54 protein-coding genes (1 of these 54 cut by a window edge) are annotated in these 54,237 nt (G+C 61.3%); 20 read left to right on the top strand and 34 right to left on the bottom strand.

Going from position 1 to position 54,237, the window contains the following annotated elements; genetic code table 11:
- Positions 1-444: 444 nt before the first annotated feature.
- The 12 genes from lipA to N5D61_RS22555 all read right to left on the bottom strand — a co-directional run bounded on the left by lipA (position 445) and on the right by N5D61_RS22555 (position 11,909).
- Entirely contained in the window at positions 445-1,488 is a 1,044-nt protein-coding gene (gene lipA / locus N5D61_RS22610) for a lipoyl synthase (RefSeq protein WP_108239569.1), read from the bottom strand.
- A gap of 1 nt (position 1,489) precedes the next feature.
- A complete protein-coding gene (gene lipB, locus N5D61_RS22605) occupies positions 1,490-2,137 on the bottom strand; it encodes a lipoyl(octanoyl) transferase LipB (RefSeq protein WP_108239568.1) in 648 nt (215 codons plus the stop codon).
- A complete protein-coding gene (locus N5D61_RS22600; protein WP_108239567.1) occupies positions 2,137-2,412 on the bottom strand; it encodes a DUF493 domain-containing protein in 276 nt (91 codons plus the stop codon). Before N5D61_RS22600 ends, lipB begins: the two co-directional genes overlap by 1 nt.
- Positions 2,413-2,521: 109 nt before the next feature.
- Positions 2,522-3,682 (bottom strand): D-alanyl-D-alanine carboxypeptidase family protein, encoded by a 1,161-nt coding sequence (locus tag N5D61_RS22595; protein WP_108239566.1) that lies wholly within the window; start codon positions 3,680-3,682, stop codon positions 2,522-2,524.
- Between the two features lie 203 nt (positions 3,683-3,885).
- Positions 3,886-4,920, bottom strand: coding sequence for a septal ring lytic transglycosylase RlpA family protein (locus N5D61_RS22590; protein WP_279894273.1), 1,035 nt, complete (start codon positions 4,918-4,920; stop codon positions 3,886-3,888).
- Positions 4,920-5,930 (bottom strand): lytic murein transglycosylase B, encoded by a 1,011-nt coding sequence (mltB, locus tag N5D61_RS22585; protein ID WP_108239564.1) that lies wholly within the window; start codon positions 5,928-5,930, stop codon positions 4,920-4,922. Before mltB ends, N5D61_RS22590 begins: the two co-directional genes overlap by 1 nt.
- 41 nt (positions 5,931-5,971) lie before the next feature.
- On the bottom strand, positions 5,972-7,075 hold the full coding sequence (gene rodA, locus N5D61_RS22580; RefSeq protein WP_177411110.1) for a rod shape-determining protein RodA: 1,104 nt from the start codon (positions 7,073-7,075) through the stop codon (positions 5,972-5,974).
- Positions 7,076-7,106: 31 nt separating this feature from the next.
- Positions 7,107-9,008, bottom strand: a complete 1,902-nt coding sequence (mrdA, locus tag N5D61_RS22575) for a penicillin-binding protein 2 (RefSeq protein WP_108239562.1) — start codon at positions 9,006-9,008, stop codon at positions 7,107-7,109.
- A gap of 31 nt (positions 9,009-9,039) precedes the next feature.
- Positions 9,040-9,507, bottom strand: coding sequence for a 23S rRNA (pseudouridine(1915)-N(3))-methyltransferase RlmH (rlmH, locus tag N5D61_RS22570; protein ID WP_108239561.1), 468 nt, complete (start codon positions 9,505-9,507; stop codon positions 9,040-9,042).
- Positions 9,508-9,516: 9 nt separating this feature from the next.
- On the bottom strand, positions 9,517-9,909 hold the full coding sequence (rsfS, locus tag N5D61_RS22565; RefSeq protein WP_108239560.1) for a ribosome silencing factor: 393 nt from the start codon (positions 9,907-9,909) through the stop codon (positions 9,517-9,519).
- Positions 9,910-9,925: 16 nt separating this feature from the next.
- Positions 9,926-10,669, bottom strand: coding sequence for a nicotinate-nucleotide adenylyltransferase (gene nadD / locus N5D61_RS22560; RefSeq protein WP_279894272.1), 744 nt, complete (start codon positions 10,667-10,669; stop codon positions 9,926-9,928).
- A complete protein-coding gene (locus N5D61_RS22555; RefSeq protein ID WP_279894271.1) occupies positions 10,635-11,909 on the bottom strand; it encodes a glutamate-5-semialdehyde dehydrogenase in 1,275 nt (424 codons plus the stop codon). Before N5D61_RS22555 ends, nadD begins: the two co-directional genes overlap by 35 nt.
- 216 nt (positions 11,910-12,125) lie before the next feature.
- Here N5D61_RS22555 and N5D61_RS22550 point away from each other — a divergent pair, with 216 nt between their 5' ends.
- The gene (locus tag N5D61_RS22550; protein ID WP_108239558.1) at positions 12,126-12,806 is read left to right on the top strand and encodes a DNA-3-methyladenine glycosylase; all 681 of its coding nucleotides are present in this window, start codon (positions 12,126-12,128) and stop codon (positions 12,804-12,806) included.
- Positions 12,807-12,809: 3 nt separating this feature from the next.
- Complete coding sequence (locus N5D61_RS22545; RefSeq protein WP_279894270.1) at positions 12,810-14,126, top strand: bifunctional DedA family/phosphatase PAP2 family protein; 1,317 nt, start codon at positions 12,810-12,812, stop codon at positions 14,124-14,126.
- 54 nt (positions 14,127-14,180) lie between these two features.
- On the opposite strand, the gene N5D61_RS22540 is transcribed toward N5D61_RS22545, so the two are convergent.
- Genes N5D61_RS22540 through N5D61_RS22530 form a run of 3 tightly spaced genes read right to left on the bottom strand, consistent with a single transcriptional unit; the run spans position 14,181 to position 15,871 of the window.
- Positions 14,181-14,771, bottom strand: coding sequence for an LON peptidase substrate-binding domain-containing protein (locus N5D61_RS22540; RefSeq protein ID WP_108239556.1), 591 nt, complete (start codon positions 14,769-14,771; stop codon positions 14,181-14,183).
- A 24-nt stretch (positions 14,772-14,795) separates the two neighbouring features.
- Positions 14,796-15,512, bottom strand: a complete 717-nt coding sequence (locus tag N5D61_RS22535; protein ID WP_108239555.1) for an LrgB family protein — start codon at positions 15,510-15,512, stop codon at positions 14,796-14,798.
- The gene (locus N5D61_RS22530; RefSeq protein ID WP_108239554.1) at positions 15,509-15,871 is read right to left on the bottom strand and encodes a CidA/LrgA family protein; all 363 of its coding nucleotides are present in this window, start codon (positions 15,869-15,871) and stop codon (positions 15,509-15,511) included. The genes N5D61_RS22535 and N5D61_RS22530 overlap by 4 nt, the downstream gene beginning before the upstream one ends.
- Before the next feature lie 320 nt (positions 15,872-16,191).
- Between N5D61_RS22530 and N5D61_RS22525 the strand changes: the two genes are divergently transcribed.
- The 3 genes from N5D61_RS22525 to N5D61_RS22515 all read left to right on the top strand — a co-directional run bounded on the left by N5D61_RS22525 (position 16,192) and on the right by N5D61_RS22515 (position 19,348).
- Positions 16,192-16,647, top strand: coding sequence for a MaoC family dehydratase (locus N5D61_RS22525; protein ID WP_108239553.1), 456 nt, complete (start codon positions 16,192-16,194; stop codon positions 16,645-16,647).
- 138 nt (positions 16,648-16,785) lie between these two features.
- The gene (locus tag N5D61_RS22520) at positions 16,786-18,501 is read left to right on the top strand and encodes a C13 family peptidase (RefSeq protein WP_279894267.1); all 1,716 of its coding nucleotides are present in this window, start codon (positions 16,786-16,788) and stop codon (positions 18,499-18,501) included.
- A gap of 205 nt (positions 18,502-18,706) precedes the next feature.
- Positions 18,707-19,348 carry an oxidoreductase gene (locus N5D61_RS22515; protein ID WP_108239551.1) on the top strand — a complete coding sequence of 214 codons (642 nt, stop codon included), beginning with the start codon at positions 18,707-18,709 and terminating at the stop codon, positions 19,346-19,348.
- 80 nt (positions 19,349-19,428) lie between these two features.
- Here the strand turns inward: N5D61_RS22515 and N5D61_RS22510 are convergent, their stop codons facing one another.
- The 4 genes from N5D61_RS22510 to N5D61_RS22495 all read right to left on the bottom strand — a co-directional run bounded on the left by N5D61_RS22510 (position 19,429) and on the right by N5D61_RS22495 (position 23,701).
- Entirely contained in the window at positions 19,429-19,719 is a 291-nt protein-coding gene (locus N5D61_RS22510) for a YceK/YidQ family lipoprotein (RefSeq protein ID WP_108239550.1), read from the bottom strand.
- On the bottom strand, positions 19,712-20,341 hold the full coding sequence (gene ubiX, locus N5D61_RS22505) for a flavin prenyltransferase UbiX (RefSeq protein WP_108239549.1): 630 nt from the start codon (positions 20,339-20,341) through the stop codon (positions 19,712-19,714). The genes N5D61_RS22510 and ubiX overlap by 8 nt, the downstream gene beginning before the upstream one ends.
- Positions 20,338-21,687 carry a UDP-N-acetylmuramate:L-alanyl-gamma-D-glutamyl-meso-diaminopimelate ligase gene (gene mpl, locus N5D61_RS22500; RefSeq protein ID WP_108239548.1) on the bottom strand — a complete coding sequence of 450 codons (1,350 nt, stop codon included), beginning with the start codon at positions 21,685-21,687 and terminating at the stop codon, positions 20,338-20,340. The genes ubiX and mpl overlap by 4 nt, the downstream gene beginning before the upstream one ends.
- Positions 21,688-21,793: 106 nt before the next feature.
- Positions 21,794-23,701: a sigma-54-dependent Fis family transcriptional regulator gene (locus tag N5D61_RS22495; protein ID WP_279894266.1), complete on the bottom strand. Its 1,908-nt coding sequence runs from the start codon at positions 23,699-23,701 to the stop codon at positions 21,794-21,796.
- 285 nt (positions 23,702-23,986) lie between these two features.
- On the opposite strand from N5D61_RS22495, the gene N5D61_RS22490 reads away from it, so the two are divergent.
- The 7 genes from N5D61_RS22490 (at position 23,987) to yiaY (ending at position 31,270) form a co-directional block, all read left to right on the top strand.
- Positions 23,987-25,507 (top strand): aldehyde dehydrogenase family protein, encoded by a 1,521-nt coding sequence (locus N5D61_RS22490; protein WP_108239546.1) that lies wholly within the window; start codon positions 23,987-23,989, stop codon positions 25,505-25,507.
- 207 nt (positions 25,508-25,714) lie between these two features.
- The gene (locus N5D61_RS22485) at positions 25,715-26,167 is read left to right on the top strand and encodes a GNAT family N-acetyltransferase (protein WP_279894265.1); all 453 of its coding nucleotides are present in this window, start codon (positions 25,715-25,717) and stop codon (positions 26,165-26,167) included.
- A 253-nt stretch (positions 26,168-26,420) separates the two neighbouring features.
- Complete coding sequence (locus tag N5D61_RS22480; protein ID WP_108239544.1) at positions 26,421-27,068, top strand: DedA family protein; 648 nt, start codon at positions 26,421-26,423, stop codon at positions 27,066-27,068.
- A 9-nt stretch (positions 27,069-27,077) separates the two neighbouring features.
- A complete protein-coding gene (locus N5D61_RS22475; protein ID WP_279894264.1) occupies positions 27,078-27,908 on the top strand; it encodes a zinc-dependent peptidase in 831 nt (276 codons plus the stop codon).
- Positions 27,909-28,009: 101 nt separating this feature from the next.
- Positions 28,010-28,537: an inorganic diphosphatase gene (gene ppa / locus N5D61_RS22470; RefSeq protein WP_108239543.1), complete on the top strand. Its 528-nt coding sequence runs from the start codon at positions 28,010-28,012 to the stop codon at positions 28,535-28,537.
- A gap of 405 nt (positions 28,538-28,942) precedes the next feature.
- Complete coding sequence (locus N5D61_RS22465) at positions 28,943-29,668, top strand: XRE family transcriptional regulator (protein ID WP_108239542.1); 726 nt, start codon at positions 28,943-28,945, stop codon at positions 29,666-29,668.
- A gap of 453 nt (positions 29,669-30,121) precedes the next feature.
- Positions 30,122-31,270: an L-threonine dehydrogenase gene (gene yiaY / locus N5D61_RS22460; protein ID WP_279894263.1), complete on the top strand. Its 1,149-nt coding sequence runs from the start codon at positions 30,122-30,124 to the stop codon at positions 31,268-31,270.
- 58 nt (positions 31,271-31,328) lie between these two features.
- Here yiaY and N5D61_RS22455 read toward each other — a convergent pair whose 3' ends face one another.
- The 4 genes from N5D61_RS22455 to N5D61_RS22440 form a co-directional block, all read right to left on the bottom strand.
- Complete coding sequence (locus tag N5D61_RS22455; protein WP_279894262.1) at positions 31,329-32,237, bottom strand: LysR family transcriptional regulator; 909 nt, start codon at positions 32,235-32,237, stop codon at positions 31,329-31,331.
- 58 nt (positions 32,238-32,295) lie between these two features.
- Positions 32,296-33,048: an Asp/Glu racemase gene (locus N5D61_RS22450; RefSeq protein WP_108239539.1), complete on the bottom strand. Its 753-nt coding sequence runs from the start codon at positions 33,046-33,048 to the stop codon at positions 32,296-32,298.
- A gap of 137 nt (positions 33,049-33,185) precedes the next feature.
- The gene (locus N5D61_RS22445) at positions 33,186-34,571 is read right to left on the bottom strand and encodes an MFS transporter (protein ID WP_279894261.1); all 1,386 of its coding nucleotides are present in this window, start codon (positions 34,569-34,571) and stop codon (positions 33,186-33,188) included.
- Between the two features lie 131 nt (positions 34,572-34,702).
- On the bottom strand, positions 34,703-35,644 hold the full coding sequence (locus tag N5D61_RS22440) for a LysR family transcriptional regulator (RefSeq protein ID WP_279894260.1): 942 nt from the start codon (positions 35,642-35,644) through the stop codon (positions 34,703-34,705).
- Positions 35,645-35,767: 123 nt separating this feature from the next.
- Here N5D61_RS22440 and N5D61_RS22435 point away from each other — a divergent pair, with 123 nt between their 5' ends.
- The 8 genes from N5D61_RS22435 (at position 35,768) to N5D61_RS22400 (ending at position 46,152) form a co-directional block, all read left to right on the top strand.
- On the top strand, positions 35,768-36,952 hold the full coding sequence (locus N5D61_RS22435; RefSeq protein WP_279894259.1) for a fumarylacetoacetate hydrolase family protein: 1,185 nt from the start codon (positions 35,768-35,770) through the stop codon (positions 36,950-36,952).
- A 91-nt stretch (positions 36,953-37,043) separates the two neighbouring features.
- The gene (locus N5D61_RS22430) at positions 37,044-38,828 is read left to right on the top strand and encodes a dihydroxy-acid dehydratase family protein (protein ID WP_279894257.1); all 1,785 of its coding nucleotides are present in this window, start codon (positions 37,044-37,046) and stop codon (positions 38,826-38,828) included.
- A 159-nt stretch (positions 38,829-38,987) separates the two neighbouring features.
- Positions 38,988-39,995 carry a zinc-binding alcohol dehydrogenase family protein gene (locus N5D61_RS22425; RefSeq protein ID WP_108239534.1) on the top strand — a complete coding sequence of 336 codons (1,008 nt, stop codon included), beginning with the start codon at positions 38,988-38,990 and terminating at the stop codon, positions 39,993-39,995.
- A gap of 104 nt (positions 39,996-40,099) precedes the next feature.
- A complete protein-coding gene (gene nfsB, locus N5D61_RS22420) occupies positions 40,100-40,753 on the top strand; it encodes an oxygen-insensitive NAD(P)H nitroreductase (RefSeq protein WP_279894256.1) in 654 nt (217 codons plus the stop codon).
- A 173-nt stretch (positions 40,754-40,926) separates the two neighbouring features.
- Positions 40,927-41,169, top strand: coding sequence for an exodeoxyribonuclease VII small subunit (locus tag N5D61_RS22415; RefSeq protein WP_108239532.1), 243 nt, complete (start codon positions 40,927-40,929; stop codon positions 41,167-41,169).
- Positions 41,166-42,053, top strand: coding sequence for a (2E,6E)-farnesyl diphosphate synthase (gene ispA, locus N5D61_RS22410; RefSeq protein ID WP_279894255.1), 888 nt, complete (start codon positions 41,166-41,168; stop codon positions 42,051-42,053). The genes N5D61_RS22415 and ispA overlap by 4 nt, the downstream gene beginning before the upstream one ends.
- 186 nt (positions 42,054-42,239) lie before the next feature.
- Positions 42,240-44,129 (top strand): 1-deoxy-D-xylulose-5-phosphate synthase, encoded by a 1,890-nt coding sequence (gene dxs / locus N5D61_RS22405; protein WP_279894254.1) that lies wholly within the window; start codon positions 42,240-42,242, stop codon positions 44,127-44,129.
- A gap of 139 nt (positions 44,130-44,268) precedes the next feature.
- Positions 44,269-46,152, top strand: coding sequence for a TonB-dependent receptor (locus tag N5D61_RS22400; RefSeq protein WP_279894253.1), 1,884 nt, complete (start codon positions 44,269-44,271; stop codon positions 46,150-46,152).
- A gap of 60 nt (positions 46,153-46,212) precedes the next feature.
- Here N5D61_RS22400 and N5D61_RS22395 read toward each other — a convergent pair whose 3' ends face one another.
- From N5D61_RS22395 to nrdR, 11 genes are all read right to left on the bottom strand, one after another.
- Positions 46,213-46,998 carry a cobalamin-binding protein gene (locus N5D61_RS22395; RefSeq protein WP_279894252.1) on the bottom strand — a complete coding sequence of 262 codons (786 nt, stop codon included), beginning with the start codon at positions 46,996-46,998 and terminating at the stop codon, positions 46,213-46,215.
- Between the two features lie 82 nt (positions 46,999-47,080).
- Positions 47,081-47,698 (bottom strand): GTP cyclohydrolase II, encoded by a 618-nt coding sequence (ribA, locus tag N5D61_RS22390; protein ID WP_108239528.1) that lies wholly within the window; start codon positions 47,696-47,698, stop codon positions 47,081-47,083.
- Positions 47,699-47,809: 111 nt separating this feature from the next.
- Entirely contained in the window at positions 47,810-48,586 is a 777-nt protein-coding gene (locus N5D61_RS22385; RefSeq protein ID WP_279894251.1) for a transporter substrate-binding domain-containing protein, read from the bottom strand.
- A gap of 36 nt (positions 48,587-48,622) precedes the next feature.
- Positions 48,623-49,132, bottom strand: coding sequence for a phosphatidylglycerophosphatase A (locus N5D61_RS22380; RefSeq protein ID WP_108239527.1), 510 nt, complete (start codon positions 49,130-49,132; stop codon positions 48,623-48,625).
- Positions 49,129-50,094 carry a thiamine-phosphate kinase gene (gene thiL, locus N5D61_RS22375; protein WP_279894249.1) on the bottom strand — a complete coding sequence of 322 codons (966 nt, stop codon included), beginning with the start codon at positions 50,092-50,094 and terminating at the stop codon, positions 49,129-49,131. The genes N5D61_RS22380 and thiL overlap by 4 nt, the downstream gene beginning before the upstream one ends.
- A gap of 36 nt (positions 50,095-50,130) precedes the next feature.
- Positions 50,131-50,631: a transcription antitermination factor NusB gene (gene nusB / locus N5D61_RS22370; RefSeq protein WP_108239525.1), complete on the bottom strand. Its 501-nt coding sequence runs from the start codon at positions 50,629-50,631 to the stop codon at positions 50,131-50,133.
- Complete coding sequence (gene ribE, locus N5D61_RS22365; RefSeq protein ID WP_108239524.1) at positions 50,628-51,104, bottom strand: 6,7-dimethyl-8-ribityllumazine synthase; 477 nt, start codon at positions 51,102-51,104, stop codon at positions 50,628-50,630. Before ribE ends, nusB begins: the two co-directional genes overlap by 4 nt.
- A gap of 134 nt (positions 51,105-51,238) precedes the next feature.
- The gene (ribBA, locus tag N5D61_RS22360) at positions 51,239-52,330 is read right to left on the bottom strand and encodes a bifunctional 3,4-dihydroxy-2-butanone-4-phosphate synthase/GTP cyclohydrolase II (protein WP_108239523.1); all 1,092 of its coding nucleotides are present in this window, start codon (positions 52,328-52,330) and stop codon (positions 51,239-51,241) included.
- 18 nt (positions 52,331-52,348) lie between these two features.
- The gene (locus tag N5D61_RS22355) at positions 52,349-53,020 is read right to left on the bottom strand and encodes a riboflavin synthase (RefSeq protein WP_108239522.1); all 672 of its coding nucleotides are present in this window, start codon (positions 53,018-53,020) and stop codon (positions 52,349-52,351) included.
- 33 nt (positions 53,021-53,053) lie between these two features.
- Positions 53,054-54,193, bottom strand: coding sequence for a bifunctional diaminohydroxyphosphoribosylaminopyrimidine deaminase/5-amino-6-(5-phosphoribosylamino)uracil reductase RibD (gene ribD / locus N5D61_RS22350; protein WP_279894248.1), 1,140 nt, complete (start codon positions 54,191-54,193; stop codon positions 53,054-53,056).
- A gap of 2 nt (positions 54,194-54,195) precedes the next feature.
- Positions 54,196-54,237 carry the 3' end of a transcriptional regulator NrdR gene (gene nrdR / locus N5D61_RS22345; RefSeq protein ID WP_167362104.1) on the bottom strand. Its footprint extends 423 nt past the window's final position, so 42 of the gene's 465 nt are visible here — the last part of the coding sequence; its start codon lies beyond the right edge, outside the window; the stop codon is at positions 54,196-54,198.

Genomic DNA, 54,237 nt, shown 5'->3' with positions numbered 1-54,237 from the left:
GCTGAATAACCTGCGCAGACCGTGATGGGGAAACCCCTGTAGGAGCGCGCTTGCCCGCGAACGGTCGGCACATACGACAGAGAGGTATCGGATGGGCTGGCGTAGTCGCGGGCAAGCGCGCTCCTACAGACGGCGCACAGTTCAAATTGGCCTGTTCGTCGGCGTGGTAACAAGAGCGTACCAGCGGCCCGGAAGCGCTCAGCAAGCTTTTGGCTGGCCTGCGGACGGCTATCCCACGCAAGAGTTGCTGAATAACCTGCGCAGGCCCTGATGGCGAAATATCTGTAGGAGCGCGCTTGCCCGCGAACGGTCGGAACATACGACACTGACGCATCGGACGGGCTGGCATAGTCGCGGGCAAGCGCGCTCCTACAGGGCGGCGCACAGCTCAAACAAAAAGGGCCGGATATCGCTATCCGGCCCTTTTATCTGTTACCGCTTCGATCAGCCCGCAGTCAGCAACGACTTGGTCAGCTTGGCCTGTTCGTCGGCGTGGTAAGAAGAGCGTACCAGCGGCCCGGAAGCCACGTTCTTGAAGCCCATCTTGTAACCTTCTTCAGCGAACCAAGCGAAGGTATCCGGGTGCACGAAACGCTGAACCGGCAGGTGGTTACGAGACGGCTGCAAGTACTGACCCAAAGTGAGCATGTCGATGTTGTGCTCGCGCATGCGGTGCATCACTTCGATGACTTCGTCGTCGGTTTCGCCCAAGCCCAGCATCAGGCCGGATTTGGTTGGCACATGCGGGACCATTTCCTTGAAGCGCTGCAGCAAGGTCAGCGACCACTGATAATCCGAGCCGGGACGGGCAGCCTTATACAGGCGCGGTACCGTTTCGAGGTTGTGGTTGAACACATCGGGAGGCGTCGCAGCTGTGATTTCCAGCGCGATGTCCATGCGACCGCGGTAGTCCGGGACCAGTGTCTCGAGCTGCACGTTCGGCGAAAGCGCACGAATTTCACGAATGCAGTCGGCGAAATGCTGGGCACCGCCGTCACGCAGGTCGTCGCGGTCCACCGAGGTGATCACCACGTACTTCAGGCGCAGGTCAGCGATGGCAACGGCGAGGTTCTTGGGCTCATCGACGTCCAGCGGCTTCGGACGACCATGACCCACATCGCAGAATGGGCAGCGACGGGTGCAGATGTCACCCATGATCATGAAAGTCGCAGTGCCGCCAGAGAAGCATTCGCCCAAGTTCGGGCAGGAGGCTTCTTCGCAGACGCTGTGCAACTTGTGTTTGCGCAGGAGTGCCTTGATGCGGTCTACCTCCGGGGACACCGGGATACGGACGCGAATCCAGTCCGGTTTTTTCGGCAGTTCGACCGTCGGGATGATCTTCACCGGGATGCGCGCGACTTTCTCGGCACCGCGCAGCTTCACGCCGGCTTCGACCTTGGGACGCACAGGACGCTCGGGCGTATGCACGTTGACTGTCGGGATCTGGGTTTGCACGGCGCCGTCGGCCGTCTCATGCGCAGTAGTCATATCAATCGATTCCGCCCGTTAGGGTCGTCTGCTCAGCGTAGTCGAGGTGTCTGACGAGCTGCGCACGCAGCCGGGCACTGACCTCGGCAAATTCAATCGGACCTGCCTGTTCGCGAAGCTGGGTCATCGCCAGCCCCGCATACCCGCAGGGATTAATCCGTTTAAACGGGTCCAGATCCATGTCGACGTTCAACGCCAACCCATGAAACGAACAGCCGTTGCGAATACGAAGGCCCAGCGAGGCAATCTTCGCCCCGTCGACATAGACCCCCGGTGCTTCGGGTTTCGCAGCTGCCGCGACGCCAAAGCTGGCCAGCAGCTCGATCAGGCTGTGCTCGATCCGGGTCACCAGTTCGCGCACGCCAAACCCGAGGCGACGCACATCCAGCAGCAGGTAGGCCACCAGTTGCCCGGGGCCATGATAAGTCACTTGCCCGCCGCGATCGACCTGTACCACCGGAATATCACCCGGAAGTAGTAGATGCTCGGGCTTGCCGGACTGCCCCTGAGTAAATACGGGGGGGTGCTGAACCAGCCACACTTCGTCCGGCGTGTCGCGGTCGCGGCCGTCCGTGAAACGTTGCATGGCTTGCCAGGTGGGCTCGTAATCGATCAGTCCCAGATCACGAAAACCCAGACGCCCCGCCATCACAGCACCATGTGCACGAAACCGGTGGCCCGCAGTTCGCTGTTGATGTCGTAAAGCTGATCCTGGCCAGTGGCGAAGATGTGCAGTTGGATGGTGGTGTATTTGCCGTTGCTGCTCTGGCGCTCGTCCACCCGCTCATCGTTAATCGTGGCGTGCTTCTTCACGATGTCGATGATCTGCTGCTTGATGTCCACGATGGTGTCCCCGATCACCTTGATCGGGTAATCCTTGCAGGGAAATTCGATTTTTGGAGCTTTAGCTTCGGTATCTGTCATGGCAGTAACGGCCTCGTAAGCCGGAAAACGGACAGGCCCCTGCCGCGATCAGCGGCAGGGGCGGACGGAACAACAGTCAATGCGCGGTCAGTCGATAGCCAACCGGCAATCAGTTGAACAGACCGTAGAAGAACATGCGGATGCTGTCCCACAGGCGGCGGAAGATACCACCTTCTTCAACGCTGTCCATCGCGATGAGATTAGCGGTGCGTACCACTTTATCTTCCAGCTTCACTTCAACCTGACCGATCACATCGCCTTTGGCGATAGGGGCGACCAGTTTCGGATTGATGGTCATGCTGGCGGTGAGCTTCTTGATTTCACCTTTAGGCATGGTCATGGACAAGTCTTCGGCCAGACCGGCCTTCACTTGACGCTCGGTGCCTTTCCAGACCGGCGCTTGGGCCAGTTCGGTGCCCTTCTGGTAGAAGGTCTGGGTTTCGAAGAAGCGGAAGCCGTAGGTCAGCAGTTTCTGGGTTTCCGCGGCGCGGGCCTGCTCGCTGGTGGTACCGAACACGACCGCGATCAGACGCATACCGTCTCGAACTGCCGATGACACCATGCAATAGCCCGCTTCTTCGGTGTGACCGGTCTTCAGGCCGTCGACCGTCTTGTCGCGCCACAGCAGGAGGTTACGGTTCGGCTGTTTGATGCCGTTCCAGAAGAACTCTTTCTGCGAATAGATGGCGTAGTGAGCCGGGTCTTCATGAATGATCGCGCGAGCAAGGATCGCCATGTCGTGCGCGGTAGAGTAATGGTCCGGGTTCGGCAAACCCGTTGGGTTCATGAAGTGGCTGTTGACCATGCCCAGGTCGCCAGCGGTCTTGTTCATCATGTCGGCGAAAGCGTCTTCACTGCCGGCAATGTGCTCGGAAACCGCGACGCTCGCATCGTTGCCCGACTGAATGATAATGCCGTGCAGCAGGTCGCTGACGGTCACCTGGCTGCCCACCTTGATGAACATCCGGGAACCGCCGGTACGCCAGGCGTTTTCGCTGATGGTCACGGGGTCGTTTTCGCCAATCTGCCCACGACGGATTTCCAGCGTGGCGATGTAGGCCGTCATCAGCTTGGTCAGACTGGCAGGCGGCAGACGCTGGTCGCCGTTGTTTTCGACCAGCACGTTACCGCTGTTGGCGTCCATCAGCACGTAAGCCTTGGCAGCCAGTTGCGGTGGCGATGGCGTCATCTGCTCGGCCGCGAACACGGCAGGCGCGGTGAATAGCGGGATAAGCAGGCATAGGCGTTTTGCAAAGGTGGTGATGTTCATCCGTCTCTCGAAATTGCTAATGGGCAAACATGCCCTTGCGGGCAAAGCGTAATGCCAGGCGGACCTGGCGAGCGGGGCCACATTCTACAGGTGGCACCCTGGATGGTCCCGTGAAAAGCTGCTGACAGTGCTGCGCTGATAGCAAGCGTCTGCCAGGCGCTTCGATCCTCCCCCGCTGTCGGGGTTCGGACCGTTGCGTTCTTTTACTGGTCCGACGTCACGACGCTTGGCGACCCCAGGTTCGCCGAACGTACGCTGTTCTGCAGCTGCTGGGCTTCACCCGGCGTGTCTACCGGCCCCAATCGGACGCGATAGAGCGTCTGTTGATTGCGCGCTATCGAGCTCACGAAGACCGGAGCCCTCACCATTCCGCTCAGTTTCGACCTCAGGAGTTCCGCAGCGTCCGGATTGGCGAAGGCTCCCACTTGGAGAAACAGCCCAGACGCTTGTCCGGAAGCGTTTTTTTTTGCGTCGATCGGCACGGGCGTCACAGGGGCGGCATGCTGTTGCGGCGGCGGCGTCCATTGCTCGATGGTGCCCGCCGACGCAGTGATCACAGGGGTGGCCGCTTGAGGCTGCGGCCGAGCCGCAGGCCCGCTGAGCGCGACTTGCGGCTGATCCAGCATCAGCGGAGCCGGTTTGCCCCGCTGAGCCCAATACTGGGCAGGATCGATGCCTTCCACCTTGACCCGCGCCGTACCGATTTCGGCATAGCCGAGCTTTTTCGCTGCGGCGTACGACAGGTCGATGATGCGATCCGAATAAAACGGCCCGCGGTCGTTGACCCTCAGAATCACGGTGCGGTTGTTGTCCAGGTTGGTCACCCGAACGTAGCTGGGCAGCGGCAACGTCTTATGCGCTGCGCTCATGCCATACAGGTCATACACCTCGCCGTTGGCGGTGTTCTGCCCGTGAAACTTGGTGCCGTACCAGGACGCCGTACCGGTCTGCACATAGCTGGCGGAGTCGGTGAGCGGGAAATAGGTCTTGCCCAGCACCGTGTAAGGGTTGGCCTTATAAGGACCGGTGTGCAGTGTCGGGACGGCGTCCGGGATACGTGAAACATCGACATCCCACCATGGCGCGCCGTCTTTGTGCGCGCGATTGATGTCCAGCCCCGGTTGCGACCGGATGATATTGCCTTGCTGCTTTGTCGGTCGGCTGGTGGAGCAACTGACGACCAGCAACGCAAGCGTTGCAAACGCTGCCAGCTTCAATGGTTTTTGGATCGACCGCATTACTTGACGTCCCGAGCTTGAACAAGCAGTTCAGACAGCTGATGCACGGCCATGGCGTACATCACGCTGCGGTTGTAACGCGTGATTGCGTAAAAATTCTTCAAACCCATCCAGTATTCAGGCCCCGCGTCGCCGTCTAGGCGAAACGCCGTGACCGGCAAATCATCGCGCAGCGCATCATGACTCGCCCACCCCAACGCTCGCAACTCCCCCACAGTCTTGACCGGCTCGATGCCGGGGCTCAACCCCTCGTCGACCCGGTCGCCGCGCACGGTCGCACGACTGACCACCGGCTCACCCGCCACCCAGCCGTGACGCTTGAAATAACTGGCGACGCTGCCGATGGCGTCGTCCGGGTCGGTCCAGATGTTGATGTGGCCGTCACCGTCGAAATCCACCGCGTAATTGCGGAAGCTGCTAGGCATGAACTGCGGCAAACCCATTGCACCGGCGTACGAGCCCTTAAGGGTCAACGGGTCCACCTGCTCTTCACGCGCGAGTAAAAGGAACTCTCGGAGCTCCTTTCGAAAAAACTCTGCGCGGGGCGGATAATCGAAACCCAGTGTGGATAATGCGTCGATCACCCGGTAATTGCCGGTATTACGACCGAAAAACGTTTCCACGCCGATGATCGCGACGATGACCTGGGCCGGTACACCGTATTCTTGTTCGGCCCTCGCAAGGACCGCCTCATGCTGCCGCCAAAAATCCACGCCGCGCGCCACTCGGGCGTCAGTCAGGAACATGGGGCGGTAATCCTTCCACGGCTTCACCCGTTCGGCGGGCTTGGAAATGGCGTCGAGGATCGACTGTTTGCGTTCGACATTACGAAAGACTTCGATCAGTTGCTCCCCGGCGAATCCATAATCCCGGGTCATGTCGCTGACGAATTGCGCGACCTGCGGGGAGCCTTCATAGTCACCGGCAAGCGACTCCTGCACTGAGCCGAGGATGCCCATCAGACCGACCAGCGGCGCATATCGAGCAGCCCAGCCACGCACTACCTGCATTGAGTTCCTGACCTTAAAACCTGACCGGTTATTCACTGTAATCAAACCTGAGCGATCCACTTGCGGTGCGTATGGACCGACATCAAAACCCCAAACGCTGACAGCAGCGTCACGAGCGAAGTTCCGCCATAGCTAATGAAGGGCAACGGCACCCCAACCACCGGCAGCAAACCGCTGACCATACCGATGTTGACGAACACGTAAACAAAAAATGTCATGGTCAGGCTGCCCGCGAGCAGCTTGCCGTAGAGGGTCTGGGCCTGAGCGGTAATGACCAACCCACGCCCGATCAGCGCCAGATAGATCAACAACAGGGCACAGATGCCCACCAGGCCGAACTCCTCGCCCAGAACGGCAATGATGAAGTCGGTGTGGCTTTCGGGCAGGAAATCCAAGTGGGACTGGGTGCCCAACAACCAGCCTTTGCCGAAGACGCCGCCCGAACCGATCGCAGCCTTGGATTGAATGATGTTCCAGCCAGTGCCCAGGGGGTCGCTCTCGGGATCGAGGAACGTCAGAATCCGCTGCTTCTGGTAGTCGTGCATGAAGAAAAACCACATCGCGACCGCCACGGGCACTGCGGCGGCGATGACCCCAATGATCCAGCGCCACCGCAGCCCTGCCATGAACAGAACGAACGTCCCGGAGGCCAGGATCAGCAATGAAGTGCCGAGGTCCGGCTGGCGCACGATCAGGATGAAGGGCAAGCCGATCAAACCCAGGCTGACCGCCACATGCTTGAGGTGCGGCGGCAATGTGCGCTTCGACAGATACCAGGCGATGGTCGCCGGCATGATGATTTTCATGAATTCGGAAGGCTGAAAGCGAATCACCCCTGGAATGTTGATCCATCGGGTCGCGCCCATGGCGTTGTGGCCCATGACGTCCACCGCGACCAGCAGCAGGACGCCGAGTACGTAGGCCACTGGCACCCAGCGCGCCATGAAGCGCGGTTCCAGCTGCGCGATGATGAACATCGACACCAGCCCGATTCCGAACGACGTGCTTTGCTTGATCAGCAGGTCCCAGCTTTTGCCGCTGGCCGAATACAGCACGAAGAGACTGCCGGCCGCCAGCGTCAGGAGCAGGATCAGCAATGGACCATCGACGTGGATTTTCTGCAGGAATGTGGCGCGACGGCGCATCACATCTTCGCTGGAAAGGATGCGGTCGAAATTACTCTTCACGGGCCGCGGTCTCCGGAGGCAGTGTGTTGGCGGCGTACTCAGGTTTCAGGCGGCCATCCGAGCCCAGCAACCAGGCATCCATGACCTGACGTACCACGGGAGCCGCTGCGCCGGAGCCGGACTCACCGTTTTCAATCATCACCGCCACCACGATCTTCGGGTTGTCGGCCGGCGCGAAGCCCACGAACAAGGCGTGGTCGCGATGGCGCTCCTGAACCTTCGAGCGGTCGTACTTCTCGCCCTGCCGGATCGCCACGACCTGGGCCGTGCCGCTCTTGCCAGCGATGCGGTATTGCGCGCCGATGGACGCTTTGCGCGCGGTGCCACGCGCGCCGTGCATGACCTGTTGCATGCCGTGGTTGACCTTGGCCCAGTCCGACGGGTCGCGCAGGACGATATCCGGCATCGGATTGTGATCCACCGGCTTTTCGCCTTCAATCGTCCTGGCCAGATGCGGCCTGTTCCATTTGCCCTTGTTGGCCACCAATGCCGTGGCTTGGGCAAGCTGCAGCGGGGTCGCCTGCATGTAGCCCTGGCCGATCCCGAGGATCAGCGTCTCGCCGGGGAACCAGGCCTGACGGCGTGTGATGCGTTTCCAGTCGCGGGACGGCATCAGGCCGGGCGACTCTTCGAACATGTCCAGCGAGACCTTTTGGCCGATGCCGAACTTGTTGAGGTAGGTAGACAGGCGATCGATCCCCACCTTGTGGGCGAGGTCGTAGAAATAGGTGTCGTTGGAACGCATGATCGCGGTGTCGAGGTCGACCCAGCCGTCCCCGGTGCGGTTCCAGTTACGGTATTTGTGGTCGTAATTGGGCAGCATGTAGTAACCGGGGTCGAATACCCGGGTACTGGCCGTCACCACGCCCGTGTCAAGGCCAGCAATGGCCACCGCTGGCTTGATGGTCGAGCCGGGGGGATAAAGACCGCGCAAGATGCGGTTGAACAGCGGCCGGTCGACCGAGTCGCGCAGCTCTGAATAGGCCTTGAAGCTGATGCCCGTGACGAACAAGTTCGGGTCGAAACTCGGCTGACTGACCATGGCCAGCACTTCACCGGTGTTCGGATCGAGCGCGACCACCGCGCCACGACGGCCGCCAAGGGCCACCTCGGCAGCTTCCTGCAATTGGATGTCGAGGCTGAGGACGATGTCCTTGCCCGGCACCGGATCGGTCCGTTTGAGGACACGCAATACCCGGCCACGGGCATTGGTCTCGACCTCTTCATAGCCCACCTGCCCGTGCAGTTCGGCCTCGTAAAACCGCTCGACGCCGGTTTTGCCCATGTGATGGGTACCGCTGTAATTCACCGGATCGAGGGATTTGAGTTCTTTTTCGTTGATTCGGCCCATGTAGCCCACCGAATGCGCAAAATGCGCACCTTGCGGATAGTGCCGGATCAATTGCGCAACCACCTCCACGCCCGGCAACCGGAACTGGTTCACGGCAATCCGGGCGATCTGCTCTTCCGTCAGTTCGAACAGGATCGGCACAGGCTCGAAGGGACGGCGGCCCTGCTTCATGCGCTTTTCGAAGATGATCCGGTCATCCGGCGTCAACTCCAGCACTTCGATGATGGTGTCGAGCACTTTGGCCCACTCACCTCCCGCGCGCTCGCGGGTCATGCTCAAGTTGAAGCTGGGCCGGTTGTCCGCGATGACCACGCCATTGCGGTCGAAGATCAAGCCCCGGCTCGGCGGAATCGGCTGTACGTGCACCCTATTGTTTTCCGACAGCGTGGAGTGATAGTCGTACTGGATCACCTGCAGGAAATACAGCCGCGCCACCAACACGCAGATCAGCACGATGACGATCACAGCGCCGACCACGACGCGGTTGCGCACCAGGCGTGCGTCCTTTTCGTGGTCTTTCAGGCGAATCGGCTGAGACATTTAGGGCGTGTTCACAGTGAAGGCAGCGGCGCTACTTGTGATAAGGGTGGCCGGACAACACCGTCCAGGCACGATAGATCTGCTCGCCGATGAGGATGCGTACCAGCGGGTGCGGCAACGTCAACGGCGACAACGACCAGCGCTGTTCGGCGCGGGCGCACACCTCCGGCGCCAGCCCTTCCGGGCCGCCCACCATCAGGTTCACGGTGCGCGAATCCAGGCGCCAGCGATCGAGCTCCGCGGCCAGTTGCTCGGTGCTCCACGGCTTGCCATGGACCTCGAGGGTGACGATTCGCTCACCCGGCTGCACTTTGGCCAGCATCGCCTCGCCTTCCTGACGGATCAGGCGCGCCACGTCGGCGTTCTTGCCTCGGGTGTTGAGCGGAATCTCGACCAGTTCAAGGGCCAATTCGGACGGGAGACGCTTGGCATATTCGTGCCAACCTTCTTCCACCCATTTGGGCATGCGTGAACCGACGGCAATCAGACGCAGACGCACGACGAGCCCTTATTCGTTGCCTGGGGTGTGGTGCGCACCGCTGGCCGCGCGACTCTGCTCGGCACCCATCCACAGACGTTCCAGATCATAGAACTGGCGTGCGGCGGCAGTCATCATGTGCACGATGACGTCGCCCAGGTCCAGTAGAACCCAGTCGCTTTCGCCCTTGCCTTCTTCGCCCAGGGGCTGCGCGCCCTTGGCCTTGACGTTTTCACGGACCTTGTCGAGCATGGCGTTGATCTGACGGTTCGACGTACCGGTGGCAATCACCATGTAGTCGGTCAGGCTGTGCTTATCGCGAACGTCGATGACCTGGATGTCCTGAGCCTTGACGTCTTCCAGTGCGGCCTTGGCCAGTTCAACCAGCTCTTCGCCAGTAACGATGTTTTTTTGCTGTGTCATATAAAACTCATTCAGTTCAATTGGGCGCACGGTACAGCCCGTGCGCCTCGATGTAGGCCAGTACCGCGTCTGGCACCAGAAAACGTACCGACTTACCGCTGGCCAGCAGTTGACGGATCTGGGTGGCAGACACCGAAAGCGGCGTCTGCCAGACGAATGTAATGTGTCCGCCCGGCCCCTTCAGGGCTTTGGGATCACTGACGGCACGTGCCGCCAGCAGGTTACGCAGTGTGTCCGGCGACTCGCTGTCGGCATCCGGACGCTGGAGTACCACGATGTGGCAGTGTTCCAGCAGTTCTTCCCATCGATGCCAGGTCGGCAATCCGCAAAAGGCATCCCACCCCAACACCAAAAAAAGCTGGTCGTCGACAGACAGTTCTGCACGCATCGATTCCAGCGTGTCGATGGTGTAAGACGGTTTGTCCCGCGACAGTTCGCGGTCATCCACCGTTAAAGGCGATACGCCGCGCACTGCACTGCAGACCATCGCCAGACGATCCTGCGCCGAGACACTGGGCGTATCGCGATGAGGCGGCCTGGCGCTGGGCGTCAGACGCAGCTCATCGAGTTCCAGCAACGCGGCCACTTCCAGCGCGCCGCGCAAATGCCCGATGTGCACGGGGTCGAAGGTCCCGCCCAACATGCCGATGCGTTTCGGCCTAGGTCGAACGGGCGCTTCGTCAGGCTGTGCACCTTGGCCTGGGTGTTGCCGATCATCGGTCAACTCAGACAGGTCCTTGTCCGCGCAATTGACGACCATCGCCGACCACGACGTACTTCTCGCAAGTCAGTCCTTCGAGCCCCACCGGGCCCCGGGCGTGAATCTTGTCGGTGGAAATGCCGATTTCCGCGCCCAAGCCGTATTCGAAACCGTCGGCGAAACAGGTTGGCGCGTTGATCATCACCGAACTGGAGTCGACTTCCGTCATGAAACGGCGGGTCTGGGCCTGGGAATCGGAAACGATCGCGTCACTGTGGTGCGAACCGTAATGATTGATGTGCTCGATGGCCTGATCCAGCCCGGTCACGATGCGAATCGACAGAATCGGGGCAAGGTATTCGGTGTGCCAGTCGTCTTCGGTGGCCGCGAGGGCTTCGATCAAGTCGCGGGTCCGCTCGCAGCCGCGCAGCTCGACGCCCTTCTCGCGGAATTGCGCGGCCATGCGTGGGAGGAAATCGGCGGCAATGGCCTGATCCACCAGTAAGGTTTCCATGGCACCGCAGATCCCGTAGCGGTAGGTCTTGGCGTTGAAGCAGATGTTCTGCGCTGCCGCCAGATCGGCGTGCGCGCTGACGTAGACGTGGCAGATGCCGTCCAGGTGCTTGATGACTGGCACCTTGGCGTCACGGCTGACGCGCTCGATCAGGCCCTTGCCGCCACGCGGAACAATGACGTCCACATACTCCGGCATGGTGATCAATGCGCCGACCGCTTCGCGGTCAGTGGTTTCGACGACCTGGACCACGGCAGCAGGCAGACCGGCCTCGGCCAGCCCCCGCTGAACGCAGGCGGCAATGGCCCGATTAGAATGAATGGCCTCTGAGCCGCCGCGCAGGATGGTAGCGTTGCCCGACTTGAGGCACAGGCTGGCGGCATCGATGGTCACGTTGGGCCGTGACTCATAGATGATTCCGACCACGCCCAACGGGACGCGCATCTTGCCGACCTGGATACCCGACGGCTGGAAGTTCATGTCGCGCAAGGTTCCGATCGGGTCCGGCAGACTCGCCACCTGACGCAACCCGGCGATCATGCTGTCGATACGTGCGGGGGTCAGGGCCAGACGTTCGAGCAAGGCGGGTTCGAGCCCGTTGGCCCGGCCATTGGCCAGATCCCGTTCGTTGGCGGCAGTCAACTCGTCACGGGCAGCGTCCAGCGCGGCCGCGGTGGCGGCGAGCGCGCGGTTTTTCTGCGCGGTACTGGCTCGGCCTATCACACGTGACGCTTCGCGGGCGGCGCGACCCAGACGGGTCATGTAGTCAAGAACGGACTCAGTCATGGTCTCAGAGGTCTTGGCAGAGAGGAAAGCGGTCGATTATAGCTGCCGAGCGTGACGAACGACAGCGGCGACAGGCGGATGGTCGATATAAGCCATCGTTGCGCGGACGGCCACTGAAACATTGCAGCGTCAAGGCGCTTGCGGATTCGCTTCATTCAGCCTCAATTAAGCCCGACATTGCTATCATCCCCAGCCATGCCATCACGCTGCCCAACCATGCCCGATCACCGACGCGCCTTGTGCGACCACTTCTTTGACCGCGATGCCCAGACCCTCGCTCGCGACTTGCTGGGCAAGGTGATCCGGCACAAGGTCGGCCCGTTGTGGCTGTCGGCTCGGATCATAGAGACCGAAGCCTATTACCTCGAGGAAAAAGGCAGTCACGCGTCGCTCGGCTACACAGAAAAACGTAAGGCTTTGTTTCTGGATGGCGGCCACATCTATATGTATTACGCCAGGGGCGGCGATTCGCTCAACTTCAGCGCCGCGGGCCCGGGCAATGCCGTCTTGATCAAATCCGCCTATCCCTGGGTCGACGAGGTTTCGGACGAGAACAGCCTGGCGCAGATGCAACTGAACAACCCTGATGCCAGCGGCAACCTGCGACCGCCCGAAAGGCTGTGTGCGGGCCAGACACTGCTGTGCAAGGCGCTGGGGCTGAAAGTGCCGATGTGGGACGCCAAACGCTTCGATCACGCCCAGCTTTTTGTCGAGGATGTCGGTCAGCGGCCTGAGCGAATCGTGCAGACCACGCGCCTGGGCATCCCAACCGGGCGAGACGAACAATTGATGTACCGCTTCGTGGACCTGGACTACGCACGCTTTTGCACCCGCAACCCCCTAAGACGCGGCCAAGTCGAAGGCCGCGATTACTTCATCATCGCGCAAGGAAACTGATCCATGGGCTCATGGCTCGACAGCGTTACCGCGTGGCTTGGCGCCAACCCGTCTTGGTTGGGCGCCGCGATCTTTCTGGTTTCATTCCTCGAGTGCATGGCCATCGCCGGGATCATTGTCCCTGGGACCGTTGCGCTGTTCGCCATCGCGACACTGGCCGGCAGCGGGATTCTGCCGCTGAGCGAAGCGCTGTTGCTGGGGTTGCTCGGTGGCCTGCTGGGCGATTTCGTCTCCTATTTCCTCGGTCGCCGCTTTCACCAGAATATTCGTCGCCTGCCCGGGTTGCGCAGTCATCCGGAATGGATGGCCGGTGCCGAGACCTATTTCCAGCGCTACGGCATTGCCAGCCTCTTGGTCGGCCGCTTCATCGGTCCGTTGCGCCCGATGCTGCCGATGGTGGCCGGGATGTTCGACATGCCGTTTGTGCGTTTCGCCTTGGTCAGCGTGGTCGCCGCGGCAGGCTGGTCGGTGGCCTACATCCTGCCAGGCTGGGCGACCGGCGCGGCCATCCGCTTGCCGCTGCCGGAGGGTTTCTGGCCGGAAGCCGCGGTCGTCGGTGCCGGGCTGGCGATTCTCCTGGGCGTGGCGGTCCAGACCAGCGTTCGGGGCAAGGCCTATGCCACCAAAGCCATTGCGCTGACCTGCCTGATCCTGCTCGTTGCGGTCTTTCTGGGCTGGCCGTATCTGGCCCATCTCGATCAAGGCATCATGACCCTCGTCCAGGAGCACCGCAGCGAAACCGCACAAACCTTCGTGGTGCTGGTCACTGGGCTTGGTGACTTCAAGACGCAGTTCTTCGCTGCTGCCGTGGTCCTGCTGGTACTGGTGCTGACTCGCCAATGGCGGCACGCGATCTTCGCCTGCGCGACGACACTGGGCGCCGCGATCCTCAACCAGACCATGAAGCACACCTTCGCCCGCGCCCGCCCGGAGGTACTGAACGAACCCCTGACCACCTTCAGCATGCCCAGTGGACATGCCTCCGCGTCATTCGCGCTGTTCATGACCCTGGCGGTGCTGGCGGGCCGTGGGCAGCCAGTGCGCCTGCGACTGACCTGGCTATTGCTGGGCGCCATTCCTGCTGCGTCGATCTGCGTGTCCCGGGTTTACCTGGGCGTGCATTGGCCTACCGACGTACTGGCAGGGATGCTGCTGGCGTTTTTCTGCTGCGCCACCAGCCTGGCCTGCATGCAAAACAAGCAGTCGCTGCCGGCCTTGCCGATGCGGGTGTGGTGGTTGCTGCTGCCGGCGGTACTCGCCGTGGTGATCGGAGTAGCCGTGCATTCGCTGACCCATGGGCTGGTTCGCTACGAATACTGACGAGAGGCCACTTCATAGGGCGTATCAACGCAAACCTATCGAAGGCGCGGTGCCCTATGGCTGCATATCCCCCTGCATTTCATCGAGCAAATCCTGAATGGCGTCGAGCCGCTCCTCGGCGTCGTCAATTTCCAGCAGTTCGATCTTGTCTTCTTCGGCGAAGGGCAGCAGGTAGGCCAACTGGTTGGAGAGCGATTGCTGCCCTTCCGCCGTCAGGCCCATCTCCAAAGCAGCCACCATCGGGTGCTCGGCGAGCGCGGCAAGCAAGGCGACGAGGTCCTCGTCTTCTTCTTGAAGGGGACTTTCCTGGGGTGCTTCCAGCCATTCCACGTCAGCGACGAGCAGGTTGTCCTTCTGCACCTGGGCAGCGCTCACCCGGAAACGCCGACCGCCCACCACGCGAATCCCCAGCAGACCGTTGTCCTGTTGCTGAAAGTCAGTGACCACCGCTTCGCAGCCAATCTGAGAAAAGCCCTCGGGGACATTCCCCACCTCGCTGCCTTCGGTGATGCACACCACGCCGAAGCCCTCTCCCTGCTTCATGCATCGGCCAATCATGTCCAGGTACCGCGCCTCGAATATCTGCAGATCGAGTACGCATCCCGGGAACAGCACAGCGTTGAGCGGAAACAAAGGCAACGACATAAACCTATCCTCAAGCACCCATCGTCAAGCGACCAGCGAGATCGCCAATGGTAGAAACAATGCTGTGGCGACTCCCATCAAACTCATGGCCAGCGCCGCAAAGGCGCCACACTCTTCACCTTCTTGCAGCGCCGCAGAAGTCCCCACTGCGTGAGCGGTCAACCCCAGCGCCATCCCTCGGGCCTCTGGGCTGTGGACGCCCGCCAGTGTCAGCAGGCCGGGACCGAATATGCCGCCGATCACCCCGGTGATCAACACGAAGACAGCCGCCAGGGCGGCCACGCCACCAATCTGCTCAGCGACCAACATCGCAATGGGCGAAGTCACGGACTTCGGTGCCATGGTCATGAGGATCATATGATTGGCCCCCAGCCACTCGCCCAGCGCCAGGCATAACCCCGTGGCCACGACGCCGCCCACCATCAGCGTAGTCAACACGGGCCAGAACAACTGCCGGATTCGACGCAGATTCAGATAAAGCGGCACCGCCAGCGCCACCGTGGCGGGGCCCAGCAGAATACTGAGGATATCGGTGTTCTTGCGGTACTCGGCGTAATCCAGGCCGCACATCACCAGCACGCCGACCACCACCAGCATCGAGACCAGCACCGGTTGCAGGAACACCCAACGCGTTTTCTCATACGCTGCCAACACCAGTTGATAGGCGCCCAACGTGACAGCGATACCGAAGAGTGGGTGATGGATCACCGACAGCCATGCGCCTTGCCAGTCCAGGGTCATGATGGCTCCCGGCGCTTGGCCTGCCGATCGATGAGTTTCTGCATCAACCAGCCTGCAAAGGTGAGTGCGATCATCAATGACAAGACCAGCGAGCCCACTATGGCCCAGAAGTCATCGGCGATCTGGCCGGCATACACCATCACACCCACGGCGGGCGGCACCAACAACAAGGGCAGATAACGCAGCAGGCTGCTCGCCGCCAGGCTGACCGGTTCACTCACCTCCCCTCGGATCATCAGGTAGATGAGCAATAGGACCAGACCGATGATCGGGCCGGGCAAGATGGGCAAGCACAAATGATTCAAAGCGGTTCCCAGCAACTGGAACAGCACCAGCCATGTCAGGCCTCTGAGCAACATAAACAACTCCAGCCAATTTGCGGCGCCATTATAAGCACGCCACGCACTGGACTATGGTTTGGTATTCGTGAGGTTTGGGATTCTTGACCAACGCTCGATGGCGTGGTGACCTTCAAATCCAGGCACGCCCAGGCTGTAGGAGCGCGCTTGCCCGCGATGGCGATTTGTCTGTATCGCATTCGTTGCCTGATGCATCCCTATCGCGGGCAAGCGCGCTCCTACAGTGGTGAGCGAGGTAGCCCCATGAATTGAGTGAAGCAATAAAAGCGCCTACTGCCGCACAAAGCTGAAAACAATACCGATCCACAAGGAGAGTACCCATGCCCTACGTACCTGTTGCAGAACTCAAGCGCTATGAAGGCAAGGAACTGGGATGTTCCGACTGGCTGCTGATCGACCAGGCCCGCATCAATCTGTTCGCCGAGGCCACCGGCGACTTCCAGTTCATTCACGTCGACCCCGTCAAAGCAGCGCAGACGCCATTCGGCTCGACCATCGCCCACGGGTTTCTCTCGCTGTCTTTGATGCCGAAGTTGATGGAGTCGCTGCTGGTGATGCCCGAAGGCATGAAGATGGTGGTCAACTACGGCCTGGACAGTGTGCGTTTCATTCAGCCGGTGAAGGTGGATTCCCGCGTTCGTCTAAAAGTCACCCTGGCCGAAGTGACCGAAAAGAAACCAGGGCAATGGTTGCTCAAAGCCACTGCGACGCTTGAAATCGACGGGCAGGACAAGCCGGCGTTCATCGCTGAACCCCTCTCTCTCTGCTTCGTGTAAGCGCTGTCGAACATGAAACAGTCGTAACTGACTGTTTCATGACGCTTCCCGCCTGCGGCATACTCGCTGCGGCTGTGTAAGTGACGCATGACCCAACGCGCCCCAAGCACGCCGAACCCCTCATCTTCGGGATTTATCATGCGTGCGCTTGCTCCTCTGGCCCTGACCCTCCTGCTGACCGCCTGCGGTGACGGCGAATCACTGCTGCCCCCAGACGCACGCCTGCCCGACGGCGGTCGCTACCGTGGCGACGTGGTCAATGGGGTTTTGCAAGGCCAAGGCCGTATCGACTACCCCAATGGCAGTTGGTACGCCGGCACGTTCAAGAACGGGCAATGGAATGGCCAGGGCGAATGGCACGCCAGCAACGGCGACGTCTATAAGGGCGGCTTTCAGGACGGTCTTTTTCACGGCCAGGGCACGCTGACCACCAGCACCGGGACCTACGTCGGCGGCTACAAGCTGGGACGGCGCGATGGCGAAGGCACCCTTAAAGAGCATGGCATGAGCTACCGGGGTGAATTCAAGGCGGACCTTTACGACGGCCTGGGCCACTTGGAATTGGAGGACGGTAGCGAATACCAAGGTCAATTCGCTCACGGCAAACCCAATGGCGAGGGCCAGCGCAGCGACGCAGCGGGCAATCAATTCAGTGGCAAGTTCGTCGATGGCCAGTTACAAGGCACCGGCAATTTCAACAGCGCCGATGGCGATCAATACGTCGGAGGCTTTCACGATAACCAGTTGAGCGGCCATGGGCGCTACGAAAATGCCGACGGCGACGTGTGGTCCGGCGAGTTCAAGGAAGGCGCATTCACGGGCAGAGGCGAGCTGATCGGCACGGACGGGACCCAGTACCAAGGGCAGTTCCGCAATTGGCGTTTCTCGGGCGAAGGTCGCCTCAAGCTGCCGGATGGCAGCCTGTACGTCGGCCGATTCGAGAATGACAATTATGACGGCGCGGGGGTACTCACCACAGCCGACGGCAGCGTGCAGAGCGGCACTTGGTCCAATGGCCAACGGGTGCGTGATGCATCGGGCCGGTTGTTGCCCGACCCTCTGGAGGTCGGTTTGCTCGCACAGGGCGCGCTGATGGAAAAGGCGCTGGCCGCGGTTCCGGCATCCACACCGGCCACCGAACTGTACAGCCTAGTCGTGGGTGGCGACGGCAAACAGAGCGTATTCCTGCGTGAAGCTGACTACGTCAACACAATGCTGGCCACCCGCTTTGGTGCAATGGGGCAGATCACCTTGGTCAACCACCGCGACCACATGGCCGACCGGCCGCTGGCGACCCGAGAAAACATCAAACGCGCGGTGCAGACCCTCGCTCAGCGCAGCGGCCCCGAAGACCTGGTTTTCATCTACCTCACTAGCCACGGCACCCATGACCATGAGTTGGTACTGGATCAACCCCGCCTTGAGCTTTCGGATCTGCCTGCGGACGAAATGGCTGCCGTGCTGGCCCCGCTCAAGAATCGCGACAAGATCGTGGTGATTTCCGCCTGTTATTCCGGGGGCTTCATCCCGGCACTCAAGGACGAGAAAACCCTGGTCATCACGGCGTCGCGACAGGATCGGGTGTCCTTCGGGTGCTCGGAAGAAGCGGATTTCACCTACTTCGGCGAGGCCTTGTTCGGCAAGGCGCTGGTCGAGACCGACGACCTGCAACAGGCGTTCAATGACGCAAGAGTCATCGTGGCAAAACGCGAGATCGAGGAAAACTTCGAAGCGTCAGAGCCGCAAATCTGGGCCCCCAAAGGCGTGCTCGCGCACTGGCAGAAGTTGCGCAAGAGTCAGGCGGAGCGGGCGTTGAATACCGTGGCTATCGATAAGAACCTGCACCATCCCTAGCGGCACGGCACGCGTTCAGCAGCACGTGGGTGCAACGCACGCTCGGCAGTGCGAAGCCTGCGGGGGCGTAAAGCCAAAGCGTAACGGTGCACCGCCATGAAGATTTGCGAAGATTTGTGAAACCCGCTGCGCTACCCGGCAGTCTGTTGCGTTAGAGCGCCTATGCTTGTGTCGTAGCCTGTGTTGTATCAGGGGGGTGGAAAACATGTACTTGACGCCGCAACACATTCTGCTGGCCGGGGCGACGGGGTTGACCGGGGAGCATCTGCTCGACCGCCTGCTCAATGAACCGACCGTCAGCCGGGTCTTGGCTCCCAGCCGTCGTCCTCTGGCTGACCATCCTCATCTGGAAAACCCCGTGGGTGATTTCACATCCCTGCTGGCGGAACTGGGTGGGCGCGTGGATATCGCCTTTTGCTGCCTAGGCAGCACGATCAAGCAGGCAGGCTCGCAGGACGCCTTCCGTGCTGTCGACAAAGACATGGTGGTGGCCTTTGGCAAACGCGCTCGCGAGTTGGGTGCAAGGCATCTTCTGGTGGTCAGCGCGGTCAACGCCGACCCTGAATCGAGCATTTTCTACAGCCGTGTCAAAGGCGAAATGGAGCAGGCGCTCAGGGACCAGGACTGGCCTCAGTTGACCATCGCGCGCCCTTCGCTGCTGATCGGCGAACGGCAGGACCAACGACTGGTCGAGCAGATCGCGGCGCCGATCGCCAAGCTGATCCCGGGCAAATACGGTGGCATCGAGGCCTGTCAGTTGGCTCGCGCCCTGTGGCGCCTTGCGCTGGAGGAGCAGGACGGGGTGAGGATCGTCGAGTCGGATGAGCTGCGGCGGTTGGGCAAATGAGCCGATCCGATGCGCCCAGGCATCATGCAGGGGTAGCCGCCCGCGAATACCCCGCCCAAGTGCTGCGTTGGCCTGGGACGCTAGATCCCACCCGTCGCCTGATACCCCACACCCAATGCCGTCAGCACCGATAACGGCAACAGCACCGTATCGAGCAACGCACTGCCCGGCAGATCCAGCAAAGGGTATTTCGGCGCTTCGGCGCCGAAGCGATCCTTCTCGCAACAACCCCCTCGAATCGCATAAAGATCCAACCGCGTTCCGGAATAGATCACCGGCGCGCCCGGTTGATTGGCGTCGAGGGTCCGAACGGTCGAACAGCCCGTCGCCAACAGCAAGCCGAGGGTGAGGACAAAGAGTTTCTTATTCATCGGCGCCGTAATGGTGTTCGCCCCACCGCGGGAGCATGTCTTGAGGAATGTTCAGCAGATTGAGGATCCGCGCCACGACGAAATCCACCAGATCGTCGATGGTCTGCGGCTGATGGTAGAAGCCGGGCGCCGCTGGAAGAATCACTGCACCCAGATTTGACAGCTTCAGCATGTTCTCCAGGTGAATGCTGGAGAACGGTGCCTCGCGAGGCACCAGGATCAACTGCCGGCGCTCTTTGAGCGTGACGTCTGCAGCTCGCTCGATCAGGTTGTTGCAGGCGCCAGTGGCGATGGCTGACAACGTGCCCGTCGAACACGGCACGACGACCATCGCCGCCGGGGAACCCGAGCCAGAGGCGACAGGCGACATCCAGTCCTCTTTGCCATATACCCTGATTTGCCCATCGGCTGCGCCGGTGTACTCCGTCAGAAAAGCCTGCATCATCTGCGGCTTGGGAGGCAGCGTCACGTCGGTTTCCGTCGCCATCACCAGTTGCGCGGCCTTGGAAATCAGAAAATGCACCTCGCGGTCCTCGCGCACCAGACAGTCCAGCAAGCGCAGGCCGTATTGCGCGCCGGACGCGCCGGTCATGGCCAGGGTGATGCGTTCCGGGCCGCTCATTTCAGCGCCCCGGCCAGCTTCCCGTGCAATCCGCCAAAGCCACCGTTGCTCATGATCACGATATGCGTGCCGGGCTGTGCCTGGCGTTTGACCTGCTCGATGATGGCGTCCAGCGAGTCGCAGACCACAGAAGGCGTTTTGCACAAGGCCGCCGTGGCCGCCAGGTCCCAACCCAGATTCGCCGGAGCGTACCAGACCACCTGATCTGCCTGATCGACGCTTTCCGGCAAGCCGTCTCGGTGCGCGCCCAGCTTCATGGAATTGGAGCGTGGCTCGACGATGGCGATGATCGGCGCATCACCGACTTTCTTGCGCAAGCCGTCCAGCGTGGTGGCGATGGCGGTCGGGTGATGGGCAAAGTCGTCATACAGGGTGATGCCGCGCACTTCAGCGACTTTCTCCATGCGCCGCTTCACGCTCTTGAACGCGCTGAGGGCTTGTACACCCTGCTGCGGCACCACACCCACGTGGCGAGCGGCTGCCAGTGTGGCCAACGCGTTGGCCACGTTGTGCTGACCGGTCATGCCCCAGTCGACCACACCTTGCGCCACACCTTCGAACCAGACTTCGAACCTGGAGCCGTCTTCGCTCAGCAACTTCGCCTGCCATTGCCCACCCTGGCCGGTGGTCTGCACCGGGGTCCAGCAACCCATGGCGATCACCCGCTCCAGGGCGGGCTCGGTGGTCGGGTGAATGACCAGGCCTTCGCTCGGGATCGTACGCACGAGGTGGTGGAACTGCCGCTCGATGGCCGGCAGATCAGGAAAAATGTCCGCGTGGTCGAATTCCAGGTTATTGAGGATCGCGGTGCGCGGGCCGTAATGGACGAATTTCGAGCGTTTGTCGAAGAAGGCGCTGTCGTACTCGTCGGCCTCGACCACGAAAAACGGCGTGTCGCCCAGACGTGCAGAGACGGAGAAGTTCTGCGGCACGCCCCCGATCAAAAACCCCGGAGCCATCCCGGCATGTTCCAGCACCCAGGCGAGCATGCTGCTGGTGGTGGTCTTGCCATGGGTGCCGGCCACCGCCAGTACCCAGCGCCCGCGCAGCACATGGTCAGCCAGCCATTGCGGGCCGGATACGTAGGGCAACCCCTTGTTCAGCACGTATTCGACTGCCGGGTTGCCTCGCGACATGGCGTTACCGACGACCACCAGATCCGGAGCCGGGTCCAGGTGGGCAGGGTCATACCCCTGCATCAGCTCAATGCCCTGCGCCTCGAGCTGCGTGCTCATCGGGGGGTAGACGTTGGCGTCGGAGCCGGTGACTTTATGGCCCAGGTCCTTGGCGAGAACCGCCAACGAGCCCATGAATGTGCCGCAGATACCCAGAATATGAATGTGCATGACCGACCTCTTAAAACATTCGCGCAGGTTAGCTTAGAGAGAGTCGGTTCGCACAGTTCAATTGCCGCTCCACACGGCAGACGTCTTCGCCCGGCGTCAGGCGCGGCTAACGTGAAATCCCATGCTTGCGCAGCTTGCGATAGAGCGTATTGCGGCTGACCCCCAGCGCCTCAGCCGCGTGAGTCATGTGCCAGCGCCGTGCTTCGAGGGCCCTGATCAATGCCGCACGCTCGGCGCACTCCAACGGAGAATCGGCTTCGGTGGGGCGCGGCGGCGACCGTTGAAGAACGGCAGACGGCAAATCGGACAGCTCGATTCGTTCGTCCTCGCACAGCGCGGCCAGTGTTCGCAGGACATTGCGCATTTGCCGCACGTTGCCCGGCCAACTGAAATCCAGCAGCGCCTGCCTGGCTTCGGGATCGATCGTCACCGGATGACCACCTGATTCTTCTTTCAGCAAAAAATCCAGCAATTGCGACTTGTCACTGCGCTCACGCAGCGACGGCAGCGCGACTTCCAGCCCGCTGAGGCGGTAGAAGAGGTCTTCACGGAACGTGCCGCCTTCTACCCTTTCCAACAGATTCCGGTGAGTGGCGCTGATGATGCGCACGTCGATGGGCTGAGGTTCGCCGCCGATGGGCACCACCAGCCGGTCCTCCAACACCCGTAGCAGCCGGGTTTGCAAGGCCACCGGCATGTCGCCGATTTCATCCAGAAACAACGTGCCGCCATCGGCCTGCTGCAACTTACCGCTCATGCCCTCTTTGCGGGCACCGGTAAAGCTGCCGCCCCGGTAGCCGAACAGTTCGCTCTCGATCAGACTTTCGGGAATCGCCGCACAATTGAGCGCCACGAAGGGCTTGCCCGCACGTTGACTGGCTTGATGCACAGCCTTGGCGAATGCCTCTTTGCCCGACCCTGTCTCGCCGTTGATCAGCAGAGGGATGTCGCGCTCGAACACTTTCAATGCCCGACGCAAGGCGCTGCGAAGCACAGGATCCTCCAGACACACGCTGCTCGGCGTCGGCGGCTCGCCACACCGCCCCACACTCTTCGGCGGCATGACCTTCAGTACAGATCGCGTTTGGCCACGCAGCACCGCGAAAAATCCTCGGCCGTCGCGCGTACGCAAGGGCCAGCCAGCGGCAGCAGTTGGAGACGCTCGACTCAACAATTCATCTAGCGAGCATTCGAACAGCGCTTCGACAGGCTGCCCCACCAGCTCCACGGGCCCTACGCTCAACAGGTTCAACGCGCTCTGGTTCAGCGCCATCACCCGCCCGTCGCCATCGAAGGCCAGCAAGCCCTCGCTGAACAACCCGACCGAGCCCGCTTGGAGGTGAAAACGCAGCAACCATTGGTCCTCGAAATGACGCAGGAAGTAGCTGTTTTCAATCATTTTGGCCGAGAGGTTGACCAGCGCCATGGTGTGAAACTGGCTCTGGCGAGACACGTCATGGCGCGCCGAGGACACATCGAGGACTGCCAACAGCTCGCCATGTGGATCGAACACCGGGCTGGCGGAGCAGGTCAGCCCGGTGTGTCGGCCTCGAAAATGTTCGTCGCGATGGATCGTCACGGACTGGCGCTCCACCAGGCAGGTGCCGATGCCGTTAGTGCCCTCGCGCGACTCGCTCCAGTCCGCGCCGAGCCAGAGGCCCGCCCGTTCGAAGATTCGCCGCTCGCCAGGCTCGGTGACGCAGTTGAGGATCACGCCACGGTCGTCTGTCAGCAGCACGGCGTGGCCGCCTGAGAGCTGGCGATGCAGGCTGTTCATTTCGCTTCCCGCGATGCTCAGTACCTGCCGCAGTCGCTGGCGGCTTTCCAACACCCGAGCATGTTCCAGCACAGTAGGGGCCATGGGTTGGGCGGGATCGAGATGATAATCCTCAAGGCAGCGCGTCCACGACCGGGCGATGGAAGGATCGGCGCCAGGTCCATAACGATGATTGGCCTTGCCTTGAGTGACGGTCAGGACCTGTTGGGCATGTCGAGTCAGGTGGTTGCTGGGCACTTTTTATTCTTCCCCCGCTGCATTGCCAATCAGCATCCTCCTCACCTTGGGTCATTGCAATGCTCCCAAAGACTCAATCCAGATCGCTGTCCCAGATTCGATACAAAGTGTCACGCATCCCTGTGCCAGGGTTGGGACACATGCCCCTGCCGGACGTCTGAAATCTGGATGAACCCCCTGTAAAACAGCCACCGTACGGCAGTGGCCCGCCCTTTGCTCTACGCTTTGATCAAGCGCAGCAGCGCGTTATCCCCGCACAATCACAAGAGCAAGGAGATATTCACCATGCGTTATGCACACCCCGGTACTGAAGGCTCGATCGTGACCTTCAAGGCCAAATACGGTAACTACATCGGCGGCGAGTTCGTGCCTCCGGTCAAAGGCCAGTATTTTGAAAACACCTCGCCGATCACCGGCAAATTGATCGCAGAATTTCCTCGCTCCACCGCCGAAGACATCGATAAGGCGCTCGACGCCGCCCATGCGGCCGCCGACGCGTGGGGCAAGACATCCGTTCAGGAGCGCTCGCTGGTTTTGCTGAAGATCGCCGACCGCATCGAGCAGAATCTCGAACTGCTGGCCGTGACCGAAACCTGGGACAACGGTAAGGCCGTTCGTGAAACCCTCAACGCCGACATACCGCTGGCAGTGGATCATTTCCGCTATTTCGCCGGCGCACTCCGTGCTCAGGAAGGCAGCGCCGCCGAAATCGACGGCAACACGGTGGCGTACCACATTCACGAACCGCTGGGCGTGGTCGGCCAGATCATCCCGTGGAACTTCCCACTGTTGATGGCCGCCTGGAAACTCGCACCCGCCCTCGCCGCCGGTAACTGCATCGTGCTTAAACCCGCCGAGCAAACCCCGCTGGGCATCAGTGTACTCATGGAGCTGATCGGCGACCTGCTGCCCAAGGGCGTGCTCAATGTGGTGCAAGGCTATGGCCGTGAAGCCGGTGAGGCCCTGGCCAGTAGCAAGCGCATCGCCAAAATCGCCTTTACCGGCTCCACGCCGGTAGGGTCGCACATCATGAAACTGGCCGCGGACAGCATCATTCCGTCCACGGTCGAGCTGGGCGGCAAGTCGCCGAACATTTATTTCGAAGACGTGATGAGCGCCGAGCCGGAATTCATCGAGAAAGCCGCAGAAGGCGTCGTGCTGGCGTTCTTCAACCAGGGCGAAGTCTGCACCTGCCCTTCCCGCTGCCTGGTGCAGGAATCGATCTATCCGCAATTCATGGAAGCGGTGATGCAGAAGGTGCTGAAGATCAAGCGCGGCGACCCGCTGGATACCGACACCATGGTGGGCGCACAAGCCTCGCAGCAGCAGTTCGACAAGATCCTCTCGTACCTGGACATCGCGCAGGGCGAAGGGGCTGAGCTGTTGACCGGCGGCAAGGTGGAAAAACTGCAGGGCGACCTGGCGACCGGTTACTACATCCAACCGACGTTGCTCAAAGGCAACAACAAAATGCGCGTCTTCCAGGAGGAAATCTTCGGCCCGGTGGTCAGCGTCACCACCTTCAAGGATGAGGCCGAGGCCATCGCCATCGCCAACGACACAGAGTTCGGCCTCGGCGCCGGCGTATGGACCCGCGACATCAACCGCGCCTACCGCGTGGGGCGTGCCATCAAGGCCGGACGCGTCTGGACCAACTGCTACCACCTGTATCCGGCCCATGCGGCATTCGGGGGGTACAAAAAGTCCGGCGTGGGTCGCGAAACGCACAAAGTGGCCCTGGAACACTATCAACAGACCAAAAACCTGCTGGTGAGCTACGACACCCATCCGCTGGGCTTCTTCTGATCCGGCGCCAATGCATCAAAGGACGGCCTCTTCGGAGGCCGTTTTTCATCACTGTGCACGCTGAAGAGCGGTAGGCACATCGACGCCATCACCGCGGCTTTTGGATTGCGCTTTCTAAACCGCTTAGGCACAGTCGAAACGGTCTGTCCCCGTGCCAGTCGCGCCCTCCCCTGTTCATGCATTGCACAATGAAGTTGAGGCCCAACCATGCGGATCATCAAAGCCACCCTGGAGCACCTGGACCTGTTGACCCCGCTGTTCGTCAAATACCGCGAATTCTATGGCGAACTGCCCTTCCCCGATTCCTCCCGGGACTTCCTCGAAAAACGCCTGAAGCGTGAAGAGTCTGTCATCTACCTCGCCTTTCCCGACGATGACGACAGCAGGCTGTTGGGGTTCTGTCAGTTGTATCCCAGTTACTCCTCGCTCTCGCTCAAACGCGTCTGGATCCTCAATGACATCTACGTGACCGAAGATGCCCGTCGCCAGTTGGTCGCCGATCACCTGATGCAAACGGCCAAGAAGATGGCACGCGAAACGCAGGCCGTGCGGATGCGCGTATCGACCAGCGCGAACAACGAAGTCGCGCAGAAAGTCTACGAGTCGATCGGGTTTCGCGAGGACACTCAATTCAAGAACTACACGTTACCGATTAACTGAGTCGCACCTCGATTTGTAGAAGCGCGCTTGCCCGCGACAAGGGGCTGTCAGACGCATCGTTAGTGCTTGACACTGTGCTGTCGCGGGCAAGCGCGCTCCTACGGAAATTTTCGTTCCATCAATACCAAATGTTTCATTTCAGAAACCGCGTCCAGCGACAGGTCGCTTCTTACCTCTATAATGCGGCCCACATCAGCAGTACTCTCCGACCCCGCACGCGACCCGCATCGGGTCTTCCACTCAGGTGCCGTACATGGATTTCAACCCGCTTGACCTCATCCTCCACCTCGACGTTTACCTCGACATGCTGGTGACCCAGTACGGCACATGGGTCTATGCGATTCTGTTTCTGGTGATCTTCTGCGAAACCGGCCTGGTGGTGACGCCCTTCCTGCCCGGCGACTCACTGCTGTTCATCGCCGGCGCCGTTGCCGCGGGCGGCGCAATGGACCCAGTGCTGCTGGCTTGCCTTCTGATGGCGGCCGCAATCATTGGCGACAGCACCAACTACGTGATCGGCCGAACGGTCGGCGACAAACTGTTCAAGAACCCGGATTCGAAAATCTTCCGCCGTGACTACCTGACCAAAACCCACGAGTTCTATGACCGCCACGGTGGCAAGACCGTCACACTGGCGCGCTTCCTGCCGATCATTCGCACCTTTGCCCCGTTCGTCGCCGGTTTGGGCAAGATGCCTTACCTGCGCTTCCTGGGCTTCAGCGTGCTGGGTTCGATCCTGTGGGTAGGCAGCCTGGTCGCCCTCGGCTACTTCTTTGGCAACATCCCCTTCATCAAGAAAAACCTCACCCTGCTGGTGTTGGCAATCATTCTGCTGTCGTTGCTGCCAATGATCGTCGGCCTGGTCCGCAGCCGCATGGGCCGCTCCGCCCCTGCGCGCTGAGTCATGGGCTTGAAAGGGTGGTCGGTGCGCGGCTGGCTCAGGCGGCGCACGCTGGCCCGTCATCCGGTCGACCCCGCACTGTGGGCTCGCGTGCGCGAGCGCTTGCCGATGCTCGACGGACTCAGCGTCGAGCAGGACCGCCATCTGCTGGACAGCAGCGTGTTGTTCCTCCAAGCCAAACATCTCACGGCGCTGGAAGGTGTCGAGCTCGATGATGAAGCCCGCCTGTTCCTCGCCGCCCAGGCTCAGTTGCCGCTGCTGGCCCTTGGCGACCTCAACTGGTACCAGGGCTTTCATGAAATCATCCTTTATGGGGATGACTTCATCAGCCCGCAGCGGCACCGCGACGCCAGCGGCATCGAGCACGAGTGGGACGGCGAACACAGCGGCGAAGCCTGGTCGCAAGGTCCGGTCATCCTCGCCTGGCCCGGCGTGCTGGCGAGCGGTGGCTGGGAAGCCTATAACCTGGTCATTCACGAACTGGCCCACAAACTGGACATGCTCAACGGGGCAGCCAATGGTCTGCCGCCGTTGCACAACGACATGCGCATTGCCGACTGGGCCAGCGCGATGCAAGGCGCCTACGACGATCTCAATCGCCAACTGGATGCCGACCCGGATGCCGAGACAGCGATCGATCCCTACGCAGCGGAGAACCCAGCCGAGTTCTTTGCCGTCACCAGCGAGTACTTTTTCAGCGCACCTGATGTGCTGACCGAGGCATATCCGCAAGTCTATACGCAACTCAAGGCATTCTATCGGCAGGACCCTCTGACGCGGCTCAGGGCACTTCAGGCCGAGGATCCGGTCTACTCGACGCCCGACGATGCCCAGAGCTGATCGTGGTACATGGTAACGCTTCCCAAATGTGCCTATAATCCGGCCCACTTTTTGGCGTTGCATGCCGAATTCCGAATGGTCAACCAAGGGGGCAAAGCCCAATGAGCTACAGCAAGATTCCGGCTGGCAAAGACCTGCCGAACGACATCTACGTCGCCATCGAAATCCCGGCCAACCACGCGCCGATCAAGTACGAAATCGATAAAGACAGCGACTGCCTGTTCGTTGACCGTTTCATGGCCACGCCCATGTTCTACCCGGCCAACTACGGTTACATCCCGAATACTCTGGCAGACGACGGTGACCCGCTCGACGTGCTGGTCGTGACGCCTTACCCAGTGGCCCCAGGTTCGGTGATTCGCGCACGTCCGGTCGGCATTCTGAACATGACCGACGACGGCGGTGGCGATGCCAAGGTCCTGGCCGTTCCGCACGACAAGCTGTCCCAACTGTACGTCGACGTGAAGGAATACACCGACCTGCCTGAACTGCTGATCAAGCAGATCCAACACTTCTTCGAGAACTACAAGGATCTCGAGAAAGGCAAGTGGGTCAAGATTGAAGGCTGGGGAGGCGCAGACGCCGCTCGCGAAGCCATCACCAAATCGGTTGCCGCCTACAAAGGTTGATCCGGTTCAAAGTCTCCGAAGCGCCTGACGCTTCGGAGGCCATCGGCTCAACTCCCCGCTACACCCCGCCACGTCCACCTACTTTTTTATTTATTCGCCGCGTTTAAATTGACGCCTCTCAAACAAAGCGTTCACTTCAATCGTTCGTTTTGGCCTTTCCTGCAACAGACTATTGCCCCACTCCAGGCTTCGGCCGCTCTAAGACCTGTCCTGATCTCGTCGTTACCCCATACCGCGCAAAGTCTTGCTTCCTGGCATTGTTGACGAAAAGCCAACAACTTAAGAAACGCCCTACATTATTAACGCCTTACTGTAGTCCTTACTATTCACCACTCGTTTGATCTCGCGCGCATTTGAACACTTCGTTCATTTAAACGAAGTTGAACGGCACGTAAACTTTGCGCCATGAATACATCAGGTGATCGACTACGCATTCTTCTGCGAGAGTGCCATCTCTCCGCTACAGACTTCGCCGCCAACCGCAAGGTGACGCCGCAGCACGTGAACAACTGGTTCAAGCGCGGTATCCCCATGGCCCGCATGGAGGAAGTCGCCGAACTGCTGAGCGTCAATGTGCGCTGGTTGCGCAGCGGCGAGGGGCCCAAGCACCCCGGGGACACGCGTGACAAGCACGGCACAGACGGTCCGGGGAGGCGCCGGGGCGAGCGGCCTGGCGACCGCGAAGAACTGGAACTGCCGCTTTACACCGAATTGCAGACGCAACCCAGCGGTCGCGCCTGTGTCGCGGAGGCGCCCCACCAGAAAATCAGGCTCGCCCGACGCATCCTCGACGCCATGGACGTCGAACTGCACAACGCGATCTGTGTGGCCATGGTGGGCAGCAGCATGGCAGACAAAATTCAAGACGGCTCGCTGATGGGTGTGGACCGAGGCCGCGTGCAGATCATCGACGGTGAGATGTACGCCCTCGAACACGCCGGCATGCTGCGAGTGAAATACCTCTATCGCTTGCCCGGCGGCGGCCTGCGCCTGCGCAGCCACAACGCGGCCGAATACCCGGACGAAATCTTCAGCGCCGAGCAGGTCCAGGAACAACGCATCCACGTGCTGGGCTGGATCTTCTGGTGGTCGACCCTCAATCACCGTCGCCACCCCGCGGCCCTTCCCTGATGTGCAGGAAAAGACCCGAGGCTGCACACGAAGACTGGGCAGACGCCGCGAACCTGCGTATCCTGCACGCCTTCGTTTCACCACCCGTTGGCTACCCGCCGAAGGGTGATCGACCTGACACCGGCCCACGGCCCGTCTCGTCTACCTGACAAGCGCCTGCATGCAGCGCGCACGTTTGCGGATGGGTGCGGTGAGCCAAAAACTCGCCAAACCTGTCACCGAGAAGCCGGCCACAAGCCGGCTTTTTAATGAGCGCTGCTTATTCGCCCTTGCGCGCAGTGCCTCGTCCAGAGATCACAAACTCGCCGCGCCACTACTACCAAAGACCCCCGCCTGCCCCCTCCAAAGAACCATTTAGCCCCGTTCCCGTGGCGCCTAGGATGGTCCTGTCTCGATGAGTACCCCTCCGGCCACCCGGCCGAAGCCAACAATGATAAGAAAGAGGATCAGTCAATGAGCAGCACGTTCTTCATTCCGTCCGTGAACATGATGGGTATTGGCAGCCTGGGCGAGGCGGTCGATGCCATCCGCAAATATGGCTTTCGCCATGCGCTGATCGTCACCGATGCGGGACTGGCCAAGGCCGGTGTGGCTGACAAGGTGGCCGGGCTGCTGCGAGAGCAGGACATCAACGCCACGATTTTCGACGGAGCCAAACCAAACCCTACCGTCAGCAACGTGGAGAACGGCCTGCGGCAGCTCAAGGCCAGTGGCGCTGACTTCATCATTTCCCTGGGTGGCGGATCGCCCCATGACTGCGCCAAAGGCATTGCGCTGGTGGCGGCGAACGGCGGGGAAATCGGTGACTACGAAGGGGTGGATCAATCGGCCAGGCCGCAGCTGCCATTGATCGCGATCAATACCACTGCGGGCACGGCCAGCGAAATGACGCGCTTCTGCATCATCACCGATGAAACCCGTCATGTGAAAATGGCAATCGTGGACCGCAACGTCACGCCCTTGCTGTCCGTCAACGACCCCTCCTTGATGGCGGCGATGCCCAAAGGGCTGACCGCTGCCACCGGCATGGACGCGCTGACCCATGCCATTGAGGCCTACGTCTCCACGGCGGCCACGCCGATCACCGACGCCTGCGCGCTCAAAGCGGTGGAGCTGATTTCCGCCAACCTGCGCACGGCGGTGGCCAACGGCAGCGACATGCCTGCGCGAGAAAACATGGCATATGCCCAGTTCCTCGCCGGCATGGCCTTCAACAATGCCTCGCTCGGTTATGTGCACGCGATGGCTCACCAATTGGGCGGTTTCTACGATTTGCCCCACGGCGTGTGCAACGCGGTGTTGCTGCCCCATGTCGAGAGTTTCAACGCCAGTGTCTGTCCAGCACGCCTGAAAGACGTGGCAGCGGCGATGGGCATCGACACCCAGCGCCTGGACGACACCCAGGGCGCGGCTGCGGCCATCGCGGCCATCCGCAAGCTGTCGGGCGACATTGGCATTCCGGCCGGCCTGACCGAACTGGGCGCCAAAGCCGATGACATCCCGACGCTGGCGGCCAACGCCATGAAAGATGCCTGCGGCTTCACCAACCCGCGCCCTGCGACTCAGGAGCAGATCGAGGAAATCTTCCGCACTGCGATGTAGAGAAGGGCTTCGCGATCAGGAGCCGCTTACGGTTCCTGATCGCTTCCGGCGATAAGCCTCATTCCGCCGCTACCGGCGGGACCAGAGGCGGCGCCAGGATGTGGTCGAGGAACAACAGCGCAGCGCTGGATAATCCCTGCCGCGATCTTACGCAAACGCTCAGTTCACGGCTGGCCCAGTCATCACTCAGGTTCACGGCACGGGCACCGTTGAGCTTGTAAATCGCCACGCTCCCCTCCGGCATGATGCCGACCCCCACTCCCGCCTGAACCATCAGACAGAGCGCGTCGTAACTGGACACTTCCATGCGGATTTTCAGCGAACGTCCCAAATCGTTGGCGGCCTTGATCAACTGAAAGTTCAAGTGCGTGCCGCTGCGCAGGGTGACGTGGTCGTGAGCGAGGGTTTCGCTGAAGCTCACAGATTCGCGCCCGGATAGCGGATGACCGCTGGGCACCAGCACCACCAGCCGGTCGGTGCGAAAGGGGAAGACTTCGATGTCCGCCCCATGGGGCAGGCGCGTGAAGATGCCGATATCCGCGCGGTTCTCGGCCACGGCTTTGGTGATCGCAAGGCTTTGCTGTTCTTCGAGACTGACAGTGATCAGCGGGTACAGCGCCATGAACGACTGAATCAACCCCGGCATGAACTGGGTAATGGCCGAGACATTGGCCAGCACCTGCACCGACCCGCGACGCCCATGGGAGTAATCGCGCATCTGAACAACGATCTCGTTGAGGTTGTTCAACGCGCTGCGGGCCATGAACAGTAGCGACAGCCCCGCGTCGGTCGGCGTGATGCCCTTGTTGGTGCGCGTGAGCAAACGCGAATCGAGCAGCTCTTCCAATTCGCTGAGGCGCTTGCTCACTGCCGCCGCCGCGATGTGCTCGCGTTTGGCGGCAGCGGCGATGGTGCCTTCTTCAACGACGCTGACGAACAGGCGCAGCGAAACGGGGTCGAGCTTCATGTGGGGTACCGGGCGTGCAGGCCAGAATGTCCGCCATAGTACCCCGTCAGGCACAGCGTCAGAACGCCCCGGACAACAGATGACCGGCGTTCGGCACCTGGGCTTTCAGGCCAAGGGTCTTCAGCATCTGGTAAACGGTCGCGACCGAGGCTGACAACACCGGTTTGTCGAGGCGGTCCTGGACCACTTGAATCGCAGGCAACGACGGCATCTGCACGCAGCAGGACAGCACCACCCCGTCCGCCTGCCCGATGTTCAGTCTATCGGCGTGCGCCACCAGGTTCATCGGGTCGAGCCGCCCCACGGCGAGGTTGTCCGAGACTTCCAGGCTGATGGCGTCCACGACTTCGATGCCCGCCGCTTCGATGTAATCGATCACCTGGGCGGTCAGCGGCTTCATGTAAGGGGTGATGATCGCGATTTTCTTGTAGTCGAGCATGTGCAGACTGTCGATCAGGGCGCCCGCCGAGCTCAGCACCGGAGCGCTGGAGGTATTCGCGGCAACGGTCTTGCTTAGACGCTCCTGAGAAACCGTGTGATAGCCCGCGCCCTGGCACATGATCGCCACCAGACAGGCATACGCCATGACGTCCACCCGCGCGTCGCTGAGCTCCAGCGCGCAGCGGTCGCTGTCGACATCCATCTTTTTCAGCTCTTCGGGGCTGACGTGCATCATGCGCATGCGCGAGGAGTGAAAGGTGAAACGCTCCTCCGGAAACAACGCATAACGCGAAGTCAGCATCGCCGGAATTTCGGTTTCCATGGTGGTGTTGGAGCTGGGGACGATCTGGCCGATTCGAAAGTTTTTCACGGGCTCTCCTTCATTTCGCTTGGGGCGAGGGGTCACATGGGACCGATGTTAGGAGCGCTGGAAAGGGGCGTATATCAAGCATTGGCGAGCCTGCCATCGCGGTTGGCGATGGCAGGCAATCGGTGTCAAGGTGGGGATCAGGCGTTGGAGAGCGCCCCCGCAGGCTCCGAGGCTTCGACCTTGTGGTTGCCGAGCATTGCCTTGGGAATCGAGAGGATCAAGCCCGCGCTGACGAACAGGCACGCGCCCAGTACGTAGGTCCCGTTGTTGATGTTCCCGGTAAGGTTCTCGGCGACAGCCGTGATCATCGAACCGGTGAACCCAGACAGGTTACCGATGGCGTTGATCATGCCGATCCCCGCCGCAGCGGCGACGCCTGACAAAACGGTGCCAGGCAGGGTCCAGTAGATCGGCATCAGGCTCAGCACACCAGAGGCGGATACGCTGAGGAAGATGATCGACAACACCACGTTGTTGGCGAAGTAGGCGCTGAGGATCAGGCCGATTCCGCCAATGACCGCAGGAATCGCCGCATGCAGGCGGCGCTCACCGGTCCTGTTGGAGTGACGGGCATTGAGCGTCATCGCGATAACGGCGATTCCGTAGGGAATTGCAGTCAACAGGCCGATGTCCAGCGGGTTGGAAATGCCTGCGCTTTTAATGATCGACGGCATCCAGAACGCCAAACCGTAGAAGCCTGTGTTGAAGGTCAACAGAATCAGCACCAACAACCACACCCGGCCATTGAACAGGACTTCGCGCAGGCTCGACGCCTTGCCTTTACTGTCGTGCTGCAGGTTGGCCTTGAGCATGGCTTTTTCTTCCGGCGACAGCCATTTCGCGGCATCGATATTGTTCGCCATGAACGCCAGCACCACGAACGCCATGACCACGGAAGGAAGGCCTTCGATGATCAGCAGCCACTGCCAACCGGCCATGCCTTGTACGCCTTGCATCTTGGTCATCAACCAGCCGGAAACAACGCCCCCCAGGGTCAGACTGATCGGCATGGCCATCAGGAAGCCAGACATCACGCGACTCTGACGGCGCGTCGGGAACCAGTAGTTGAGGTAGAGAATGACGCCTGGGAAGAACCCTGCTTCGCAGATGCCGAGCAAGAAGCGCAGCACATAGAACATGGTTTCCGACTCGATGTGGAAAAACTTCGCCAACGGCACGGTGAAGGCCACGGCCATTGAGACGATGGCCCAACTGAGCATGATTCGCGCGATCCAGAAACGGGCGCCGAAGCGATGCAGCAGCAGGTTGCTGGGCACCTCGAAAATGAAGTAGCCCCAGAAGAAAATGCTCGCGCCCAAGGCGTAGACCGTGTTGCTGAATTGCAGGTCGTTGAGCATGTCCAGCTTGGCGAAACCAATGTTGACGCGGTCCAGGTACGCCGCCATGTAGCACAGCAGCAAGACAGGGAGAATGCGCAGGATGACCTTGCGGTAGGTACGATCTTCGAAGCTGGCGTGCCCGGCGCCCGAGTGTTCGGGCAGGCGATCAGATGCAGTTGCCATGGTAGGACCTCCAGGCACTGGTTGCGCCTGTGTTGTTTTTATGGGGTCAAGACACGAGCGGATGGTACTGACAAGCGACAGATGAAGAATAATGAGATGTTTCCATTGATCGATAACCCAGGGTTATCGACCTAGCGGGGGACCGTTGTCGCGTTGGCGATCAGAATATTGGCGAATTCCGAGGCGGCACCTAACAGCGGCTCGCCGCGTCGGGTGAGAATTCCATAATCCTGAGGGGCCAGTTTCAGCGGCGTGTTGAGCACTTTCAGCAAGCCCCCTTCCAGATGCGGCTGGGCCATCGACGCGGGCAACATGGCGATCATCGGGCCGGACTGCAACACCTGTAAAAACGTCTGCATGGAAATGGTATCGATGGTGTTTCGTGGCAGCGGGATGCCGGCCTTGGCGAACGCCTGCTCCATGCGCGCACGGATCGGCGTGCCAACCGGGTAGAGAATCCACGGCCAGTTGCCCAGTTCCTGAAGCGGCGTCTCCTCGAGCTCGGTGAGCGGGTGACGGCTGTTGACTACCATGCAGAACGGCTCAGGCGCCAACGCCTGAAAGTCATAGACTTGCTGCTGGCTTTCGTCAGTGTAACGGGCCACGGCGAGGTCGAGCTTTTTGTCGTCGAGCATTTCCATCAGATGATCGCTGGTCTGCTCGACGATCTCGATGGACAGCAACGGCCAGCGCCGTTTCAACTGCACGATGGCATCCGGCAACACCACGGCCGTGGCGGCGAAAATCGCTCCGACCTTGAGAAAGCCATGACCGCCTTCGCGCAGGCTGCTGATCTGGTCGACAAACTTGTTGGCGTCATTCAGCGCAATCTGCGCGTAACGCACCACATGCTCCCCCAGTGCGGTGGGGGGCATGTTACGAGGCAGCCGCTCGAACAGGTCGAACCCCAATAACCGCTCGATCTCGCGAAGCATCTTGCTGACGGCGGGCTGACTCAGGTTCATGTGCAACGCAGCCGCGTGCATGTTGCGCGTACGAGCCAAGGTATCGATCAGCACCAGATGCTTGAACTTGAGCCAGTTACAGACCGTCGAGAACGAGATGTCGGACATAGTGAGCAGCCTTCGGATTCGATAACCCCATGTTATCGATAATTGAGCAGATGTCATTGGAGTTTATCGTGTTGGCTGGCTAGGGTCGGCAGCAAAAGCATAAGAACTTCCGAGGATCGTCCCATGTCAATTCGACTCACCCCTGAAAACACGCTGCCTGCCGACGGCCTCGATGGCACATTGATCGGCCGGGCGTGGGTGCCCGGGCAGGTTGCCGGTCCTTCGCCTGTTGTCCTGCGTCGCGACGGGGTGTTCGATCTGTCCGAGCGCTTTGCCACCCTGAGCGAATTGCTTGAATCCGAATCGCCGCTCAAGGCCGTGCGCGAGACCCAGGGCACGCTGATCTGCAGCGTCGAAGCGCTACTGGCCAACTCCGGCACCCACCCAGATGCCAATGCGCCCTTCCTCCTTGCCCCCGCTGACCTTCAGGTCATCAAGGCGGCAGGCGTGACGTTTGCGGCGAGCATGATCGAGCGCGTCATCGAGGAACAAGCCGCGGGCAACCCGACCAAGGCCGAAAGCGTGCGCGCGATCGTGCATGACATCATTGGCGACAACCTGCGCAGCATCCGACCGGGCTCGGAACAGGCGAGCGCCCTGAAAGCGCTGCTGATCGAACAGAAAATGTGGTCGCAGTACTTGGAAGTCGGCATCGGCCCGGATGCGGAAATCTTCACCAAGGCCCCGGTACTCGCCGCTGTCGGTAGCGGCAGTCAGATCGGCATCCACCCCAAATCCGAATGGAACAACCCCGAGCCCGAAGTGGTTCTCGCGGTGAACAGTCGCGGGGAAATTCACGGCGCCACGCTTGGCAACGACGTCAATCTGCGCGACTTCGAAGGCCGCAGCGCCTTGCTGCTGAGCAAGGCCAAGGACAACAACGCGTCGTGCGCGATCGGCCCGTTCATCCGCCTGTTCGACGAAACCTTTTCGATGGACGACGTGCGCAATTGCGTGGTCGACCTGCAGGTCAAGGGCCGTGACGGCTACGTGCTGAAGGGTTCAAGCTCCATGTCGCAGATCAGCCGGGACCCGGAAGACATTGCCGCCCAGACCCTCAACGAAAACCACCAGTATCCCGACGGTTTTCTGCTGTACCTCGGCACCTTGTTCGCGCCCACTGAAGACCGTGACCACGTGGGGGGCGGCTTCACTCACAAGCTTGGAGACGAGGTCAGCATCAGCAGCCGTTTGCTGGGCAGCCTGCACAACGAAGTGACGCATAGCAGCCAGGCCACTCCCTGGACGTTCGGTCTTGGCGCATTGTTCCGTAACCTGACGGCGCGTGGTTTGCTGACGCGGCAGTGAGTCCTGCGACGCAACGCCCCTCCTCGCCGACAACCGGTGCGCCGCCCAATGAGCGTCGCCCGTTACCCCGATAACAAGAGAAACCCGAACCATGTCCGAAGTCCCGAAACGCCCCCTGCGCAGCCAGCAATGGTTTGATGACCCTGACCACGCCGACATGACGGCGCTGTATGTCGAGCGCTACATGAACTATGGCCTGACCCGCGAAGAGTTGCAGTCTGGGCGGCCGATCATCGGGATTGCGCAGACAGGCAGCGACCTGACGCCTTGCAACCGTCACCATCTGGAATTGGCCCAGCGAGTCAAGGCCGGCATTCGCGATGCCGGCGGCATTCCGATGGAGTTTCCAGTCCACCCTATCGCCGAGCAGACCCGTCGCCCCACGGCCGCGCTTGACCGCAACCTGGCCTATCTGGGGCTGGTTGAAATTCTCCATGGTTACCCGCTCGACGGCGTGGTGCTGACCACCGGTTGCGACAAGACCACGCCCGCCTGCCTGATGGCCGCCGCCACCACTGACCTGCCCGCCATCGTGCTCTCTGGCGGGCCGATGCTCGACGGTCGCCACAAGGGTGAGCTGATCGGCTCGGGCACGGTGCTGTGGCATGCCCGCAACCTGCTCTCGGCCGGCGAAATCAACTATGAAGGTTTCATGGAGATGACCACCGCGGCCTCGCCCTCGGTTGGCCACTGCAACACCATGGGAACGGCACTTTCGATGAATGCGCTGGCAGAGGCCCTGGGCATGTCGTTGCCAGGCTGTGCGAGCATCCCGGCGCCGTATCGCGAGCGTGGCCAGATGGCCTACATGACTGGCAAACGCATTTGCGACCTGGTGCGCGAGGACGTCCGCCCTTCGCAGATCATGACCCGCGAAGCCTTCGAGAACGCCATCGCCGTCGCCTCTGCCCTGGGTGCATCCAGCAACTGCCCACCGCACTTGATCGCCATCGCCCGGCACATGGGAGTCGAATTGAGCCTGGACGACTGGCAGCGCGTCGGTGAAGACGTTCCACTGCTGGTCAACTGCATGCCAGCGGGTAAATACCTGGGCGAAGGCTTCCATCGCGCCGGAGGCGTCCCGGCCGTGATGCACGAACTGCAGAAAGCCGGGAAGCTGCATGAGACCTGCCGCTCGGTAGCGGGCAAGACGGTGGGCGAGATCGTGGCCGCTGCCGTCACCCATGACGCGGACGTGATTCGCTCCTATGAAGACCCGCTCAAGCACCGCGCCGGTTTCATCGTACTCAGCGGCAACTTCTTCGACAGCGCGATCATGAAGATGTCGGTGGTCGGCGAGGCGTTCCGCAAGACCTACCTGTCAGAGCCCGGCGCGGAAAACAGCTTCGAAGCACGGGCAATCGTCTTTGAAGGCCCGGAGGATTATCACGCGCGCATCAACGACCCTTCGCTGGACATCGACGAACGCTGCATTCTGGTGATTCGCGGCGCAGGCACCGTGGGTTACCCCGGCAGCGCCGAAGTGGTCAACATGGCGCCCCCTGCCGAACTGATCAAGCGAGGAATCGATTCGCTGCCCTGCCTTGGAGATGGTCGCCAGAGCGGCACGTCGGCCAGCCCCTCGATTCTCAACATGTCGCCGGAAGCGGCGGTGGGCGGCGGGTTGGCGCTATTGAAAACCAACGACCGCCTGCGCGTGGACCTCAACAACCGCAGCGTCAACGTGCTGATCAGTGAGGAGGAAATGGCCGAACGCCGCGCCGGGTTCGAGCCGAAGATGCCCGCCTCGCAGACTCCGTGGCAGGAACTGTATCGCCAGTTGGTGGGGCAGTTGTCCACCGGCGGCTGCCTTGAGCCGGCCACGTTGCACCTTCGGGTCATCGCCCGAAACGGCGAGCCAAGGCATTCGCACTGAGGATGACATGGGGCCGGCGCTCAAGGCGCTTGCCCCCGTCCGATGCGGTCCATTTTCATCGCTTCCATGAAAGTGTTGCCGCATCAGGCCGGTGTTTTTCATCGCGGGAGAAGACCAAGATAGGGGCAACTCAAGCCTCCCCCTTTCAGAGAGATCGCCATGAAAGCCATCGCCTTCACCCAGCACGGCCTGCCTATCGAAGACCCAAATGCCCTCAAGGACATGGACTTGCCCAAACCAACGCCCGGGCCGCGGGATCTGTTGGTCGAAGTGCAGGCCATTTCCGTGAACCCGGTCGACACAAAAGTCCGGGCAGGCTCGGCCGCCACCGCCCCTAAAGTCGTGGGCTGGGACGCCGTCGGCGTGGTTCGCGAAACCGGCAGTGACGTGACGCTGTTCACGGTCGGCGACGAGGTGTTTTACGCAGGTTCCATCGCCCGCCCCGGTAACTACAGCGAATTTCATCTCGTGGACGAACGCATCGTGGGGCGCAAGCCGACATCCCTCGACAACGCTCATGCCGCAGCCTTGCCGCTGACCTCGATCACCGCCTGGGAGCTGTTGTTCGATCGACTCGGCGTCAAGGAAGGCGAAGGTGAAGGCGACAGCCTGCTGATCATTGGCGCGGGAGGTGGCGTAGGCTCGATGCTGGTTCAACTGGCACGCCAGTTGACCCGCCTGACCGTCATTGGCACGGCCTCTCGCGATGAAACCCGCGAGTGGGTCAAAGGCCTCGGCGCGCATCACGTCATCGATCACAGCCAACCCCTGGTCGCGCAGTTGGAAGGCCTTGGCGTGGGGCAGGTCAGCCATGTGGCGAGCCTCACCCACACCGACAGTTATTTCCCTCAACTGATCGACGCACTGCGTCCACAAGGCAAACTGGCGCTCATCGACGATCCCAAGACACTCGATGTGGTGCCCATGAAACGCAAGGCGCTGTCGCTGCACTGGGAGCTGATGTTCACGCGCTCGCTCTATGAAACCCCCGACATGATCGCCCAGCATGAGTTGCTCAACCGCGTCTCGCAGTTGATCGATCAGGGCATCCTGAAAACGACGCTGGGCGAGCATTTCGGCACCATCAACGCCGAGAACCTGCGCCGCGCCCACGCGGTGATCGAGAGCGGCAAAGCCAAAGGCAAGATCGTGCTCGAAGGTTTCTGAACCCCTGTTCAACCCACCCGTCGCATGTGAAGATCGGCGCCTTTTCGGGCCGGTCGCCTGCGGCGTCGGCCTCCATCCCACCCTTTCGCCTCAGGATTCACGCCATGCAGCTCACCGCGCTTGCCAAAACTCGCTACACCACCAAGGCCTATGACGCGACCCGCAAAGTTGCGCAAGAGACCATCGACACATTGCTCGACCAACTGCGCCACAGCCCCTCGTCAGTGAACTCGCAGCCATGGCATTTCATCGTGGCCTCCGACGAACAGGGAAAAGCGCGCATCGCCAAAGGGGCGGAAGGCGCGTTCGCCTACAATGAAGCGAAAATCCTCCACGCATCGCACGTCATCGTTCTGTGCACGCGCACTGAAATGTCCGAGGACCATCTGCAAGCGGTTCTGGCGCAGGAAGAACAAGACGGTCGCTTCGCCACTGCAGACGCCAAGGCAGGCCAGGACACCACCCGTCGCAGCTACGTGAACCTGCACAGATACGACCTCAAGGATCTGCAGCACTGGATGGAAAAGCAGACGTACCTGGCGCTCGGTACGCTGCTGCTGGGCGCAGCCTCGTTGGGCCTGGATGCCACACCGATGGAAGGCTTCGACTTCAAGAAACTGGACGCCGAACTGGGTCTTCGCGAGAAAGGCTTTAGCAGCCTGGTCGTGGTGTCGCTCGGGTACCGCAGCGAGACGGACTTCAACGCCAAACTGCCAAAATCACGTCTGTCAGCGCAAGCGGTATTCACCCATTTGTGACAGTGAAAAAAGACGGCGCGCCGCCCGGTCACTCATCGACCTGGTAGCGCTCCCGCTTGGCGATGGCGCTCATTGAACAGCGCCGACGCCGTCCCGCCCAGCACCTCTCATTTGCCCCAATGCCGTTGCTCTGCTAGTGTCGCGCCGGTTTAACCTCTACCGGGATAGCCGCCATGGCCCGCAAGAAAGCAGCACTGGATTTCGAACAGTCCCTCGCGGACTTGCAAACGCTGGTCGAGCGTCTGGAGAACGGCGAGCTGTCGCTGGAAGACTCCCTGACCGCCTTCGAGCAAGGCATCCGCCTGACTCGCGAATGCCAGAGCGCGTTGGCCCAGGCCGAGCAGAAAGTTCAGGTGCTGCTGGAGCGTGACGGCGAACTGGCGGAAGAACCTTTCGACGCGGAACAGCCCGAATGATCGCCGAGTATCAGGCCCTGAGTCAGGCGCGCGTAAACGCCGCGCTGGATACCTTGTTCACTGCTTCCGCGCCTGAACTGACCCGTTTGTACCAAGCCATGCGCTACAGCGTGACCAACGGCGGCAAGCGCGTGCGGCCGCTGCTGGTCTACGCAGCCTGCGAAGCCCTGGGCGGCAATGCCGAGGCGGCCAACGGCGCGGCTTGCGCTGTCGAGCTGATCCATGCCTACTCGCTGGTCCATGACGACCTGCCCGCCATGGACGACGACGACCTTCGTCGCGGGCTGCCCACCACTCACAAGGCTTTCGACGAAGCATGCGCCATCCTGGCCGGCGATGGCCTGCAAACCATGGCCTTCAGCGTTCTCAGCGACGCAGCACTGACGCCCCAGGACGCCGACACCCGCCTTAAGATGGTCCACACCCTCGCCCGCGCCGCTGGCCCGGCTGGCATGGTCGGCGGGCAGGCGATCGACTTGGGCTCCGTGGGTCTCAAGCTGGACCAGAAAGCCCTTGAATTCATGCATCGGCACAAGACTGGCGCTTTGATCGAAGCCAGCGTCAGGCTCGGCGCGCTGGCCAGCGGCCGTCCCAGCCAGGTGCAACTCGACGCCCTGCAGATCTACGCTCGAGCCGTCGGCCTGGCGTTTCAGGTTCAGGATGACATCCTCGACGTCGAAAGCGACACGGCCACCCTCGGCAAGCGCCAAGGCGCGGACATCGCACGGGACAAACCGACCTACCCGGCGCTGCTGGGGCTGGAAGAGGCCAAGCATTACGCCCTGGAACTGCGTGACCAGGCGCTGGATGCGCTGCGACCTTTCGACGCGGCAGCCGAGCCTCTGCGGGCCTTGGCGCGCTACATCGTCGAACGCCGCAACTGATCCGTTTTCGCGATTCGGGTCTGTAGCGGCGCGCTTGGTTCGGGAGGCCATCGCGGGCAAGCGCGCTCCTACAGGGAATTGCACCGCTCTGGCACGTTGATTTGAGCATCCATCGACTGCTGTTCATGGGCAGGTCGCGATGCATCAGGTAAACTGCCGCGTCATTTACTTATAACGATTCGCCTGATGCCCACGACGTTCAAAGAGATTCCCCGCGAGCGCCCGTCCACGCCCCTGCTTGATAACGCAGCGACGCCAGACGGTCTGCGCCGGTTAGGTGAAGCCGAGCTCGAAGCGCTCGCCGACGAGCTGCGACTGGAGCTGCTCTACACCGTTGGCCAGACCGGCGGGCATTTCGGTGCCGGGCTCGGCGTGATCGAGCTGACCGTAGCCCTGCATTATGTCTTCGATACGCCCGACGACCGGCTGGTCTGGGACGTCGGCCATCAGGCGTACCCGCACAAGATCCTGACCGGTCGCCGCGAAAAGATGTCGACCCTGCGCCAGAAAGGCGGTGTGGCGGCCTTCCCCCGCCGCGGCGAGAGCGAGTACGACACCTTTGGCGTCGGCCACTCGAGCACCTCGATCAGCGCCGCATTGGGCATGGCCCTCGCCAATCGCCTGCAGGGCATCGATCGCAAGGCGATCGCCGTCATCGGTGACGGTGCGCTGACGGCCGGCATGGCATTCGAAGCGTTGAACCATGCGCCTGAAGTCAAGGCTGACATGCTGGTGATCCTCAACGATAACGACATGTCGATCTCTCGCAACGTCGGCGGTCTCTCGAACTACCTGGCCAAGATCCTCTCCAGCCGCACCTACGCCAGCATGCGCGAAGGCAGCAAGAAGGTGCTGTCGCGCCTGCCCGGCGCGTGGGAAATCGCCCGCCGCACCGAGGAATATGCCAAGGGCATGCTGGTGCCCGGCACGCTGTTCGAAGAGCTCGGCTGGAACTACATCGGTCCGATCGACGGGCATGATCTGCCGACCCTGATTGCGACGCTGCGGAACATGCGCGACTTGAAAGGGCCGCAGTTCCTGCACGTTGTCACCAAGAAAGGCAAAGGCTTCGCCCCAGCAGAAATCGACCCGATCGGCTACCACGCGATCACCAAACTCGATCCGGTCAACGCGCCCTCGACGCCCAAAAAGGCGGGTGGTCCGAAGTATTCCGGCGTGTTCGGCCAATGGCTGTGCGACATGGCGCAGGCGGACGAGCGACTGGTCGGCATTACGCCGGCCATGAAAGAAGGCTCTGACCTGGTGGCGTTCAGCGAGCGCTTCCCCGAGCGCTATTTCGACGTGGCCATCGCCGAGCAACACGCTGTGACCCTGGCAGCGGGCATGGCCTGCGAAGGCGCCAAGCCGGTCGTGGCGATCTACTCGACCTTCCTGCAGCGTGGTTACGACCAACTGATTCACGACGTCGCCGTGCAAAACCTGGACGTGCTCTTCGCCATCGATCGGGCCGGCCTGGTGGGCGAAGACGGCCCTACCCACGCTGGCAGCTTCGACCTGTCATACCTGCGCTGCATTCCCGGCATGCTGGTCATGACGCCGAGCGATGAGAACGAACTGCGCAGAATGCTCACGACCGGACACCTGTTCAACGGCCCCGCCGCAGTACGCTATCCACGGGGCACAGGCCCGAATGCGGTCATCGACAGCGCCTTGGAGCCGCTAGAAATCGGCAAGGGCGTCGTGCGCCGCCAGGGCAGCCGTGTCGCGATGCTGGTGTTCGGTGTACAACTGGCGGATGCGTTGAAAGTCGCCGAGAACATCGATGCCACCGTGGTCGATATGCGCTTCGTCAAGCCACTGGACGAAGCACTTGTGCGCGAAATGGCTGCCAGCCACGACTTGCTGGTGACTATCGAAGAAAACGCCATCATGGGTGGTGCTGGCGCGGCAGTCAGCGAATTCCTTGCACGGGAAAACGTGCTCAAATCGGTACTGCACCTGGGCTTGCCCGACGTTTACGTCGAACATGCAAAACCGACGCAGATGCTGGCCGAGTGCGGGTTGGATGCGGACGGAATCGAGGCCTCGATCAATGCGCGCCTGACCAAGATCTAAAGCCATGATCGTATGATCGTTCCCACGCTCTGCGTGGGAACGCATCCTGTGACGCTCCGCGTCATCCTGTCTGGACGCAGAGCGTCCGAGCTACCGTTACCACGCGGAGCGTGGGAACGATCATCATCTCGCTGAACATATGACCTTATCCCGTCTCGCCCTTGCGCTCTCCCTGCTGCCAACGGCACAAGCCTTTGCCGAGCCGACTGACCGTGCAGACGCGCTCAAACTTCCCGACGTGCTGATCAGTGCCGATCGGCAGGTCGAAGCGCGAGGCGACAGTACCGCCGCCAACACCGTGTTCACCCGCGCCGACATCGAGCGCCTGCAGCCGACCAGTGTCACTGACCTGCTCAATCGGGTGCCTGGCGTGCAGGTCGCACCCAGCGGCGGGCGAGGCAGCCTGCCCGGTATTTCGATCCGCGGCACCAAGTCCGCGCAGACGCTGGTGCTCGTCGACGGCCAGCGAATCGCCAATGCCACCTCTGCCGACAGCGCTTTGCAATACCTCAGTGTGGAGCAGATTGAGCGCGTGGAAGTGCTGCGCGGCTCACGCTCGGTGGTGTACGGCGCCGATGCCATTGGCGGCGTGATTCAGATCTTCACCCGCCGCAGTGCCGGACAAGGCTTGCAAGCCCGGCTGCACACGGGCGTTGGCAATCGGGGTACGAGGCAGAGCAGCATGGGGCTGTCCGGTGGCAATGCGCAAACCCGCTTCAGCCTCAGCACCAGCCTGGACGAGACCGATGGCATCGACCGGACCGGGCCGTCCTATCTCAGCGACGCCGATCACGATGCCTACCGCTACAAAGCCTACAGCCTGAACCTGACCCACTGGCTAAACGATGACGTGGAGGTCGGCCTCAACGCGCTGGATAACCGAGGGAAAACCGAGTTCGACAACCCGTTCGGCGTGTTCGACCCGGTGACCTTCGACACCGTGGGCCAGCAGCAATACAGTGATTTCGAGCTCAACAGCCTGGGAACGTACCTGGACGCCCGCATCAATGAATACTGGAAGACCCGGCTGGAACTGGGCCATAGCGAGAATAGAGAAAAGACCTTCGACAAGCTCAGCGACGACCAATACGTCTTCAATACCTACCGCGACTCGGTCAACTGGCAGCACGACTTGGCATTGGACGCCCACAACAGCCTGATGCTCGGTGCCGAAGCGTACGAGGATCGGGTCAACAGCAGCACGGCGTTCGACGAAGACAGCCGCTGGAACCGTGCGCTGTTCATCCAGCACCGTTTCAAGGGCGACCCGGTGTCCACTGAACTGGGCCTGCGCCGCGATCGGAATCAGCAATTCGGCAGTCAGGACACCTGGAGCGGCACGCTGACCTTGGCGCTGAATGACGCCAACGATCTGCTGGCCTCCTACAGCGAGGGCTTCCGCGCCCCGACGTTCAACGACCTGTACTACCCCGGTTTCAGCAATCCGAACCTAAAGCCCGAGCACTCGAAAAGCTACGAACTGCAATGGCGCAGCCGCCTGAGCGATAGCCGTTCACTGGAAGCCTCGCTGTATCGGACCGATCTGGAGGATGCCATTGCGCTGGACAGCAACTACCGTCCACAAAACATCGGTTCAGCGCGGATCAATGGCTTTGAGGCGTCATTCGAACAGCGACTGTATGGCTGGACCGGGAAACTGGGGGCCTCGATCATCGACCCGCGCGACCGCGACACCGGCCACACATTGAACCGCCGCGCGCGCCGGACGCTGAACCTGGATATCGACCGCCAATTCAACCGCCTTGGAGTCGGGGCAAGCTGGCAGGCGGTGAGCGGCAGTTTCGACGATGAGGCCAATACCCGTAGCATCGGCGGCTACGCGCTGATCGGGCTGCGCAGCAGTTGGAAAGCCAGCGACGAAGTGAAGTTGGACTTCAAAGTGGATAACGCCTTGGGCAAGCGCTATAGCCGCACGCTGTACAGTTTCGATGGCAATGACCATGGATATCGGGAAGAAGGTCGGACATGGATGTTGGGCATAACCTGGACGCCCGAACGCTGAAACGCTAGGTCGTCAGCCAGAGGATCGATGCTCGGCGGGCACCACTCCCATGTCCGTGGATCAACGATCTGGGGCAAGGGCTCTGCAGAGACTTGCCACCGCCTCGATCATCTGCCCGCTCGGCCGCTCGATACCCTTATCCGGCACCGTTTCCAACCGTGCCTTCAGCGATGGCCAGGCTTTCCACATGTCGAGTTGAGACCCCGTGCTGGCGACGATCACTTCCGGAGCCCGCTGCAAGACCGACTCAACGCCAACCTGCGGGGCCGGTAGGGTCAGATCAGTAAAAACGTTCCGCGCCCCGCACACAGCCAACGCATCGCTGATGATTTGCCCGCCGCCCACGGTGTACAGCGGCTGATTCCAGACCTGATAAAACACGCTGATGGGGGTATCTCGGCGATAGCGGGTTCTCAACTCGGCCAGCCGCTGACGAAACGCCTCCGCGACCTGTCGCCCTCGCTCGTAACGGCCCAGCCGCTCGCCGACCTGTTCGATCTGATCGGCCAACTGGTCGAGGGTATGAGGCTCGGCGGTGAATAAGGGAATGTGCAGGCGCTGCAGTTGGTCACGCTGGGCAGCGCTGACGCTGCCGGGCCAGAGCAGCAGCAAATCGGGTCGCAGGCCTAGCAGGCGCTCCACCTCAAGCTGCCCGTAACGACCGACCGAGGGCAATTGAGCGACGGCGGCCGGCCGCTCACCGCCGTCCAGCACACCGACCAACCGATCGGCGGCACCGAGTTCAACGACGATTTCCGTCAAGGACGGCGCAAGGCTGATCACGCGCTCGGCCGCCTCGACAGGCAATGCCGCCATCAGCAGCAGACAGGCAAAAACGCGGCGCATCAGGTCGACGGGCGAAGACTGCAGCACAGGGAAGGAACGACAACATGTGTCATCGACAGGCCTCGGTGCTGACCGCCACCTCTCACGCGGGATCGACCTCGCTTTGATGCTCGTTGCCCATCATGTGGCCCAGCTTGCCTGCCTTGGTGGCCAGATAAAGCTTGTTATGAGGATTCTGGCCGGTGTGCAGCGGGACGCGCTCCGCGACCTTGATGCCCATTTCAGTCAGGGCTTTGACCTTGCGGGGATTGTTGGTCATCAACCGCAGGGATTTCACGCCCAGGTGCTCCAGCATCGGCAGGCAGATCCCGTAGTCACGCTGGTCGGCGGCGAAACCAAGACGCTCGTTCGCTTCAACAGTATCCGCTCCGCCGTCCTGCAACTCATAGGCGCGGATCTTATTCATCAAACCGATGCCGCGCCCTTCCTGGCGCAGGTACAGCAACACACCACGGCCTTCGGCAGCGATCGCGCGCAGCGCCGCTTCAAGCTGGGAACCGCAATCGCAACGCTGGCTGAACAAGGCATCGCCCGTCAGGCACTCGGAGTGCACACGACCAAGGACCGGCGCGCCGTCGGATACATCGCCCAGGCTAAGTACAACGTGTTCTCGACCGGTTTCCTGCTCCAGGAAGCCGTTCATTTTGAAAGTGGCAAAAGGGGTAGGCAGCTTGGAAGCCGCGACAAATACGACGGGCACCGTGTGCTCCTGATCAGTATGAGGGCTGGAAATAAGCAAGGCCGCATTGTAACAGCAGGTTCCGGTAGAAGCTTAGGCTGAATTGTCGGCTAATCAGATCGGATAGTTTGATCATTGGCTGGCGCCGACCTGGCTTGCACCATCGTCTGCATCGAACGGATAGGGCTGCTTCCAGCGCGCGAAGATGGGACGCAACTGGCCGGAACGGACCAGTTGCGCCATGCGCCGATCGAACAGATCCCGCAGATAACGACCGCGGTCATTGTCGGCGAAGCTCAGGTAGAGCGGGATCGCCGTCAGATAGGTTGTTCGGAAGCGTTGCGGCTCTTGGGTTTGCGTGAGGATAAAGCCGATTTCGGGCTTTGCGTCGATATACACGTCGGCGCGACCATGCTCGAGCATCGTCAGAATGTGGTCCCGCCGTGGGACCTCATTGAAGTGGACGACGTTGGGCAGGTAATGATCGAACGCGTAGCCTCGCACCCAGGCCAGCCGGTAGCTCGCCAATGACCTCAGCGTAGGAGCAGGCCGAGAGGCAAGGGTCAGCGCATAGATCTCGTCAGTATCGTAGTGCCATTTCGGATAGAGGGTACCGTCGACCTCGTTTTGGTAGGCACCGACCCACGCATCGGCTTCGCCACGTTGCACCAGCCCGACTGCGCGCGTGTAGGGTTCGATTCGCAAGGCCACTTGGACGCCTGCAGGCTCGAAGATTTCACGCATCAGGTCCCACCCCAGCCCTGAGCCATCGGCTTCGGTATAAGCGTTCCACTGCTCGCTGACCAGAACGATGTCAGCCGGCTTTTCAGGCACAGACTCGGCATGCACGGGAACATTGGCTAGCCAGAGGCCCGCGATCAGCAGCAACAGGCCCCGTAACCCTGTCATCCCCACGCCCATCATCGGTCGTTTCCCGGTCGTTGCCTAAATCACACCCCATACCCAGACTAGACCCTGCATGGCGAGCCATGCAAAAACGCCCGCCAAAACGTCATCGAGCATGATCCCCACGCCGCCATGCACATGCTTGTCGACCCAGTGGATGGGCCAGGGTTTGAGAATGTCGAAGAACCGGAAGACCAGAAAACCCACCAGCAACCATACCCAACCTTCGGGCACCAGCCACAGGGTGATCCACATGCCGACCATTTCGTCCCAGACGATGCCTTCGTGGTCATGCACGCGCAAGTCGTCGGCCACCTTGCCGCACAGCCAGAAGCCGAACAGCATGGTGATACCCAGCATCAACCAGTAGCCCCAATCCGGAAGCATTTGCCACAGCGGAATGAAGGGCACCGCGACCATGGAACCCCAAGTGCCCGGCGCTTTGGGCAAGGTCCCGGAACCGAAACCGAAGGCCAGGAAATGCCATGGATTGGTCCATACCGAGGGCGGGACGTTTTCCGCCGGGACCTGATTAGGATGATCTGTCACCGTGTCTCCCGAAAATGTTGGTAACCCCGAGTCGATGGCGTGACGTCATGGCCAAGCCCGTCGACAAGCACCACGCCCTGCCCCTCCACTACCTGACCGATCACGTGGATCGACCAGCCCGCGTCGATCAGTTCAGCCAGGCATGATGCCGGGAGGGTGAAAGCCAGTCTGTAGTCATCGCCGCCACTTAGCGCAGCATTCAGCGCCTCGTCAGGATTGAAAAGCGCCAGCAGCGCGTCAGACATTGGCACCTTGTCACGCTCCACCCTCAAGCCTACGCCTGAGGCCAGCGCGATATGCCCACAGTCCGCGAGCAGCCCATCGGAGATATCCAGCGCCGAGGTCGCCTTGCCCTGCAACGCCTGGCCCAATGCGAGCTGCGGCAGCGGGGACCAGTAGCGGGCCAGCAAGGCCTGAGTGGTAGACGCCTCGGCGCTACGCTGGTTCAACACGAAGGGCAGCGCGCCAGCGCCATCCCCCAGCGTGCCACCCACACACAGCAAATCCCCGGGCCGCGCCCCAGCCCGCGTCAACGCCTGCCCCACGGGCACGGCACCAAAGACCGTGACGGTCAGGCTCAACGGGCCGCGGGTCGTGTCCCCGCCCACCAACCGCAGGGAGCACTGCTGGGCCATGGCGTTCAATCCACGGGCGAACGCTTCCAGCCAGGTCGCAGAAACGGCAGGCAAGGTCAGGGCAAGGGTGAAGGCAAGGGGACTGGCGCCCATGGCGGCCAGATCGCTGGCGGAAACGCCGAGGGCGCGCTGGCCCAGCAGGAAGGGGTCACACACTTCGGGGAAATGCACCCCGGCGACCAACGTGTCAGTCGAGACAGCCAGTTGCTCACCGGCCTTCAAGGACAACAGGGCGCAGTCGTCGCCGATCCCCAACGCGACGCCTTCGCCGGGCTGCGCGCAGGGCGCGGCGGCAAAGTAGTTGCGGATCAGCTCGAACTCGCCCATGGCGTCAGACGCAGAGGTTCTGGAAACCCAGACGCCTCAGCGCTTGTTGGCCTTCACTTCGACTTCGCGCAGACGCGGAGCCAGCTTGTCGAGTACGCCGTTGACGAACTTGTGACCATCGGTCGAACCATAGACTTTCGCCAGTTCGATGCCTTCGTTGATGACCACGCGGTACGGCACGTCGATACGCTCCAGCAGTTCCCACGTTGACAGGCGCAGGACGGCGAGTTCGACTGGGTCCAGTTCGTCTATCGTCAAGTCCAGGCAAGGCGCCAGCGCGGCGTCGATCTGGTCCTTCTTCGCAGGCACCCCATGCAGGATCTCGCGGAAGTACGCACCGTCGACTTCAGTGAAATCGTTATCCACGCGAAATTGCGCTTCGATCTCGTTCAGCGACTGTTTGGCCATGTGCAATTGATACAGGGCCTGGGTCGCCAATTGGCGGGCCGCACGGCGTTTTTCGCTTTTCGATGGCTTGCCAGCGTCCGCTGGGCGCGGCTCGCGAGGGTTGAAGCGATCGCTTTCGTCGTTAATCACTTGGCCTCCAACTGCGCCAACAGGCTGACCATCTCGAGGGCGGACAGCGCGGCTTCTGCGCCTTTGTTGCCGGCCTTGGTGCCGGAACGTTCGATGGCCTGCTCGATCGAATCGACGGTCAGGACGCCAAAGGCGACCGGTACGCCGAACTCCATGGAAACCTGAGCCAGGCCTTTGGTGCACTCACCGGCCACGTATTCGAAGTGCGGGGTGCCACCACGGATCACGGCGCCCAGGGCGATGATCGCGGCGTATTCACTGCGTTGAGCGACTTTCTGCACGACCAGCGGAATTTCGAACGCACCCGGTGCACGGATGATGGTGATGTCGCTTTCGCTCACGCCATGGCGAACCAGTGCATCAACGGCACCGCTCACCAGGCTTTCCACGACGAAGCTGTTGAAGCGGCCAACCACCAGGGCATAGCGACCTTGTGGGGCGATGAAGGTACCTTCGATGGTCTTCAGGGTCATTCGGCTGGATCTCGTCATTAAAGAGCAAGCGCGCAGCGGGGCGCGCTTTCAGGGATTTTAGGCCACGAATCGGCGACCGCAGGGCTGGACGGGATGAAAATACAGGGTTTTCACGGTCCAGAACCTGCCGGTCTTTATTCGGAGGGCACGTATTCTACAACTTCCAGATCGAAACCGGATATCGCATTGAACTTCATTGGCGAACTCATCAGGCGCATTTTACGCACGCCCAGGTCGCGAAGGATCTGCGAGCCGGCACCCACGGTGCTGTAGGTGGTCGGCGTTTTGATCGGTGCGGCGCCCGCTGTTTCCCGGACATGGGCCAGCACGGCATCGCCATCCAGCGGGTGGCCCAACAGCAACACCACGCCGCTGCCGGCCTCGGACACCGCAGCCATTGCGGCTCGCAGGCTCCAGCGGCCAGGCTGTTTGACCATCAGCAGGTCGCGCAGCGGGTCCATGTTGTGCACCCGGACCAAGGTGGGCTCTTCTGCGCAAATCTTGCCCAACGTCAATGCGAGGTGAACGTCGCCCTCGACCGAGTCGCGATAAGTGACCAGGTTGAAGTGGCCCTGCTCAGTGTCCAGAGGCTGCTCGGCAATCCGCTGAACGGTACGTTCATGGATCATGCGGTAATGGATCAGGTCGGCGATGGTGCCGATCTTGATGTTGTGTTCGGCCGCGAAAGCTTCGAGCTCAGCGCGACGGGACATGGTGCCGTCGTCGTTCATGACTTCACAGATGACGCCGGTCGGTTCGAAACCGGCCATACGCGCCAGGTCGCAGGCCGCTTCCGTATGACCGGCGCGGGACAACGTGCCGCCGGCTTGCGCCATCAGCGGGAAGATGTGGCCGGGACTGACGATATCTTCTGCCTTGGCGTCCTTCGCGGCGGCAGCCTGAACGGTGCGCGCACGGTCGGCCGCGGAAATACCGGTGGTGACGCCCTCGGCGGCTTCGATGGACACGGTGAACTTGGTGCCGAACCCGGAGCCATTGCGTGGGGCCATCAGTGGCAACTTGAGGGTTTCGCAACGCTCGCGAGTCATCGGCATGCAAATCAGGCCGCGGGCATAACGCGCCATGAAGTTGATGTGCTCGGCCTTGACGCACTCGGAGGCCATGATCAGATCGCCTTCGTTCTCGCGATCTTCGTCATCCATGAGGATGACCATCTTGCCTTGGCGAATGTCTTCAACCAGTTCTTCGATGCTATTGAGCGCCACGCGGCACCCCCCTTCGATTCAGGATTTGAGGTAGCCGTTGGCGGCCAGAAAGCTTTCAGTGATGTTCCCGCCTTGGGCAGGCGTCGGTTCGGCGGCTTTGTCACCGAGCAGCAGACGCTCCAGGTAACGCGCCAGCAGATCCACTTCAAGGTTGATCTTACGACCCGGCCGGTAGTCGCCCATGATGGTTTCGGCCAGAGTGTGCGGGACGATGGTCAATTCGAACTCGGCGCCGTTGACCGCATTGACGGTCAGGCTGGTACCGTCGACGGTGATCGAGCCCTTGTGTGAAATGTATTTGGCCAGCTCCCGGGGGGCGCGCATGCGGAACTGAATGGCTCGAGCGTTTTCTTCGCGAGACAGGACTTCGCCGACGCCATCGACGTGGCCGCTGACCAGATGGCCGCCCAGCCGCGTGGTCGGCGTCAGAGCCTTTTCCAGGTTGACGCGGCTGCCCGTTTTCAGATCGACGAAGGCAGTCACGTCCAGGGTCTCGCGGCTGACGTCAGCCCAGAAACCGTCGCCCGGCAGCTCGACGGCAGTCAGGCACACGCCGTTCACGGCAATGCTGTCGCCGAGCTTGACGTCGGAGAGGTCGAGCTTGCCGGTCTCGACGTAGACGCGGACATCGCCGCCCTTGGGAGTGATGGCGCGGATGCTGCCGATGGATTCGATGATGCCGGTAAACATGGGTCCTCCAGGAGAGCGGGGCGAGAAGCGGAATTATACGCTCGCGCTCGGGACAGGATGTGCAATGACTCGCCAGTCATTGCCGACGGCGCGCATTTCGACGATTTTCAACTCCAGCGACTCGCTCATTTGCGCCAGTGGCAGATCGAGCAGCGGCCGCGCAGACGAGCCCATGAACTTGCCGGCCACGAAAATCTGGTATTCGTCGACCAGCCCCAGCCGCGTGAACGCGCCCGCCAACTTCGGACCGGCCTCGACCAGTACATCGTTGACGCCGCGCGCCGCCAGTTCGACCAGCAGCTTGCGCAAATCGACATGGCCGCCACTGCTCGGCAGTGCCAGCAGTTCGTGGCCTTCGGCGGTATAGCGTTCGCGGGCCGAGGCAGCGGCACACGTGGCAACCAGCGCATTGCCGGCCAGGAAGAACGGTGCTTGCAGCGGCACGCGCAAGCGCCCGTCGATCAACACACGCAGAGGGGGGCGGGTACCGGCCAACGCCGTGAGCTCGGCATTCAGGCCCAGCTCGTCAGGGCGCACGGTCAACCGGGCATCGTCAGCCAATACGGTATCGGCGCCGGTAAGGATCACGCTCGATTGCGCGCGCAGCCGCTGCACCGCCGACCGCGCCTGGGGCCCGGTGATCCATTGGCTTTCGCCACTGGCCATGGCCGTGCGCCCGTCGAGACTCATCGCCAGCTTCACCCGCACATACGGCAAACCGTGCTCCATGCGCTTGAGGAAACCTTGGTTAAGCGCGCGAGCTTCAGATTCCAGGACGCCACTCTGCACGGCAATGCCAGCACTCATCAGGCGCAGCAGACCCCGACCCGCGACGTCGGGATTGGGATCTTGCATCGCGGCGACCACGCGGCCGACACCGGCATTGACCAGTGCATCGGCACAGGGTGGAGTCCGACCGTGATGGCTGCACGGTTCGAGCGTGACATAGGCCGTCGCCCCGCGGGCCTTTTCACCCGCCTGACGCAGGGCGTGGACTTCGGCGTGGGGCTCGCCGGCACGCACATGCCAGCCTTCGCCAACGATCTGCCCCTCACGCACGATGACGCAACCGACACGCGGATTGGGGTGGGTCGAATAGACACCCTTGCGCGCCAGTTCCAGGGCCCGGCTCATGTAAAAGGCGTCGAGCACGCTTTGTTCAGTGGAAGGCATGCTCACTCTTTAACCGGCTCTCGCGCCAGTCGGTCGATTTCTTC

The sequence above is a fragment of the Pseudomonas sp. GD03842 genome (assembly GCF_029841165.1).
GTDB lineage: Bacteria > Pseudomonadota > Gammaproteobacteria > Pseudomonadales > Pseudomonadaceae > Aquipseudomonas.
The sequence above is the reverse complement of the archived record's forward strand: the minus strand, read 5'-3'. Positions and strand labels throughout refer to the sequence as shown.

Bases quoted from the DNA above. Each gene is read 5' to 3' on its own strand.
- N5D61_RS22485 (WP_279894265.1), top strand. From the start codon at position 25,715: ATGCGGATCATCAAAGCCACCCTGGAGCACCTGGACCTGTTGACCCCG.
- ribE (WP_108239524.1), bottom strand. From the start codon at position 51,104: ATGACCCTGAAGACCATCGAAGGTACCTTCATCGCCCCACAAGGTCGC.
- N5D61_RS22355 (WP_108239522.1), bottom strand. From the start codon at position 53,020: ATGTTTACCGGCATCATCGAATCCATCGGCAGCATCCGCGCCATCACT.
- rsfS (WP_108239560.1), bottom strand. From the start codon at position 9,909: ATGACACAGCAAAAAAACATCGTTACTGGCGAAGAGCTGGTTGAACTG.
- N5D61_RS22490 (WP_108239546.1), top strand. From the start codon at position 23,987: ATGCGTTATGCACACCCCGGTACTGAAGGCTCGATCGTGACCTTCAAG.
- N5D61_RS22520 (WP_279894267.1), top strand. From the start codon at position 16,786: ATGCGTGCGCTTGCTCCTCTGGCCCTGACCCTCCTGCTGACCGCCTGC.
- N5D61_RS22415 (WP_108239532.1), top strand. From the start codon at position 40,927: ATGGCCCGCAAGAAAGCAGCACTGGATTTCGAACAGTCCCTCGCGGAC.
- ispA (WP_279894255.1), top strand. From the start codon at position 41,166: ATGATCGCCGAGTATCAGGCCCTGAGTCAGGCGCGCGTAAACGCCGCG.
- N5D61_RS22455 (WP_279894262.1), bottom strand. From the start codon at position 32,237: ATGAAGCTCGACCCCGTTTCGCTGCGCCTGTTCGTCAGCGTCGTTGAA.
- ppa (WP_108239543.1), top strand. From the start codon at position 28,010: ATGAGCTACAGCAAGATTCCGGCTGGCAAAGACCTGCCGAACGACATC.
- nadD (WP_279894272.1), bottom strand. From the start codon at position 10,669: ATGGTCGTCAATTGCGCGGACAAGGACCTGTCTGAGTTGACCGATGAT.
- N5D61_RS22445 (WP_279894261.1), bottom strand. From the start codon at position 34,571: ATGGCAACTGCATCTGATCGCCTGCCCGAACACTCGGGCGCCGGGCAC.
- N5D61_RS22555 (WP_279894271.1), bottom strand. From the start codon at position 11,909: ATGACTGAGTCCGTTCTTGACTACATGACCCGTCTGGGTCGCGCCGCC.
- N5D61_RS22440 (WP_279894260.1), bottom strand. From the start codon at position 35,644: ATGTCCGACATCTCGTTCTCGACGGTCTGTAACTGGCTCAAGTTCAAG.
- dxs (WP_279894254.1), top strand. From the start codon at position 42,240: ATGCCCACGACGTTCAAAGAGATTCCCCGCGAGCGCCCGTCCACGCCC.
- N5D61_RS22545 (WP_279894270.1), top strand. From the start codon at position 12,810: ATGGGCTCATGGCTCGACAGCGTTACCGCGTGGCTTGGCGCCAACCCG.
- N5D61_RS22525 (WP_108239553.1), top strand. From the start codon at position 16,192: ATGCCCTACGTACCTGTTGCAGAACTCAAGCGCTATGAAGGCAAGGAA.
- N5D61_RS22535 (WP_108239555.1), bottom strand. From the start codon at position 15,512: ATGACCCTGGACTGGCAAGGCGCATGGCTGTCGGTGATCCATCACCCA.
- N5D61_RS22430 (WP_279894257.1), top strand. From the start codon at position 37,044: ATGTCCGAAGTCCCGAAACGCCCCCTGCGCAGCCAGCAATGGTTTGAT.
- ribD (WP_279894248.1), bottom strand. From the start codon at position 54,193: ATGCCTTCCACTGAACAAAGCGTGCTCGACGCCTTTTACATGAGCCGG.
- N5D61_RS22425 (WP_108239534.1), top strand. From the start codon at position 38,988: ATGAAAGCCATCGCCTTCACCCAGCACGGCCTGCCTATCGAAGACCCA.
- N5D61_RS22600 (WP_108239567.1), bottom strand. From the start codon at position 2,412: ATGACAGATACCGAAGCTAAAGCTCCAAAAATCGAATTTCCCTGCAAG.
- N5D61_RS22480 (WP_108239544.1), top strand. From the start codon at position 26,421: ATGGATTTCAACCCGCTTGACCTCATCCTCCACCTCGACGTTTACCTC.
- N5D61_RS22385 (WP_279894251.1), bottom strand. From the start codon at position 48,586: ATGACAGGGTTACGGGGCCTGTTGCTGCTGATCGCGGGCCTCTGGCTA.
- N5D61_RS22590 (WP_279894273.1), bottom strand. From the start codon at position 4,920: ATGCGGTCGATCCAAAAACCATTGAAGCTGGCAGCGTTTGCAACGCTT.
- mrdA (WP_108239562.1), bottom strand. From the start codon at position 9,008: ATGTCTCAGCCGATTCGCCTGAAAGACCACGAAAAGGACGCACGCCTG.
- N5D61_RS22395 (WP_279894252.1), bottom strand. From the start codon at position 46,998: ATGCGCCGCGTTTTTGCCTGTCTGCTGCTGATGGCGGCATTGCCTGTC.
- N5D61_RS22435 (WP_279894259.1), top strand. From the start codon at position 35,768: ATGTCAATTCGACTCACCCCTGAAAACACGCTGCCTGCCGACGGCCTC.
- mltB (WP_108239564.1), bottom strand. From the start codon at position 5,930: ATGCAGGTAGTGCGTGGCTGGGCTGCTCGATATGCGCCGCTGGTCGGT.
- nfsB (WP_279894256.1), top strand. From the start codon at position 40,100: ATGCAGCTCACCGCGCTTGCCAAAACTCGCTACACCACCAAGGCCTAT.
- rodA (WP_177411110.1), bottom strand. From the start codon at position 7,075: ATGCGCCGTCGCGCCACATTCCTGCAGAAAATCCACGTCGATGGTCCA.
- lipA (WP_108239569.1), bottom strand. From the start codon at position 1,488: ATGACTACTGCGCATGAGACGGCCGACGGCGCCGTGCAAACCCAGATC.
- lipB (WP_108239568.1), bottom strand. From the start codon at position 2,137: ATGGCGGGGCGTCTGGGTTTTCGTGATCTGGGACTGATCGATTACGAG.
- N5D61_RS22550 (WP_108239558.1), top strand. From the start codon at position 12,126: ATGCCCGATCACCGACGCGCCTTGTGCGACCACTTCTTTGACCGCGAT.
- N5D61_RS22515 (WP_108239551.1), top strand. From the start codon at position 18,707: ATGTACTTGACGCCGCAACACATTCTGCTGGCCGGGGCGACGGGGTTG.
- yiaY (WP_279894263.1), top strand. From the start codon at position 30,122: ATGAGCAGCACGTTCTTCATTCCGTCCGTGAACATGATGGGTATTGGC.
- thiL (WP_279894249.1), bottom strand. From the start codon at position 50,094: ATGGGCGAGTTCGAGCTGATCCGCAACTACTTTGCCGCCGCGCCCTGC.
- N5D61_RS22510 (WP_108239550.1), bottom strand. From the start codon at position 19,719: ATGAATAAGAAACTCTTTGTCCTCACCCTCGGCTTGCTGTTGGCGACG.
- mpl (WP_108239548.1), bottom strand. From the start codon at position 21,687: ATGCACATTCATATTCTGGGTATCTGCGGCACATTCATGGGCTCGTTG.
- N5D61_RS22465 (WP_108239542.1), top strand. From the start codon at position 28,943: ATGAATACATCAGGTGATCGACTACGCATTCTTCTGCGAGAGTGCCAT.
- N5D61_RS22530 (WP_108239554.1), bottom strand. From the start codon at position 15,871: ATGTTGCTCAGAGGCCTGACATGGCTGGTGCTGTTCCAGTTGCTGGGA.
- N5D61_RS22540 (WP_108239556.1), bottom strand. From the start codon at position 14,771: ATGTCGTTGCCTTTGTTTCCGCTCAACGCTGTGCTGTTCCCGGGATGC.
- N5D61_RS22400 (WP_279894253.1), top strand. From the start codon at position 44,269: ATGACCTTATCCCGTCTCGCCCTTGCGCTCTCCCTGCTGCCAACGGCA.
- N5D61_RS22595 (WP_108239566.1), bottom strand. From the start codon at position 3,682: ATGAACATCACCACCTTTGCAAAACGCCTATGCCTGCTTATCCCGCTA.
- ubiX (WP_108239549.1), bottom strand. From the start codon at position 20,341: ATGAGCGGCCCGGAACGCATCACCCTGGCCATGACCGGCGCGTCCGGC.